Consider the following 57,671-nt stretch of genomic DNA (forward strand, 5'->3'; position numbering starts at 1 on the left):
TGTATCACCTCCTTCCTCACCAATAGCTTTGGTGGTGACCGTATCACCTCCTTCCTCACCAATAGCCTGGGAAGTGAATAATCTAGAGTCAGCAATTTGCTTTACTTCCTGGTTATTGACATGTTGAACATGCACAATCATATTTTCCAATTTATGGAGTTCGAGTTGAAACGGGTGAACATAATAATGCATAAGTGTGATCCGAAATCAAGTATTACTTATTGAAGATACAAAGAGTAATGTCTTGATTTCTGAATAATTACAGAGGACTCTCAAGCAAGCTAGGTACACTTCGAAGAGTCTTCTTTCCTATTGCAGGAGTACCTATTGCCCGTCGCCACGCGTAAATTCGTTAATCAAATCAAATTACTATAGCCAAAAGTAAAAGGTAAAAGGTAAAAGTAACGGCAAGTTTTTTTACTTTTACTTTTTACCTTCATGTTTTTCCTAGCATTGGATACTAGTCGCAAACGATACCATATTTCCCGAAGAACATCAAGCGTCAAAAATGTCAAAAAAATACGGCAATATCTGTATTATCCGCTCAAATACAACCTTTTACTACCCAATCTAAACTAGACTAAAATTCCGTACTCAAGCCACAACCTTTACAAGTGAGTGATACCGTAAGATTAATTAGGACTGTCGGTATCATTGAAGCAAAAGATATTTAACAGGCGAAGCAGACCTTTGGATCGCTGATTCTTAAGTACCTACACATAATTATTTCTCTATTGCCTTGTGGTAGCAGCGATCGCACTCATCAAGAGCTTCATGAAACTTACCTCCAGAACGTGCAAATTCCTGTGTCAACAGAGCAACCCAAATTCTGAGGCGTTGTTGTGTTAACTCAGGTTGTTTATCTTCATCTAGTGCTTTACCGTCATGCACTGCACAAAATTGATTTTCTAAGTCGGATCGATAATCGGACAGATGGTATTTTCAGGTATTTCAGAAACCGATTCCCAGCCTGAAAGCAGCCCTTCTAACTCCAACTTCAACACTTGTAGCTGTTCGATTTGGTATGTGATCGCAGCAATTTTATCATTCAGTTTTGCTTTAATGTGGTCGCAGGGCAAGTCCCCTTGGTCATGCACATCCAGCAACTCTTTAATCTCTAACAAGCTCAATCCAAGGCTCTGAGCGCGCTTAATAAAGCTGAGGCGGGCAAAAACATTTGAATTAAATAACCGAAATCCACCCTCAGTCCGATCCGAAGCCTTGAGCAACCCCAGTTCTTCGTAGTAACGAATTGTTTTGATCGGAATGCCACTTTCTTTAGCAACTAAACCGATTTGCTTCAGTGTTTCTTGGGCTAACATAATTAACTCCTACTTATCTAGTCTAGTACTCTGTCAAGACAACGCAAGCTGGGTACATCAATTTCTAGTTTTATCCTTCTTCTGTGTTCTCTGCGCCTCTGTGGTTTTTATTTAACCCACTACTCGATTGTGCTTTTTGCGATTTTGGCTTACTCAGCAGAAACCACCATAACTCCAGTCTGATCAATCCTAACCCGCCTGCTGTAACAGCTGCTTTTGCCCATAAGGGTTGTTCAATGCGACGGAACTGACTGGTTTGTTTCGTTTGAGATGGTTGCATCTGTTCGTGGGACATTTGTGCAACTGTTTTGTTAGAAGCAACTCCAAACACCAATCCCAAACTTGCAACACTGCCAATAATTGCTATTTTGTTCATTATTTAAACGTCTCCGTTGGTCAATCGCAAACTACGCTAACGCGCCGGAAATAGCTGCAAGTAAAAATCCAAATCCTGTCAGGGTTGCAAAAAAATATTACTTTCTTAAGCATTGTTACTACTCTTTATGACTTATCAACTAATTGTTTTTGCTCGGAAATTACGCAAACGCAGTGCATTCGTGACTACTGATACGGAACTAAACGCCATTGCTGCACCTGCAATAATTGGGCTAAGCAACCAACCGAAGAAGGGGAAAAGAATTCCTGCTGCAATTGGAATACCAGCGACGTTATAAATAAAAGCAAAAAAGAGATTCTGACGAATATTGCGAATCGTGGCCCGACTCAGTTGAATGGCAGTGACAATACCTTGTAAATCTCCAGAGATCAGGGTGATATCACTAGCTGCGATCGCTACATCTGTACCTGTGCCAATTGCGATTCCGACATCAGCTTGAGCCAAGGCTGGTGCATCATTAATACCATCCCCGACCATTGCCACTATTTTGCCTTCCGACTGAATTTTCTCGACAGTCTTGGCTTTTTGATCTGGGCGAACTTCGGCAAAAACTCGCTTAATGCCCACTTCCCGGGCAATCACTTCGGCTGTGCGGCGATTATCCCCAGTCAACATCACCACTTCCAATCCCATTTTCTGCAATGTGCGAATTGCGTTTACAGAAGATGGTTTCACTGCATCAGCAATACCCATTATCCCTTGGACTTTGCTATTTACAGCAATCCAGATCACCGTCTTACCGAGATACTCTAGCCGATCCCAATGTTGTTGCAATGCACTTGTATCAATGCCTAACTCTCTCATCCAACGATGGGTACCAATTTGTACCCATTGATTTGACACGTACCCTTGCACACCACTACCAGCGATCGCTTCAAAATCCTGTGCATTTGTTAACTCTACACTTTGAGATTGAGCATAATTCACAACAGCTTCAGCCAAAGGATGTTCGGAATTGCGTTCGACAGATGCTGCAAGGCGCAGAAGATTTAACTCATTGTTATTGGCTGTACCGTTGACGGTTACAAAATCGGTGACAGTCGGCTTACCTTGCGTAATTGTACCTGTTTTATCGAGAACAACAGTCTTGAGCTTGTGGGCGAGTTCCAGACTTTCTGCCCCTTTGATCAGGATGCCATTTTCTGCACCCTTACCTGTACCAACCATAATGGAAGTTGGGGTTGCTAAGCCAAGGGCACAGGGACATGCAATGATTAGGACTCCGACAGTCGTAATTAGTGCCATCGTCACATTGCCCATGATGTTGTACCAGATGATGAAAGTGGCGATCGCAATGGCAATTACGGCAGGTACAAACCATCCAGTAACTTGGTCGGCTAGCCTTTGAATCGGTGCTTTCGACCCTTGCGCTTGCTGCACTAGCTTGACAATCTGCGCCAAAAATGTATCTTTACCCACTCGTGTGGCTCGGAATTTGAAGCTACCAGTTTTGTTGAGCGTGGCTCCAATCACTTCATCACCTGGGTGTTTCTTCACAGGTACACTTTCACCCGTGACCATTGCCTCATCAATAGTTGAGGAACCATCGATAATCTCGCCATCCACTGGAATTTTTTCACCCGGACGCACCAGAATCACATCACCTTCAATCACTTGGGTAATCGGGATGTCAATTTCTGTGCCATCACGGATCACACGAGCAGTCTTTGCTTGCAAGCCTACAAGCTTACGAATTGCTTGGGAAGTTTGTCCTTTGGCACGATTTTCCAGCAGTCGTCCCAGCAAAATCAAAGTAATGATGACTACAGCCGCTTCGTAGTACACATCAGCTGGTAATCCCTGGGTAGTGAAGAACCCAGGCAAAAAGGTGGGGAAGAGAGAATAGAGATAAGCGGCTCCTGTACCAATTGCCACCAAGGTATCCATTGTTGCCACGTGACGTTTGAGAGCTTTCCAAGCATTGATAAAGAAAGATGCACCACACCAAAACAAAACTGGAGTCGCCAGCACAAGCTGTAACCAAGGATTGTGCAACCACATAGGAATCAAGGGAATGGACAACCCCGTCATCATCGGTAGCGAACCAATGACCATGATGACGCTGATCATACCGCCAACCCAAACTTTTCTGACTAAGGCTCGATTTTCCGCTTGGCGTATCTGCTGTTCTGCATCATCTGTGGTAAACAAGTCTTCGTCTTGCATTGGCATCGCAGAGTATCCCACCGTATCTACCGCATCGCAAATTGCTTTTGGGTTAGTTTTTCTCTTGTCGTAGGTAACAGTGGCTTGCTCTGCCCCAAAGTTAACGCTACACCGATTCACACCATCAACGGAGCGAATCGTATCTTCAATTGTTTTAGCGCAAGAGGCACAACTCATACCCCGCAGTTTCAGATGCGTGTTTTCCATTCAACACCTCCTAACTACTGAACTGCTTTTTAAAGAATTTAGTCACCAGTAACGGTATAACCTGCGGCTGTAATTGCTTGTGTGATGGCAGTTTCTGTTGCTTGAGTTTCGATCTGGACAAGCTTAGTTTTGGTATCAGCCTGAACGATGGCAGCTGGATCAACAGTTTTCACCGCTTTTGTAATGCTTTCGACACAGGCAGAACAAGCCATGTTAGGAACTTTGAGGTGAAGTTTCATCTGATGCACTCTATCTAATCAACTAATCTCATTGTGAAATCTCCACCTTACTAGAGAGTCAAGGGGTAGTGAGCAAAAATTTATCTTGCCTGTGGGTAGCGAAAATAGATGCCAATAGTGGGACAATACAAGTATTAGAAGCTGCTTTGAGTTAATTGGAACTTATTTTGGAAATATTCTGTCTCCAAAATTGAGCTATGTGAGTTAGTCAAATTTATGGAAACTAAGGGCGATTCTGAACAGAGAAGTATTCAAAATTCCGGATCGGTTCTCAGGCTGCGTCGGTTGGTAGGATCAGCAGTAGTTGTAGTTTCTGTAGGAATAGCTAGTTATGCAGCTGGTTTTGCTATTGCTAAGCAGGAAAGTGACTCCAAAGCAAACATTCAACAGTTAAAATTACAGGCAAAATTATGCCGCAAATTCAATCGCGGTGAGGTGGAAGCGGAGGATGCTGCTGCTGGTGGTAAGATATCTGGCGTGCATGATATTTTGGCAGATTTGCAAACAGTGCAAGTTGAGCTAGCCAAGAAGAGACTTGTGTTTGTGGAAGAACAACCAACAATTGTGAAGTTGAAGTCTCAAGAAGCAGCTTTAAAATCTTTATTAAAGCAGCGTATAAACGGTATTTGTAACGTTGTGAATTAATAGTTGATCGATATTAAGCGCTTTATCCGCAAATAATACATTCATAAACCGCATCAGGCACAATAGCTGCGGTTTTTGGCGACTTATTGCCAAAGTAGGGAAATTGTCGAGGGGTAAATAGTCAGCCAACAAACACTGTTGGGACTGTGCGATCGCATTCAATCTTTTTGCCCTATGATCTTTTGTATTTACCGAATCCATAACATTTCATTGCCACCTTTTTGTAGTTCGTATTTTGCTTTGACAATTGAAACTGTATATCCTAGTTCTTGTAACTCTTGGGTGATGCGATCGAGATAGGGCGAACGTTGCAACATCAGAGTCAGCAGAGGAAAAATCCGTACTTCTTGACTCACTCTCAGCATCTCCTTAATGCCATCAAAGTGGAATTGGTAATCATGGTGATCTGAATACAAAAAGAGAAAATGTGAACATAAAGCTAGATCATATTCTTTATCTTGAAAATTCAGTTTTGGTAGTTCACCGATTTGATATCTTTTTTCCTGTTTTCCCTGCTCATAATCACTGATAAACTTATTGATTGTTTGGACTCGATTCCATCTTAAATTTTCAGGTGATGTGTGATAAGACCAAGTCCAGTCATCGGGACTTGCTTTCACTTGGTCAATGATATTATCAACCATTTCATTAAATCTTTTCAGGATTTCATCACCACTAAATTGATATATTGGATCAATCGAAGTGACTTGTACACCAATTTTTGTAGCTTCTGCATTGAAGCTAGCCGGGCCATCGCCAACCCCCAAAATTCGCTTGCGCAAATCTGATTTAGTCAGATGGAACATTTGCACGTATTCATCAAGCGATCGCCCGAAGGGAACAACTTTTTCTAACTTCATTACCATTGTTGATTACCACCTGCGTTATTACCTATTTCTAAAATCAATTAGCGTTTGTAAATAAGCATCAGGCATTCCAATATCAAAACTTTTTCCCTGCACCAAATACCCCACCATTCCCTCTACTTGACGTACCTTTTCTAGACAGGTTGTTAATTGAAATTCGCCACGTTCTCGAAAGTTATTATTAATATTCTCTTCGAGAAAATCAAAAATCATTGGTGTCAGTGCATACAAGCCAAAAATAGATAAAAATTCATTTTCTGCTATTCCTTCAACACGCAAATGCTGACGTGCATATTCAACAGTTGGCTTTTCGTAGACTTGTGTCAATGAAAGAATAGAATTATGTTTTTGCCAAACTCCTGTGACACAACCAGCTTTATGAATAATTTCTGCTGGTATTTTTGTTAAACCAACAACACTTTTATTTTGCTGTGCATAAACCTCTAATACTTGCCGCGCACAAGATTTTTTGATGTCAGATGCATAAATATGGTCACCTAACATCAGTAAAAATGGTTGATTATCTACCCATTCTTTAGCACAATATACAGCGTGTCCATAGCCTGCTTGTTCTTTTTGTGGCAGAAATTTGATTTTGTCACCTAAATCTACAATGTGTTTACTATGTTTTTGGTTTTCTGGTGATAGCTTTTCAAAAAGTTCAGCTTTGGGTGGGTATTTAAATAAATCGATAAAAATTCTTTTATCTTCCGGTTGGACAATAATACCAATTTCTTCGATGCCAGCACTAATTGCTTCTTCAACTATTAACTGAATTACAGGTTTGACCCTGCCATCTTGATCAATAATTGGGAAAAGTTCTTTTTTCACAACTTTGGTAGCAGGGAATAAGCGAGTACCAAACCCAGCAGCAGGTATTAGGGCTTTTTTAATTTGATTTTTCGGCATAAATAGTTAGTTTTAAACATTGCATCTGTGGGAAATCTCTTTCAATGATTTCGATTACTTTTTGTTGATTTTCTTTGCCTTGCACAATAATAAGTTCGATGATGTCTGTATGTGTAGCATCAAAGATCATAGCAATGGGACGATTACCGTAAGCACAAGCTTGATCCATCCGCCCGCAACGAGAAGGGGTAGTAATCTCTCCGAGATAGGCAAACTCCATCTCTTCTTGGATGGACATCTTTAAGTCATATACCAGATTAAAAGCCCTCGCCACTAACACACAAATAGCTGCACTTGATGACAGCCCTTTTTGAATCGGTAAATCAGTCAAGTAATTGTCAATTTCTATTCCCCCAACATAGTTATGCGCCCCTACTAAAAATTGATAAGCAACACCAGCAGCATAACTAAAAAATCCACCCTTTCTAGCCTCTACTCGCAAAGCCTGTGCTTCCATCGGTAGAGTTAAGGATTTACGAGTTCCATCACCAAGGGAGGTATTAATAACTAATTGATTGGGATGGGGTTTCACTTGTGCATACAGCCCCTGATTCGTACCTACCAACAACGTGTAGCCTATTTCTAGTTTAGGATTGAGATGTCGGTATCCTCCCGCCCAATCACTATGTTCACCAAATATACACAGGCGTCCTGGTACAAAAATTTTCATATCGGTCTTGGATCTTACTCACTAAAGCTCACACTTTTTGTAACAATTGAATATGGTTACGAGCATGTTCTTATACCATATTGTGCTACGGGTCAAGCGGGGTAATGCCATACATTTGGCTTAATTTGCAATCATTTGCTGCTTAGTTATACTAGTGTCAGTTTAGAAACTGTCACTTACCCAAGACCGCGTTTTATACCAGAAAAGATATTCTTAATTTTGTGCAAGGAGTGATACCACTTCACCATACGTTTGCCACAAGTTATTTTCGTAATACCCCCTAAATTCAAGGTTATTGCGAATATCAAATGTTGCATCAAAAAAGTGATTTGGTATAAAAATAAATATAAAAGGCGCTTGAGTTCGCAAAGTTACTCAAGCGCTTTTACGTATCAGAAATAGTTAGTGGTTAGAGACGCGATTAATCGCGTCTGTACGTTAGTGGTAGCCCTTTGGTGGTGTAAGTTAAAATGATGTGTTTTTCTTGGTGTCTTAGTGGTGAAAAATCATTTTATTAACCACCAAGACACAAAGACACGAAGAAGAAAAGCTTATAATTGGGCAAAATTTGTTGGGATTTTTACTCACCACAGAAAGGGCTAGTGGTTAGTGGTTAGTGGTTAGTAGTAGCCCTTTGGTGGTGTGATGTAATTTTCTTGGTGTCTTAGTGTCTTTGTGGTGAAAAAATTAACTTTTGAACCACTAAGGCACTAAGACACAAAGATGAAAAGCTCAAAATTCGGTAATTTTTGTGAGGATTTTTACTCACCTTGAAAGGGCTGCCACTAACCACTAACTAGTAACTATTGACCAATCACAAAATTAATTAACTTACCAGGTACTACAATCACCTTTTTAATTTCTTTGCCTTCGAGGTAGCGCTTACCAACTTCCGATTCCAGCGCATACTTTTCCAACTCTGCTTTGTCTGCTTGTGCAGGAACTGGAATCGCACCGCGAGTTTTACCCATAATCTGAATCACTAAGTTAATTTCATCGGCAATCAATGCTGCGGAATCATACTGAGGCCAGGTTTGGGTATGAACTGAGTTGGTGTTACCCAATAAATGCCATAACTCATCGGCGATGTGGGGTGCAAAAGGTGCCAGCAGGACAACTAAAGTCTCAATACCTTCTGCGTATACTGGTGAGTCTTTACAATTAGCATCAGTGAGAGCATTACTCAGCTTCATCAATTCTGAAATAGCGGTGTTGAATTGATACTCGTCCTCTACGTCTTCACTGACTTCTTTGATTGCGGTGTGAATTGCCCGTCGCAAGTCTTTTTCGATTTTGGATTTTGGATTTTGGATTTTGGATTGATCTATTTTTGGTGATGACTGATTCTTAGCAAACTCTGTTACCAAGCGCCAAACTCGATTTAAGAAACGGAATTGCCCTTCTACATCTGCTTCATCCCACTCCAAGTCTTTTTCTGGCGGTGCTTTGAACAAAATGAACATCCGGGCGGTATCGACACCGTATTTATTAATCACATCTTCCGGCGCTACACCATTGCCTTTTGATTTGGACATAGTGGCGTAGATGCGTTGGAGTGGTTCGCCTGTTTGGGGATCGCGGGGATCGTTAGGATCAACAAGATGGGAGGGAACCCATTTGTCCTTACCACCTTTGTTGGGATTAAAATAAGTCAAACCCTGTACCATACCTTGAGTTAACAAGCGTTGGAAAGGTTCGTCAAAGTTCAACAAGCCTCTATCCCGTAATACTTTGGTAAAGAACCGCGAATACAATAAATGCAAAATCGCGTGTTCAATCCCACCTACATATTGATCCACAGGCATTAAGTCATTAACTTTAGCAGAATCGAAAACCTGGTGTTCGTTTTTAGCATCAGTAAACCGCAAGAAATACCATGATGAATCAATAAACGTATCCATCGTGTCGGTTTCCCGCTTGGCTGGTGTACCGCAGTTTGGACAAGGTACATTCACCCAGCTTGACAATTTTGCCAAAGGCGAACCACCACGCCCGGTAAATTCTACATCTTCTGGTAATTTCACGGGCAAGTCTTGAACGGGAACAGGCACTGCGCCACAATCGGGACAGTGGATGATGGGGATTGGCGCACCCCAGTAACGTTGTCGGGAAATCAACCAATCCCGCAAGCGATACTGTACCCGTTCTTTGCCAAAGCCTTGTTTTTCGGCATACTCGACAATTGCTTTTTTGCCATCGGTGGAATTCATGCCATCAAATTGACTAGAATTCACCAAAACTCCTGGTTCGGTGTAAGCTGCTTCTAATGGGGCTGATGCATCGCCTCCTTCGGGCACAATTACCACTTTGATCGGTAAATTCTGTTCCTTGGCAAACTTAAAATCTCGTGCATCATGCGCTGGTACACCCATGACTGCACCTGTACCGTACTCGTACAAGACATAATCAGCGATCCAAATGGGAATTTCTTCCCCTGTAAACGGGTTAATTGCTTTACCACCTGTAGGAATACCCCGCTTGGGCTTATCTTCAGCAGTGCGTTCCAACTCGCTTTGGTTGCTGACTTCCTTGACAAACGCTGCTACTGCTGATTGCTGTTCAGCTGTTGTCACCAATTTTGTCAATGGGTGTTCTGGTGCTAAGACTACGTAACTAACACCGTAAACTGTATCTGGACGGGTAGTATACACACCAATTTTTTCGGAACTACCCACAATAGGAAATTCCAAATATGCGCCTGTAGATTTGCCGATCCAGTTAGCTTGCATTAATTTGACACGTTCCGGCCAACCTGGTAATTTTTCCAAGTCGTTTAACAATTCTTCGGCATAGTCAGTAATTTTGAAAAACCACTGTCGCAATAATTTGCGTTCAACTTTCGCCCCACTACGCCAGGAACGTCCTTCGCTGTCAACTTGTTCGTTTGCCAATACTGTTTGATCGATGGGATCCCAATTTACGGCTGCTTCTTTTTGGTAAGCTAACCCTGCTTGGTAAAACTGCAAGAAAATCCACTGTGTCCATTTGTAATAGTCTGGTGAACAGGTGGCAACTTCACAATCCCAATCGATTGATAAACCCAGACGTTGCAATTGTTGCCGCATCTGGTCAATATTTTGATAAGTCCACTTTGAAGGGGGAACACCCCGATCAATGGCAGCGTTTTCTGCAGGCAAACCAAAGGCATCCCAACCCATCGGATGTAATACCCGATACCCTTGCATTCGCTTGAGGCGGGCAATCACATCGGTAATCGTATAATTACGGACGTGACCCATGTGCAGGCTGCCCGATGGATAGGGGAACATGGACAGGGCGTAGTATTTTGGCTTATTGGTGTCTGGGGAAATTTTATCTAAGCCAAGTTCATTCCATGTCTTTTGCCATTTTTCCTCAATGCTGGTTGGGTTATATCGGGAATCCACAAAAACTCTCCTACTGGACTTTAACCATAGTCTGCCTCCATATTTTAGATGATGGTAAGCAGACGAACAGGTTGGTTGAAATAAGCAATGATTGAATTAAAGGAAAAATCTTCTGATTTGCTACGGGTGTTTGTTTATGGCACCCTCAAACCAGGAGAAGCTAATTATAGTATTTACTGCGATCGCAGAGTGGTAAATGCGACTAAAGCTTATGCACTAGGCAGACTGTTTGCTCTACCCCAAGGCTACCCAGCCATGACATCGGGGGATAATTATGTCTACGGGTATTTACTCGAATTTGATTGTCCAGATGTTCTAGTTGAACTAGATGAACTGGAAGATTACCACCCCACTAGACCTGCTTCGGAAAATTTATATAATCGCCAACAAATACAAATATATGATTTACAAGGAAGCTCCCTTGGTTGGGCTTGGGTTTATTTGATGACACCAGAAATGGTTGATCACTTGGGAGGTATTTACCAAGCCGATGGTTGGTGGACTAACCAAATAAATTATGAATTCTAAATTATGAATTTTTTATCATTCATAATTCATCATTCATAATTCTTAATGATATTCGTTCTCTATACTTAAGGGTTGTAACTGCTTATCCAGGTTAACTGGCTCTTCTGGAGTAGTTTCTGCTGCTTTCGGAATTGGCAGGATAGGACTGTTAATAGAAACAATTAATGGTGCAGCAGCAATATTTTCTGGCTTTGCTAGCTGCGCCTGTTCTGTTGCAGGTCTTTTTGCCAGTTGGGGGGTTAACTTCCCACCTGGTAATAACCCAGATACTGCACCAATTAGAGTCGCAGCGATCGCTGTACCTCCGCAGATCAAGGCTAAACGCGCACGGCGACGATGTAAACGAGATATGACTCGTTCAACAGTTTCTTCTACTGGCTGTGACTGTGGTACGGGCATAGTTCGTAAGCCCTGACGCAACTTCAAAAGTCGCGCATATAAACACTTCACCGCCTGATCGTTTGCCAGCAGTTCTTCTACTTGCCTACGTTCGGCAGCTGTCACTTCTCCATCAAGATAAGCACTCAATAACTCGAAGCGATCGCGCTTCACCATATCCATAGCACCCGTTGATTCATTGGTATGCTCTGCCTCCCCATTTGGCAAATCGATATTTAATTGCAAGTGGGAATGGTCATTTAAATGAGAATCAGTAGTCATCTTAACATTATTACCAATTCATGCACGGGTAAACATAGCGGACTCGGCCCCAGCTGATCATTATTTCTCCTGTTTTTCTTGATGGCAGAAGCAGTTTCCATAAATCTTAATAAACCTTAATGAAATATAAAAATCTGCCATTAAGTAGAACTTTAAACTAGGAACCAAGATAAGGCTGTAACTGCGATTGCAACCTGGCTCTAGCCCTGGCTATTCTCGATTTGACTGTTCCTAAGGAAACTCCTGTAATTTCGGCAATTTCTTCGTATGCCATACCCTCAATTTCCCTCAGAACTATCGTCGTACGGAATACCTCAGGCAAATCCGCGATCGCATCTCGCAATTGCTCATAAAACTCCCTAGTTGTGAGTTCTTCCTCAGGTCCAGGAGTATCTCCTGCGATTTCCCAATCCATTTCGCCGTCGTCCACCGAACGGGGAGCATCCAGCGAGACAGGACTGACAACTCGCTTGCGTTTGCGTAACTCGTCGTAGAACAAGTTAGTAGCAATGCGGCTTAACCAACCCCGAAATTTAGATGGTTCTTGCAATCGGTGAATATTGCGATAGACCCGAATCCAAACCTCTTGAGCGAGATCCGCTCTGTCAGACCAATCAGGGGCCAAATGATACAATACCCTATCGACTTGGGATTGATAACGACGCAGTAGTTCTGCAAATGCAGCACGATCTGGGCGCAGTCCAGTCTGACAGCGTAAAATTAAATCGTGGTTAGAAAGTTTGTCAACTTGCACTGATGCTTCCGGGAGTCTCGCATCAACAGTTGACCAGGATACAGTAATCGATTCGCTCATAGATCGTACTGGCTGTAAATCATCCCTATCTATTAGACCTACTGATCTGCTGGAAGTTCCTAGTATGAGTGACGGATTTATGACTGGAACACAGGATACCTTTGCAGATACATCTTTGTCAGACACAGTGACGCTACGTATCTTTGTGACAGCAATCATCACTGAATACCTACTATTGCCAAAAAAAATTTTTTTGATAAACGAAATCAGGTATCGGGGAAAAGGAGGACAAGGGAGACAACTAATTCATACCCATTACCCATTACCCATTACCTGTTACTTTTGTGGCAACCTCACCAAAATAACAGGTGCTGATTCTTTTAACTGCCGTAAATTAGCACCACTGTTAGATTCTTCTGGTAGATGAACTTGCAGAAATAAATTGAGGGAAAACGTAATCGTTATTGCTAACAATAGTTTTTCTAACATAATCTTTACTCCCAACCACACTATGAACACCACTTAAAATGATTGCCTGCTGTGCCTATTCGGTTCCAGGGAGTATCTCTAGAATTCTCACCCGGATTTTTTACAAAATTACGCAATGGCAATATCTGTATAGCCCTAGTTTGCCCATGAGTATGAACAAATTCATAATGGAACTGCTAAATGTTTGTAAATTTTTGGTAATTGATTTACAACAGAAGCTGAAAACTTTTTCAGTTATTAACTTATCTGTAAATACATCAGAACTTACGCATGAAAACCAAAAATCAATGGTTTGGGCGAGGAGTTCAAGCAAGGTGTCAATAACCTTTATATCCCTATATCCCTACAACCTTGCACCCTCCCAGGAACGTTGCAATCTTGTTATGTAAGTCCTCCTGTAAATACCCAGCACAATCGCTTCTATTAAAGCTAAAGTAAGTAAGAAAACTTGTGATCTCATGGCTCAGTCAACGGGGAATTTTGGAGAAGATAAACGATGGCGACGGTAAGAAATGAATCTGTAACGCGTATGGCGATGTTACTTTGTTTTGGCACAGGCTTCTTATCTCTCGCTGTCCATTGGCATGTTTCTAATTTGATGGAACCTCCCACAAATCAAGATGCTAGTGGAATTTATGTAGCAACAGCAGCAGATACAGCTACAAAACCAAAAAGTTCCATCCTCAATGAAACACACAAAGCTAATGTCTCTCGCCCGATTCAGTCCCTGTTGGCTAAGGTTTCAATGCCACAAAAGCCTTCTACTGTTTTGGCATCTGCCAATCAGACACATGTAGTAGTTGATTTAAGCGATCGCCGCGTTTATGTTTATCGTCAAGATCAAGTCATCGCCAGTTATCCTACTGGCATAGGTAAAAAAGGCTGGGAAACACCCACAGGTACTTTTGAAATTCACAACATGCGGCGCAACCCTGTTTGGCGTCACCCGATCACAGGAAAGGTGTTCCCAGCAGGTGTAGATAGCCCTCTGGGAGATAGATGGATAGGTTTTTGGTCAGATGGCCACAACAAAATTGGCTTTCACGGTACACCAGATGACAGCTTAGTCGGTAGTGCTGTTTCCCACGGTTGCTTACGTATGCGTACTCCCGATGTTCGTATGTTGTACCAACAGGTACGCGTCGGCACAAAAGTGGAAGTTCGTCAATAGTTATGTGTTGGTTGTTGGTTTTTCCAAACAACCACGAACTATTAAGCGGCAACTATTTTAAGATGGTGACTTCTGCTCAAAATTGGGTGCGTAGGCTTGCAGTAAAGTACTGACTTGGCGCAGAACTTCATTACCAGTGTTTTTACCCAATACTTGCCGTTCTGGAAAGAAATTCGGCCTATCCAGGTAACGGCTGATCGCTTCACTGACTTGTTGGGCAATTAATTCTTGTAGTTCCGTCTTGGCGTGTTGGCGCTGATAGCTAGCACCTTCTTCGGTAGTTGCGTATAGGGGGGGTAGTCGATTGAGGGCGTAAGCAGCAATATCTCCAACATCCAAGGAAGTTTCGCTAGTAGCTTCGATTTCTGCTACGCGGGCGATCGCTTCTGTCAGTACCAACTCTTCCATAACATTAATAAACTGTTTGCGTGGTACCGCTATCACCTCGCCAGTCAACAGCGCCCCCATCAGTCGATCGAGTGCCATGTACTCTTCGATCGAGAGTTCGTTGGCATTGTCACAGATTCGTCCGACTTCTGCTTCCATTGCTGGTGTCAAATAACCATCCTGGAGAGACTGTTGCACAATTTTTTCTATACTCATAATGCTCATATTCTATAAGCCACCCACAAGCAAGGAGGAACGGTACCAATCCAGTTTATTTTGCCCAGATTGGGTAAAGAATACACAATAATTCACTATTTAAATTCTTGATATCGCCAAGGTGTTGGGTCAACAGATTGACCGTTGACATATAATCCCCAGTGCAAGTGAGGCCCAGTAGAAGCACCTGTAGAACCGACTGCGCCAATAAGTTGACCGGGTTTAACCATATCGCCTTCTTTGACATTAATGCGACTCAGATGCATAAAAATACTTGTTACTCCTTGACCGTGGTCAATGCCAACAACGTTACCATGAACCCGAAAACCTTCGGATACCCTTCCTACTAAAACAACTTTTCCTGCCGCCGGAGCTACTACAGGTGAACCCGTAGGGCCAGCGTAGTCAACACCGCGATGGTAGTAATCCTTAGCAAATTTACCATTATAGTAACGACGTACACCATAGATAGTAGAGATTGGCCCCCCATTTGGTTTGATAAAAATGCCACTCCAGTATTTTTGGGGTGTTTGCAGAGCTTTCAATTCTGATACACGCTTGAGTTCGTATTCTGTAGCTTTTACTCCTGCTTTACCTGGGGGTAAATTAATTCGCTGTACAGGGAACTTCCGTGAGTTCACCTGCACCAACAAGTTCCGTACCTGACCATTTCCGGTGACTCGAATTATTCTTTTTCCAGCCTTTTGCAACGGTGTAGTGGGAATAAAAGCCCGATACTGATTAGGAGCAACTTCAAACGCTGGGTAAGTTTGATCAGAAGCAGTGACTGTTGGACTCGCACCAGCGACCGGATTATCTACACTAATGAAAACCGATAATGTATCCCCCAGTTTCGGATTAGCTGGAGTCATCCTTACCTGTAAAGCTTCTGCGGGTATTGCTAAGGCTACAGGTAAAGCGACTAAGATTCCGGCTACCATTCTGATGGCCAGACGGTCAACTTGTAAATTAGACACAGCTGCTGAAACTAACTTTTGAGCGCGATCTACGGTAGTCATAGAGATACAAAAAATCCTATCTGCTGATGAACAACAGACTATCTTACAGGCTGTAGTGTTTCTACCTCTCCAAGGGAATTTTATGAGACAACACTTTTTAGTGTAATATTTGTGACTTGTCAAGTGCTAGCCCTGCACTAACATGAATTTTGCTGGGTGGTTTGAAATTAAGCCAAAAGTGCTTTGTATATGGGGAATCGGTTTGACAAACTCTACGTAAATTTTGATTAATTCTTTTTAAGAAAATACAGATTAGTCAAAAATACGAAAATTGCTTTCGTGCATTCTTGGAACGTCGCAAATGTAAAATCTTCAAGCAAGAGCATATTCGCAAAGCTTGGCAGAGGCTACATCAGCAAAACTGGTTAACGGTATCCGCCTTAGATAGCATGAAAAAAGTGCCTGATGTAGAGCCAGAAGATATACATAAATTGCTCGCAGGGAACTGCATAAAACCCATTTCCAAGCTGTTATTTCATTTACTGCGAATTCCCCACACCCATATCAAACTTTTGTATGCTGATTGTAAATAGGTCTTAATAGTTCTTTGAAAAACTTGTGCAAGAAGATTTCAGATTAATTGTTGATTTAGTGTCAGTTCTCGCTGTCGCCGCCTGCGGTGGACTTTTGGCGGCGCTTTTAAGACAACCTGTTCTACTGGGGTATCTGATTGGGGGGATTGTTATCGGTCCAACGGGACTGGGACTAATAAAAGAATTAATTCAAGTAGAGACTCTGGCACAGTTTGGCGTTGCCTTTCTATTATTTGCCTTGGGGGTTGAGTTTTCCTTTGCGGAACTCAAAAAAGTCAAAGCGATCGCCCTCGGTGGCGGTGGATTACAAATCACCCTGACAATCGCAGTCACCGTTATAGTGTGTGGTTTGACAGGGTTTTGGGGAGCTTTACCAGCTAAGGGCGTGTTTTTGGGAGCAATTCTATCTTTGTCTTCCACAGCAGTTGTCCTCAAATGCTTGATGGAACGCAACGAAACGGAAACGCCCCACGGACAGGTAATGCTGGGAATTCTGGTGGTGCAGGATTTGGCGTTGGGACTGATGTTGGCAGTTTTGCCAGCTTTGCATCAACCAGGGGAATCGATTGTGATGGCGGTGTTGACAGCCCTGGTGCGGATTGGCTTGTTTGCAGGGGGGGCTGTGATCGCTGGGAAGTGGATTATCCCGCCTTTGTTGCGGATGTTAGCCCGCACAGAAAGCCAAGAGTTATTTTTATTAGGAGTGGTGGCGCTGTGTTTGGGTATTGCCCTGTTGACAGAATATTTAGGGCTGTCGATTGAAATGGGAGCATTTGTCGCGGGTTTGATGATCTCGGAAGTAGAGTATGCTGATCAAACCCTGACTTATGTGGAACCACTCCGAGATATTTTTGCGAGTTTATTCTTTGCCTCGATTGGGATGTTAATCGATCCAGTGTTTTTATGGAAGAACCTGGAATTGATTTTGGGGCTAGTGGCGCTCGCATTTATTGGTAAATTTTTGATTATCACACCACTAGTCAAACTGTTCCGCTACCCTCTGAAAACGGCATTAATTGCAGGTTTCGGACTGGCGCAGATTGGGGAATTTTCCTTTGTGTTGGCTAGTGAAGGACAGGCGCTAGGACTGGTTTCTCGGCAGATATATTTACTGATTTTGGGAACAACGGCGGTAACATTGGTACTGACTCCTTTTGTGTTGCGGTTAGTACCGATTGTCTTTGATTGGTTGGAATCAATGCCTTGGCTAAAGCCCTATTTGAGTGGCGAGGGTAAGCCGTTAGAAGTCGCTGAGGAATTACCAATTAAAGACCATATCGTGGTTTGTGGTTATGGGCGAGTCGGCAAAAATTTGGTGAAATTGTTACAGCAACACGATTTACCTGTAGTGGTAATTGACCAATCTGAACGTAGAATTCAAGAGTTACGTGAGGCGGGAGTACCTTATGTGTATGGAAATTGTGTGAGTTTTTACGTTTTAGAAACTGCGATGGTTAGCCAAGCTAAAGGAATGGCGATCGCACTTCCTGATCCGATGAGTATTCGGCTTTGCCTGAAACGGGCTTTAGAATTATCTCCAGATTTAGATGTAGTCGTCCGTGCTACCAGCGATAAAAATATTGAAGTCCTTTACCAACTGGGTGCTAGGGAAGTTGTGCAACCAGAATTTGAAGCAAGTCTAGAAATGGCAACCTACATATTAAATGCAGTAGGATTCTCCAGTGTTGTAGTACAACGGGAAATGCAAGAAATCCGCAACCGTCATTATTTAGACTTGCGTCCAGAACAATCAGCATCCCAAGTTTCTCGTCATTTGCGCCAGGCTACTCAAGACTTAAATAACCGTTGGTATGCTTTACCAGAAACTTCACCCCTGATCGGTATGACTTTAGAGGAAGCCGATATGCGCTACTTAACTGGGGTGAGTTTGATGGCTATTCGCCGCGCCAATGGGGAAGAAATAGATTATCCCGATGCTAGTACTAAGTTGGAAAAAGGCGATCGCTTATTGGTAGTGGGTTCGGATGAGGAATTCGCTGCTTTAGAAGAATTTGCTGTTGGTAGGGCGGCTGTTCCTGGAGACAATAGTGCTTGTCAGTGGGTAATAGTCAATGCTGATTGTCCAGTGCTTGGTAAAACTTTGGCAGATTTGCATATCCGCGAAAAATATGGGGTGCAAGTGCAATCAATGCGTCGCGACGGCAAATTTATTCGCTTCCCCAATGGCAAGATGGAATTGCAAGCCCAAGATCAATTATTATTGTGCGGTAGTTTGACAAGTTTGAATCAAATAGAACAGTTATTTGCTCCATTAAATTCCCAATTGTTATCTGTTCCTGTCGTGAAAGCTAGTGAGGCGGAAGCTTTAAAAGATTATTTGCCGATGGATAGTGTGATTGATTAAGCTTTTTATTCGGTTATCAGTTAATTGTTCACTGTTAACTGACTGAGCCAACTTCGATATCAATCACAAGTTCTAAAAGTCAAGAAAAATAATTTTCAATATCTCTTGATTGATGATAAGACTCGAACAATTTCTATCCCGTCGGTAATTTTTGTATAAAAGACGATGTAAGGTTTTACAGGAAAACTTCTTAGTCGTTGGAGTAAATCATCTCGCTTTCTGCCCATGTCAGGAAACTGAGCTAACATTGGCAGGCGATCAAGAAGTTGAGCAATCTGCTTGTCGGCTGCAAGTTCATCCTGTTGAGCAAGATAAATCCAAATGTCCTCCAAATCTTGCTCTGCTTGCTGAGAGAGTCTGTAACGATTCATTGTCAGCTATCCTGAACCAGCCGACGTTTTCCTCGTGCCTTAATGTTGTCTAACAAATTAGGTAAAGACTCGTCATCGTATTCGGTGTACTGTCCATTTTTCAACTGTTCGACTCCGATCACAACTTCACGCTGTAGTGCTTCTAACTTCAGCTTTTGTACTTCTTTTTCTGCCTGTTGTAGCCTATCTATCATTTCCTGAAAAGCACTTGCATCTTGAACAACGATTTCTGCTTTACCGTTAACAGTAAGGACAAGAGGAGATTTATTTATTTTGATACGTTCTAGAAACTGTTTAACGTTGCGCTTGAATTCTGTAAGAGAGTGAATATTATCTAGGTTAATCATAAGATTTAGCACCTAATCGAATACTAAATTAAATCATAATTAGATACCATAAATAGTAATACAAAAGCTCCACTTTGGACAGGTACAGGGCAATGGTGCGACTAAAACTTTGGCAATGGCTTGTTTTGGCAACTCCCATCGCAACCATGATCACTTTCTTACTGGTATCGGCGGGGTTGCAAATTCACGAGTGGGGGCTGAATTGGATTTGGGGTGTGTTTATCCTGGTGTTTGTGGGCTGGCGTTGGCTGCTAGTACAATGGACTCGCCCTGCGATCGCCCAAGTAGAATCTGTGATGGCAGAGGTAACAAAAGAACTAGAGTCTGCCACGGGTGATACAATCCCTTTAGAAAAAACTGATGCCACTAATCGAGCCGAAGCAGCACTCCAAGAAATTCTGCTAGCATCACAAAGTGATCCCCCGATTTGGGAAGACTGGCAAACTTTTTGGCAGCGTTGTCAAGCTGTTGTTGTTGCCATTGCCAATATTTACCACCCGGAAGTTAAGTATCCTCTGCTAAATATCTACGTTCCCCAAGCTTATGCTTTGATCCGAGGTACGGTAGATGAGATGGATCAGTGGATGCAAAAGTTATCTCCGGCTCTGAATCAAGTTACTGTTGGGCAAGCATTCCAGGCTTATGAAATGTACCAGAAGTTGGAACCTTCTGCAAGGAAACTATTACGCGCTTGGAACTTGGCGCAGTGGCTATTGAATCCAGTTGCAGCAATAGCAAACCGAGCTAGTCAAAGTTACAGTAACCAAGCAAATCAGCAACTACTGGTAAATTTAAGCCAGCTACTGAGGGAAGCAGCACTGAGGAATTTGTGTCAGCAGGCGATCGCTCTCTATAGTGGTAAATTACCTGTTGTCGAATCTGCTGTTATTCCCCCGCCTCCTGCTCCAACCAAAACCCAAACCCTACGAGAAATCCTCGCGCAAGCCGAACCCGTCGAAGTCGTCGAGAAAAAACCCGTAAATATTTTATTAGTAGGACGAACTGGAGCCGGGAAAAGTAGCTTGATTAATACCCTATTTCAGGCAGATTTAGCAGAAGTTGATGTATTACCTAGCACTGATAAAATTCAGAATTATCATTGGCAAGCACCAGAAGGCGCAACCTTAAACCTTTGGGATACACCCGGTTACGAACAAGTCAACCGTAACGATTTACGGACACTTGTGCTAGATTATGCTAGTAATGCAGACTTGTTGCTACTCGTTACCCCAGCCCTTGATCCGGCTCTGCAAATGGACGTGGACTTTCTGCGAGACATGAAAGAGGAAGTAGCAGACTTGCCTGCTATTGCCATTGTCACCCAAGTTGATCGCCTGCGTCCAATTCGTGAATGGCAGCCTCCCTATGATTGGCAATGGGGAGAACGACCGAAAGAAGTGGCGATTCGGGAAGCAACGCAGTACCGCGCTCAACAGTTGGGTGATTTTTGTAACCGAGTTTTACCTGTTGTCACAGGAGACACCAACACAGGTCGCAGCGCTTGGGGAATAGATGCCTTATCTTTAGTATTAATTGATGCGATCGCACCTGCTAAGCAATTGCGTCTAGCTCGTTTTTTGCGTAACCTAGAAGCCCGGACTGTTGCTGCTGCTAAAATCATCGACCACTACACCTTCCAAATGGCAACAACTCAAGGGCTGACTGCATTACTCAAAAGTCCAATTCTCAAATTTATTTCTACCCTTTCAACTGGATCCCCCACTTTAGCAAATCTACTCGCCGAGAAAATCCCAGCAGAACAGTTACCAATTGTGATTGGCAAACTCCAGATGGCTTATGATTTATTTTTACTATTGAGTACTGATAAAACACTGAAGCTTGATTTATTGGCTCTTTGGCCGTTACTATTAGAAAACTCTGGTTCGCCTGATCAAAATGCTAGGGCATTTGGTCACGCCTTACTAGAGTACTGGACTCAAAATTTGACTGTAGAGCAATTACGCGAGCGGTTTGTATATTATTTAGGACTTTCAAGTAGTGCATTGAAGTAATTTTATTTACATTAAATCTACACAAAGAACAAAATGTAGTGTTAGTCTGAGGTATTAAAATCTACACACCTTTAGCCTTCTGTGTAAACCTCAATCCTATGTCTAAGTTGATCTGTGCAACCCTAATAGCAACGGCTCTACTTTTACCTTCGGCTAATGATCATAGCCCTGCGATCGCTGGTACTTGTGCTTCCAAGTGTGGCAAAAGTCCGATTCAATTTTCACCTGGTCAGCGCATTCAAGTTAATGTAGTCAATCGCACTCCAAGAGTGTTAATTATACAGAAACCCTCTAGTACTAATCCGATTCCTCTACAACCAGGACAGGAACTACAAATAAACCAAGGAGATGGAACAGAGCCAAATGTATCTCTCCTATTTTGGGATGACACTGGTTTACCATTAAAAGCAAATATTGCAAAGCTCAACTTCGCAACCCTAGGAGTAGAACTGCGTCCTAATTGGTTTGCTCCTGGTGATCGCGCAATTTACATTCTTGATGATGGCCGAGTAGACGTGTTATGAAAAAGTCTTGACTTGTGATTGTTGGTCTAAATTGTGCTAGAAAAATTCCCAACTACAGCAACAAAAACCCTTCGACGTTTGCCTAATCAACGTTGGCAAATTTATCCGCAGAAAATAGAATTAGCCCACAATCTGTCAAAGGCAACTAATTTACCATCTTTGCTCAATCAGCTACTAATTAATCGTGGTATTGAAACCCCGGAACAAGCACAAGCTTTTTTAAATCCTGAGTCCATAAATCTGCCTTCACCTTTGCAAGAATTTCCAGATTTAGCAGTTAGTTTAGATTTGTTACAATCTTGCATTACCTGTAAAGAAAAAATTGCCATCTGTGGAGATTACGATGCAGATGGTATGACTAGCACCGCTTTACTATTACGTTGTTTACGCTGGTTAGGCGCAGAGGTAAACTATGCCATTCCCAGTCGGATGCATGAAGGCTATGGCATCAATAAACGAATTGTAGAAGAATTCCACAGCGAAGGTGTAAAACTTATCCTGACTGTTGATAATGGTATCTCTGCGTTTGAACCCATTGCCAGAGCTAGAGAACTGGGTCTACAAGTAATTGTTACCGATCACCATGATATTCCTCAACAATTACCCCCAGCCAACGCCATTCTCAACCCGAAATTATTACCAGAATCTTCTATTTATCGCGGTGTTGCTGGTGTCGGTGTTGCTTACATTTTGGCAGTTTCTTTAGCTCAACAGCTAGGGCAAACTAACAGTGGCATTATTAAACCAATGCTGGAACTGTTTACACTGGGAACTATTGCTGATTTAGCTCCCTTAACTGGAGTAAATCGTCGCTGGGTAAAACGTGGTTTGCTGCAATTACCCAAATCTCAACTAGCAGGAGTACAGGCGTTAATTCAGGTGTCGGGGATCGGGGATCGGAAGGGGGACAAGGAAAAATTTCTCCCCATCACCCCACTGCCCCTAATCCCCCACCTCCCCAATCCAAAATCGTTCAAGCCTGAAGACATTGGTTTTAGACTTGGACCACGCATTAATGCTATTGGTAGAATCGGTGATCCCCAAATTGTAATTGAGTTACTAACTACAGATGATATGGGGATTGCTTTAGAACGAGCGATGCAGTGTGAGCAAATTAACCAGCATCGTCAACAGATGTGTGAACAAATTGAACAAGAAGCGATCGCATTAGTAGAGACGTTGTATACAAAGTCTCTACAGGAAGACCGGGTTTTAGTTGTGGTGCAACCCAACTGGCATCATGGAGTTATAGGTATTGTCGCCTCCCGCTTGGTAGAACGCTATGGTGTCCCCGTGTTCATCGGTACTTATGAAGATGACAAGCAAATTCGCGGTTCTGCACGCGGGATACCAGAGTTCCATGTTTTTGCTGCTTTAGAATATTGCCAACACCTACTGGGGAAATTTGGGGGACACAAAGCCGCAGGCGGATTTTCTTTGCCCGCGGAAAATTTGGCAGCATTGCGATCGCGTTTGGTAGAATTCGCTAACCAATGTCTAGAAATTCAGCACCTGAAACCACTGTTAAAAATAGATGCTGAAGCTAACCTCAACCAAATTAATCAAGAACTCTATCAGCAACTCCACACTTTAGAACCCTGCGGAATCGACAACCCCGATCCAATCTTCTGGACAGCTAATGTCCAAGTCATAGAACAGCAAACCGTCGGGAAAGGTCATATTAAACTAACAGTTGCTCAAACAATTGACCAACAACAATTTAAAATTAAAGCGATCGGTTGGCGGTGGCGTGACTATTTTCCCCTACCGCAACGAATAGATATTGCCTATAAACTGCGAGAAAATCATTTTGATGGCAACACCACCATTGAATTAGAACTAGTCGGTGCTAGACTCACTAGTCAGTCGTACTCACCGTTTACTTTTTTCCCTGCTGCATCAAAAGCTGCTTTTGAGTACAATCAGCGTCAATATACCTGTGGTATCTACCAAAATGGTTCTTTACCTGAATTAAGAATTAAAAATCCCGATGGCAAGGTTTTAGCTATTGGACAAGGACAAACGGTCGGTTTGCTGGGTAATAATCGCCAAGACGCCAAAGAAGTTGATATCTCACAATCACAGTATGAAGGTATTATTCAAGCAGCACTCAGGGCTTTGGGAAGTTGCAAATAAAGGGGAGGTGGGGATTAGGGGCAGTGGGGTGATGGGAAGTGGGGGAGTAAGTAGTTTCAAGAATAAGCAACAACCAACAACCAACACAATAAAAAGCAAAGCCCGCCTTAAGCGGGCCAGAGCAAAGGAGATTAAAATTAATTGAGTTTTATATTAGAGGTCGCCACCACGAAAAGCAAGTACAAAAATTACTGCTGGGCCAGCTAACATAATCAACGCTACGAACAATAGCTGAAAAATTACTTCCCAATTGATGTTGGCTACAGCCTCAAACATTATTCCCTCCCAGTAACCCTAAAAGAATGTATTACTCTGATTGTTAAACTCGGAATTAATCATATCCGGGGATCAGCTGTTAAATTTAATTTACTTAACAAAATTATAAGAAAGCACATAAAAAACTAAAATTAGGACTGGTAGGGGCGAAGCATTTGTACTAGGATATTTAATTTTCAATCAATAAATTATACAAATGCTACCCTCCGGGAAGTCGCGCAAGGTACAGGGTTTAGTAGTAAAGAATCAAGACTGCATCGGTCATGGTGATGGCTAGCTGTACACTTTTACTAACCACTATACGGGCGCACAGTTGTGCTGACCTACCGACTGTCTATAAAAGGTATAAAAAATGGCAATTTGGCAATGTGTAAAGCAATGTGGAGCCTGCTGTCATCTCGATCCTCAGTACCGTCCAAACTTGCATGAATATTTAACTCCAGAAGAGCTAGAACTTTATTTGAGTATGGTAGGTGATGGAGGATGGTGTATTAACTATGACTATGACAGCCGTGAATGTCGGATTTACCCTGATCGCCCACGTTTTTGTCGGGTAGAACCAGATGTATTTAAAGATATGTATAGCATCGACTCAGAAGATTTAAACGATTTTGCCATTGAATGTTGCCAACAACAAATAGAAGGTGTTTATGGCGATCGCAGTCTCGAAATGCTACGTTTCAATCAAACCGTTGGGTACATAGCCAAGTTAGACTAGGCAGTTTTGTTTAGAACATACTCTCAATCTAGAATTTAAAATCTAAAATCCAAAATTGGAAAAACTGCAATGGAGCGATTGTTGAATGAGCGATTACAAGGAATTAACTTGTATTTAATAGGTATGATGGGTGCTGGTAAAAGCACACTAGGGCGAATGCTAGCTTATGAACTCGGATACGGATTTGTAGATACTGATAATCTGCTAGAAAAAGCAGCAGGAAAAACAATCAATCAACTATTTACTGAAGAAGGAGAAGCAGCATTTCGCCAGTTGGAAAGTGAAGTGTTAGCACAAGTTTGTGCTTTTACAAAGCTAGTCATCGCCACAGGTGGGGGAATAGTACTACGGCGAGACAACTGGAGTTACCTGCATCACGGTATCATTATTTGGCTAGATGTAGCAGTGGAAATACTGTATAATCGTCTATCAGAAGATACCACAAGACCATTACTGCAAGATACAGATCCTCAAGGAAAACTGCGATCGCTCCTTGAACAAAGGCAAGCACTTTATAATCAAGCTGATTTAAGAATTACCATCACACAAGAGGAAACATCAGAACAAACAATTACACGAATCATAGACGCTATTCCTAGCGTCCTCAAGAATTAGTTAATTGTAGTTTGTTTGTAGTTAGTGGTTGGTGGTTAGTGGTTGGTGGTTGGTGCTTAGTAGTTAGAACCTCCCCACTGCCCCTAATCCCCACCAGGGGCCCCGAGTTCCCCATCTCCCCACACTTAAGAAGATAACAACAAGAAAGCAGAGTCCCCTGCATTTGCTGTCTTAACAACCAACAATTAACTGCATCATAGCGACACAAAATCTCTCAGAATCAACCACAATGGTATGCAGTGGTTGAGAACTGGAGTTGATTTGCAGTGCTTATCGTTATTGACAATTACGACAGCTTTACCTATAATTTAGTGCAGTATTTGGGAGAACTGGCAGTAGAATTCCCTGTAGCGGCAGAGATCAAAGTTTTTCGTAACGATAAGATTACCCTAGATGAGGTTAAAGCTTTAAAGCCAGATGGTGTGGTAATTTCTCCCGGGCCTGGTCGACCGGATGGTGCGGGTATTTCTCTGGATTTAATAGAGAAACTTGGACCTGAATTACCAATTTTAGGGGTTTGTTTGGGTCATCAAAGTATTGGTCAAGTGTTCGGTGGTAGGATTGTTTCGGCACCAGAGCTGATGCACGGCAAAACTTCCCAAGTCTCTCATGCAGGGATTGGTGTTTTCCAAGGATTAGAAAACCCAATTACTGCTACCCGGTATCATAGTTTGGTAATCGATCGCGACACTTGTCCAGATGTGTTAGAAATCACGGCTTGGGTGGAAGATGGCACAATTATGGGGGTACGACACAGGAACTATCCCCACATAGAAGGCGTCCAATTTCATCCAGAGAGTGTTCTGACATCTTCAGGCAAGCAGTTACTGCGAAACTTTCTTTGTAAATTACAGACGAAAACAAGAGAGTAATTAATGAAACGACGACAATTAATGGGCTATGCTGGGGCGGGGTTGGTAACAACTTTGGTTACTAGCTTGGGTTCTCACTTTCAAGCTAACGCCCAATCTAGCGGTTCATTATCAGTTCAGTGGTTGGGTCATACTTGCTTTCTGTTTACAGGCGGCGGTACGAAAATTCTTGTCAACCCATTTCGCACAATTGGTTGTACCGCCAAGTACCGTCCACCGAAAGTAGCAGCAGATTTGGTACTAATTAGTAGTCAATTGTTGGATGAAGGTGCGGTCGAAGACTTACCAGGAAATCCTAAGTTAATCTACGAACCCGGAGTTTACGAGTTCCAAGGCATTAAATTTGAAGGAATTGCTATTCCCCATGATCGTAAAGGTGGCAAGCAGTTCGGTACAAATGTCGCTTGGCAATGGCAACAAGCAGGAATTAAGATCCTTCACTTAGGGGGAGCAGCTGCACCTATTACCATTGAACAAAAAATCCTGATTGGTCGTCCTGATGTGGCGTTAGTTCCCGTAGGTGGTGGTGCTAAAGCTTATAATGCTGAAGAAGCAAAGCAAGCAATTCAAACTATTAATCCTAAGCTGATTATTCCTACTCATTACCGTACCCAAGCCGCAGATGAAGCTAACTGCGATATTTCTCCTTTGGAGAATTTTTTAACGGTGATGAGTGGAATGACTGTACGTCGCAGCAACAGCGACACAATTAGTCTTAGCCCTGGTAATTTACCGGAAAATGGGGTGATACAAGTTTTAAGTTACAAGTTTTAAGTGGCTATAAAAAGAAAAAAGAGTTATTATGCCAAGGGGTTAGGAACTAGCCTCTCAAACGCCGATGCTGAACCTCTTTCTAAAAACCCGCAGCATTGTGGAGGGTTTAGGAAAGTTCAGCAGTTGAAGCGTCAGAAACCTCGCACGTAGCTTAAGCGGAGTGCGTAGGTAGTTCGTAATGATACCAACTCTTAAAAGTAAAACTGCACGTAGTTTGTAGTGAGTACTTAAACTCACTACAAAGCCAAGAACATTTGTAGTCATTTTTTGGAGAAACGGTATTAATTAACCAAACACTTGTGGCCAAGTATTGATTAAGAAAAATACAACTGCTGCGATCGCTAATACTCCTTGAATTAAATTTCCCACCACCGTACCAACTATAATTCCTATACCAGCTTTGACTGCTAAGATAAAATCCCTACGGTAGATAAACTCAGCAATTATTGCTCCTACTAGAGGGCCAAAAAGTAATCCTAAGAGTGGCCCCCCTACAGGTAAAGTCGGTAATAATCCTAAAAACCCAGCAACTAAACCAATAATTGCACCTATTTGTCCCCATTTACTAGCGCCTGCTTGTTTTGCACCCACATAACCAGCCAATAAATCTACACCAATACTCAGAACTAAAACTATAGCTGTAACAATCAATGGTGCGCTGATAGCAGCAAAAGAACCTTTGACAAATCCCCAGATAATAATAGCTATTAATATTAAGCTAGCACCTGGCAAAGCAGGAACCACAGAACCAATAATACCTACTATCATTAAGGCGACTAGTAATAAATAGACAATCTGCATAAATTTTTGTTGGTAATTGGTAATTGGTAATTGGTAATTGGTAATTGGTAATTGGTAATAGTTATTGGTTGGTTGTTGGTTGTCGGTTGTTAGTGGTTATCCTTGTCCCCCTTGTCCTGCTTGTCTCCCCATCACCCCATCACCCCATCACCCCATCTCCTGACTGAGGGTGACAGCTAATTTATCAGCAATCCCAGCGATCCAGTTTTCATCTTGTTTAGTATAGCTGCGAGGAGCATTTGCTCCTAAAATCAACACGCCTTCTTTACCAATTGGTTGACAAATTACTCCTTGAGTATTCTCTGGTAAATAATCAAATTCAATTCTTCCTGGATAGACATTTAAGTTAACCAAATAAATAGGCTGTTGTTTTTCTTGCACCCGTTTTAAAATTGGCCCTGGTGTCACCTCTGATTTTGTGCCTAAAATTCCTCGCCGCAATAAAACTTTACCTTGATAGAAAACTACAAGCGATCGCGTCACTGTATTAGTTAACAATAGATGTGATGCCCATGCTAGTTCTGTTTTAATTGCCTGCGGCAAGTCTTGTGCAAGTACAAAACCTTCTTCTCCTATTAGTTCTACCGCATCAGGCGATCGCGGTTGTACTTGCTGCCAAATTAAACCCGTCAAAATCAGTACTGCACTCAAAATCACACCCAGGACATCTGCACGGGCTTGAGACTCTGTGATTTCTGGTGTCAGTAAACGGTTAATCAACAAAAGTACAGCGCCTAGCCCCCCGACAACAATGGGTAGACGCCGCAAAATACGATTCGGATCGGATTTAGCCATGCTTCTAAAATACTGAATGATGAATACTGAATGATAAATGCTATCTTTTACACTTTTTGTCTTCATAATTCATCATTCATCATTCATAATTTACTCCTCTCCCGGTTCTATAATCCGTTGAAAAAGATAACCAGTACCTCTCGCTGTCAGAATCAATTCGGGGTTACTAGGGTCATCTTCCAATTTTGCCCGCAAACGAGAAATATGTACATCTACTACACGGGTATCCACATGGCGTTCTGGTGTGTATCCCCATACTTCCTGCAAAATTTCCGAGCGGGAAAAAGCTTCGCCAGAGCGACTTACCAACAACTCTAACAAGCTAAATTCCATACCGGTTAAGCGAATACGCTCATCACCTTTATAGACTTGCCGCTTATTGGTATCAATTTTGATATTACCAACATGGATTACCCCAGAACTAGGTATCCCAGAAGTGCCGGTTTTATCTACCCGCCGCAGTACTGAACGAATCCGTGCTTCGAGTTCTTTCGGTGAAAAAGGCTTAACTACGTAATCATCAGCACCTAATTCCAGACCAGTGATGCGGTCAGCGACATCCCCCAAGGCTGTTAACATAATAATCGGGACATCTGATTCTTTACGTAATTCTTGACAGACGCCGTAGCCATCTAGCTTGGGCATCATCACATCCAAAACTACCAAATCAGGGTCAGTTTTGCGGAAAGTATCCAAAGCTTCTTCGCCATCACCAGCTGTTACAACATCATAGCCAATCATTGAAAGCCGAGTTTCTAAAATTCGGCGGATGCTGGCTTCGTCATCTACAACTAGAATTTTTTCTTTATGACTTTCCAAGCTAATCAACGCTCCTTAACTAAAAATTTTCATGATTAATTTTTCATACCATAATATTAAGATATCATTCCAATTATTCCGTTGGAAAAAGCTGAAACGACTTCTATTATTGGATTTTTGTTTTTTTGAAGAATTAAGAAAAAATTAAGATTATTTAATAACATTAAAGAATGCCAAAGCCGAAAACTTATTATGTTTGTAACCAATGTGGTGCAGAATCGCCGCAATGGTTTGGTAAGTGTCCATCTTGCGGCACATACAATTCCTTAGAAGAACAAATTGCCATCCAGTCCTCAACAGATGTGCCAAGTCGGGGGGTGGGTAGTTGGCATTCTCAGCAAGGCCCAAGCAAATCTGCCAATAAACCAGCCAAGCCAAGGTCTTCGTTGAGATTTGACCAAATTAGCGATCGCCAAGTCACACGCTGGTCTTCTGGTTATAGTGAACTAGATCGAGTCCTCGGCGGCGGTGTTGTTCCTGGTTCGATGGTATTAATTGGTGGCGATCCAGGTATCGGTAAATCTACGTTGCTGCTACAAGTATCAAATGAGCTAGCCCAGAGATACCGAATTCTCTATGTCTCCGGAGAAGAATCAGGACAACAAGTGAAATTAAGAGCTTCCCGGCTGGGTGTAACCAAACCACTCAACGTAGTTAGCAATGGTAACGGTAATGGAAATAGTAACACAAATAGTACTGAGGTAATAGAAGAAACATCAGAAGTAATACAAGTAGAAGGACAGGGTGCAGATTTATATGTATTACCGGAAACAGATTTAGAAGAGATACTTAAGGAAGTAGAATCTCTCAAACCGAATCTGACGGTAATTGACAGTATTCAAACAGTCTTCTTTCCTGCCCTCACCTCTGCACCGGGTTCTGTTGCCCAGGTACGAGAATGCACCGCAGCTTTGATGAAGGTGGCAAAGCATGAAGATATTACCATGTTGATTGTTGGACACGTGACCAAAGAAGGTGTGATCGCCGGACCGAAAGTTTTAGAACACCTCGTAGATACGGTGTTATATTTTGAAGGCGATCGCTTCGCCTCCCATCGGTTATTACGGACAGTAAAAAACCGCTTTGGTGCTACCCATGAAATCGGTATCTTTGAAATGGTGGAACACGGTTTGCGGGAAGTTTCCAACCCTAGTGAGTTATTTTTGGGGAATCGTGATGATCCGGGACCTGGGACTGCGATTGTCGTGGCTTGTGAAGGTACACGCCCGATTGTTGTTGAACTGCAAGCGTTGGTAAGCCCCACTAGCTACGCTTCCCCCCGTCGTTCCACCACAGGCGTGGATTATAACCGCTTGGTGCAGATTTTGGCAGTATTGGAAAAACGGGTAGGCGTTCCCATGTCGAAATTGGATTCCTACGTCGCTTCTGCGGGTGGGTTGAACGTTGAAGAACCAGCTGTAGACTTGGGGGTTGCGATCGCCGTTGTTGCTAGTTTCCGCGATCGTATTGTTGATCCTGGTACTGTATTAATTGGTGAAGTGGGGTTAGGTGGACAAGTGCGTCCTGTATCGCAAATGGAATTGCGGTTGAAAGAGGCGGCAAAATTAGGGTTTAAGCGGGCGATCGTCCCTAAAGGACAAAAATTTCCCAGCTTGGACATTGAGATTTTGCCGGTTTCCAAGGTAATAGATGCAATTATCGCGGCGATACCACAGGCGTCGTTGGAGGATGAAGATTTAGAACCGGATGAGGAGTGAACGAAGAAAGGCAGACGGCAGGCGGCAGAAGGTTATAAATTTAACTTACCTTGCGGGAAGTCCCCCAGTTCCGTTTCACTGCACTGGGGGATGAAAGCAAGGGCTGGATATAGTTAGCTACAAGTTCAAACAATATCTTTCCGCTTTTGCAACAACAGCGCCACAATCAAATAAACCAACGTATGTACACCTAAAATTCCCCAGTTTAAACCTAAATTCTTCCAAGTTGCGTTGTACACATCAGACTTTTCAAAAATATCAGCTAGAGATGGCAAACCTGGCGTATTTTCTGGAACCATTGCATTCACATTTACTAAAATTCCATAAGCACCAATTGACCATCTACTAATTGTTAACCAACCCAATTTAGCTGCTAAGCCTGTCATTTCAAATAACACCCCTGAGAGAATGATTTGGGGAATCATAATCAAAGGCAAAATACTATTTGCTTCGTTTTCTGTTTTCACTAAAGCAGATACCATTAAACTCAGACTGACACTCGCTAGCAGAGTTAAAAAGGTAGTAATTCCCAAGCCTAAAAACCAAGGTAAGAGATTATATTCTGGGGATTTAAAACCGATTAATACAGCTGCAACAATTAACAGAGTTTGCAACAACACTAAACCGGAACGAATAGCAACTTTAGAACCCAAGTAAGGAAATAAACCCAAGTTAATTAATCTTTCTCGCGCATAAATAGCTGCTTCTTTGACTATTTCTCGTACGGAACTGGAAAGCCCTACCCAAATTCCTATACAACTAAATATGAATAGTACCTTGAGTGCTAGAGGCCCTTGGGTAATTTCTAGCGGGTTGAGTTTTTTCAGGGGTGTTTCGTCTCGCAATATCCAAGCAGTTAAAGCGATCGCAATCGGCCCTGATACTAATGAAAAAATTATACTTGTGCGATCGCGCATGACCAATTGCAGATATCGCTGGCTCAACAATAGCAGTTGCTTGAGTGGAGATATCCCTGTGTGGATACTATCATCTGCTTTTGATGTACTATCTTTACCAGACTTTAACTGTGATTTTACGTATTTCTGACATTCTGGGGATCTTTCGTATTTTTGCGACCAATAATCAACTGTTGATGCAACGTCTTTGCCATTACCGCCTTGATCAAGTTTGATGTAAATATCGGAAAAATATTTTAAGTCTTCTGAAGGCATTTCAAAAAAACGCAGTGCTTCTTTGGGGGGGCCAAAGTAACAAAGTTTGCCACCCCTACCCATGAACGCAATGCGATCGCACACTTCAATATTGGCTGTAGCATGGGTAACTAAAACTACTGTCCGTCCTTGATCTGCTAATTCTCGCAGCAGACGCATCATTTCTTTATCTAAACCGGGGTCAAGACCAGAAGTCGGTTCATCTAAGAAGAAGAGTTTCGGGTCGGCTAACAGTTCCACTCCAATACTGACGCGTTTGCGTTGTCCACCACTGAGGTTACGTATAAAATTTGTCCTAACATGAGTGAGTTTAATTTGTTCTAAAGTAGTATCTACTACTTGCTTGACATTTGTATCAGGTGGCAACCGTAGTTTACAAGCATAAGCCAGTACCTCTTCTACCCGGAGGTCGGGATGCACAATATCATCCTGGGGGACATAGCCTAGTTGCGATCTATACATCGGCCAATTTTGCCGCAAGTTGTCGCCATTGAGATAGACTGTACCGGAAGAAACTGGTTCAATTCCCAATAGAGATTTCATCAAGGTGGACTTACCAGCACCGCTACCACCTACTAACGCGACTAATTGTCCTGGTTCAATCACCAAAGACACATCGTTGAGAATTATTTTTTCCCGTCCCTCTTTGTCTTTGACCTTACGCTGCAAGCGGTTGACATCAAGGCGGATTTGACTACCACTATCTAGTAATTCTAGGGAATCCGGGCGATAAAGCAGACTAAACGGCCCGATTTGAATTCTGCTTTGATCTACTAACTGGATACGTTTTGAAACTCGTTGACCATTGACAAAAGTACCGTTTGTACTTAGGTCTTGAAGAATATGTCCCCCTTGCCCATCTGGATAAATTGTAGCGTGCAGGCGGGAGACCGTAGGCGCATCCAACTGCATGGAAGAATAGCGATCCGGTTTGGGCGCTCGTCCTAATTGTACAGGCCAGTCCTTCAAGCCTTTTAACGTCAGGCGACGGTTTGTGGGAATTGCAGCAGGAGCATCAACAGGGTTGTAGTAAGTCAGCTGAATTCGGTTGTGAGGAGATTGTCCGATTTCTAGCTCCACTCCATTTTTTAACAAATAACCCTTAGCATCAATAGGAGCTTGGTTTAAAAAGATACCATTACGGCTAGGATTGATGCCATCACCATCGTAAATTCGATAATCTCCTCCTTCTTTGCGTAGAGTAGCCTGTTTTCTGGAGAAGACTTCCCAGCCTATTGGTACTTCTAAATCTGCCCATTCACGACCACGCCCCAAGCGATGCTCATCTTTTTGCAGATAAAGCCGTAGGGTCTGACCTTTATTATTCAGTTCCAAAAAGGGTTGAGGACTAACAAGCGTCGCTTGCTCAAAGCTCCCTGTCATGAGATTTATTAGACCTATTCTCTGGTTAAAGCCACACCCGTATCCTACAGGAATTTTAGGTGATTTTCCGGATGGGTATATAAATTTGCATCGTTAATTGAACGGAATAAGGATAATTGTTGGGGTAGTTATTAGTTAGTAGGTAATGGGTAATTGGTAATTGGTAATTGGTAATTCTTATTAACCATCACCCACTAACCACTAACCACTAACTACTAACACCTTTGTTTATTCCATCATGAGCAAAACCAAACTACATTAGTCAACATATATTTTCAAATAGCAACATTTATTGTAAGAAAGGTTAACTTTTTGGTGCACTTGCCTTTGACCAGCAGATGAAGTAGAGATAATCAAAATACATTCGCGCCTTGATCATCATCTTGTAACTAAATTATGAAAACTACTATTTTTATTCCGCCACGTTTTTTACTATTTCCACTAGTAGCATTAATAGGAATAATTGGTTTAGGGTGTAATTCCCAACCAAAAACAAACAATATACCAGATCAACTGACAATTGGCGTGATTAGCTACGGCGAAGGAAAAACATCGCTCGATAAGTATGAGCGCTTTAAAGATTACATAGCATCCCAAACTCGGGCAATGGTAGATCTGGAACCAGCTTACAACGAACTGCAAGCTATTGACCAAATTCGCAATAAAAAATGGGAATTAGTATTTGCACCTCCTGGTTTAGCTGCGATCGCGATCGGCAAAGAACTTTATATCCCTCTATTTTCGATGGAAGGAGTCAGTAATAGACAACGTTCTTTATTGATTGTTAGAGAAGATAAACCAATCACAAAAATATCAGATTTGGCGAATAAGACTGTTGCTTTAGGAGAAATTGGTTCTGCTGCTGGTTATTATGTTCCTTTGTACGATCTCTACGGTTTAACCTTGGCTGAAATTCGTTTTGCTCCCACTCCCAAAACAGTACTTGAGTGGATTAGTGACGGAACAGTTGATGCTGGCGCTATATCAGAGCAAGATTTTGAGCTTCATCGCCGCAGTTTTAGGGAAACCAAGTTTAGAACTTTACACACCAGTCGCTGGATTCCCTCTGGTGTGATGCTACTTTCGCCTACAGTAGATCGCAATCAACAGCAGCAAATCCAAAAAGCAATGAACGATGCACCTGCCGATATTGCTGCTGACGCAGGTTACGTTCCTGCTGCTAAAATACCTAGTTACCAGGAGTTTATTAAATTGGTCGAAAAAGTTCAGCCGATAGAGACAAGGGTAAAGCACAAACCCGCAGTTCTCCTCCCAGAAACATCTATCCAGCAAAAGTCAAGTTAACAAGCAAACAATTTATTTCAAACACTTGATAAAAATTAATAATTTATCTGCATATTTTCTGAGAGCTACACCGAATAAATAATTAGGCTTAGAGCCATTTTTTTCCACAAATAAACTTCAATTAAACAGAAACTAATTTTCTTCTCCAAGCGTCATTCCAGGTAAAAACCTCTAGGTGTGTTCATCAAGAGTAAAGCTCAAAAAGCTTAAGCTTGAAAATCGCCAGAAACGCTATATATAGCTGAAGCTGCTTATCAACTAAAAATTCATAGATATTCTGGATATTTTATACGAAAATAAACAGGCTAGGAGTTGAAGTTATAAATGACCAAATTATGTATGGAAAATAATTAGGAGTATCATGATATGTCTCAGCCCCCCTTAATCAAACCAGAAATACCTTCGGGAACATTAATTGATAATCGTTATATCATCCAACAACTGCTAGGACAGGGGGGTTTGGGGCGAACCTACTTGGCGTTTGATACTCGGCGTTTCAATGAGGCTTGTGTCCTCAAGGAATTTGCTCCCATTGGTACTGGGGGAGGAGGATTAGAAAAATGTCGGAATTTATTCAAAAGAGAAGCCAAAATCCTTCACCAGCTAGAGCATCCACAGATACCTCGTTTTTTGGCTTGCTTTGAAGGAGATGGTCGCCTGTTTCTGGTACAAGAATATGTCAATGGAAAAACCTACTCAGCCTTATTACGCGATCGCCAACTTCAAGGACAAACTTTTACAGAACAAGAAGTTATTCAGTGGCTGAAATATTTATTACCTGTTTTAGAGTATATTCACCAGCATCATATTATTCATCGAGACATTTCGCCCGACAATATCATGTTACCAGAAGGTAACATTTTGCCTGTATTAATTGATTTTGGAGTTGGCAAACAAATAGCTGATCTCAATGATGTTACTAGTTCCAATCAAGCAACTTTTGTCGGCAAAATGTCTTTGGTGGGAAAAGTAGGATACGCTCCTCGCGAACAAATCAGCTTAGGGTTATGTTCTCCTAGTAGTGACCTTTATGCTTTAGGGGTCACAGCTGTTGTACTACTTACAGGTAAAGATCCATCATTCCTCATGGATCAGTACAGCTTGGAGTGGAAATGGCGTTTTCACACCTATGTCAGTGATGGATTTGCTCAAATCCTAGATAAAATGCTATCAGATACACCCAGGCATAGATATCAAACATCTCAAGAAGTTTTAAGAGACCTTGAGCTTTTAGGACGACCTCAAACAGCATCATCAACAATGTTTGATGTTCCTCCTACTATACTCACTCCTGACTCTCAAACAACAGTGACAATAGCTCAGTCTCCTAATTCAGATTTAGATGAAACAGTGCTAAGTAAACCACTAGGTCAACAAGCTTTTCCTCATCCACAAACCTCTCGCCATCCCCAAATTCATCAAAATCAACAGACTCAACAGACTAATCAAAATCCACAAACTTCTCGTCATCCCCAAACTTATCAAGGTCGGTCTAGTTACCAAAATCAACCGACCAATCAAAACCAACAACAAATTACCTCGCTCAATGCTGCATTTGTTCAGCGTTGTCAAGATGCCTTAGCGTTCTACATTGGTCCTATGGCTAGCCTAATTGTAGAAGATACTTTAGCCGACAATCCGCAAGTCACACCTTACCAATTTGTTGAACTCTTAGCAAGAGAAATCCCAGAGTCAGAAGCAGCATTGGAATTTACAAGACGCCTATTTTCTTGATATTGAGATGGGGAGGTGAGGAGTGGGAGGAGTAAGGAAATAATCACTAACCACTAACAACCAACAACCACCAACTAACCTCCTAACATTCAGTGTTGGGGATAGTCACTACTACTTCCAGTACCACCCATTCCTCCTGTACCATGTGTATTTCCAGGAGGACGTTTGAGCCGTTTCATTGCCATTTCCAAACTTAACTTCATGCGTTTAAAAGCTTTGGCGAGATGACCAATTTCGTCATTAGTTAACTGCTCAAATTCCACATCCATATGTCCTGTACTGACTTCTTCCGCCACACGAGTGATGCGTTTGAGAGGAAGAACTACTTGTTGAGTCAAAAAGATGTTAACTAGAACAATAACAATAATGAAAACAATAGATACAAGTCCAACAATTAACAAAGAAGACTGATTTGCTTTGTTAATGACTCTGCTAGCTGGTACAGAAATCATTTGCGCGCCAACAATTTCACCCAATTGCCAGTTAAAACCGTTAGCCGTACCATAGCGATCGAGCATACTTTTTGGTGCTTGATCTGGTGTACTGTGGCATTCTAAGCATTTTGCCTCAGAAACTGCGAGCGGACGAGCAATATAGTAAATATCTCCACCAGGAAGCGATCGAAATCCACTTTCTTCTTTTAAGTTTTTGTTACCTCGGAAGCGATTCACAACTTGCGTCTCAAAGCTATCAGCTTTATCCCGCAAATTAGTAGGGTTTAAGGTTGCTTCTTTATAAAAAAACTCTCGATAATCTTGTTTTTGCCGCAAATTTTCAAATACTTCTCGTGCTGAGTAACCAGGTACTGATTGCGGTAAAAACTCAACTTCCAATTTATCAACTAGTTCCGGATTAACTTGAGTGCTAGTATATTGCCGAACAGAAATCATAGTTTCCATCAACATCAAAGCTGTGGAAGTAATTTCCTGTTTAGCATTTTGCCTCAACACAGAAGATAAAGCTAAACCGCTCAAGCTTAAACCAAATGTCAGAATTACAAGTAATAAAATCGTAACTTTTTGTTTCAATCGCAAATTTTTTAACATAATTTTAACCATTTAATATCATGGTACAAAATACGTAATACTGTATTTTCCCAATTCTAATTACCTAAGAGTTAATTATGTTACCAAAATTCAGAGAAATAACATATCTTTAATTTTTAATTTGGAATTTTTTAAGTTTCTTTATTTCCTGTATTTCTTTTCAGTCTTTTTATCGCCATTTCTAAGCTACACTTCATCCTTTTAAAAGCCTTAGCAAGATTACCAATTTCATCATTGGTTGTCTGTTTAAATTCAACATCCATGTGTCCCGTGCTAACTTCCTCAGCTACACGAGTTAAACGCTTCAGAGGACCAATAACTTGACGTTCCAAGAAAATATTGACTAAAAGCACAACAGAAATAAAAACAGCAGACACAATTAAAATTATCAAAAAAGAAGATTTATGTGCTTTTTCAATAACTTTAGTAGCTGGCAAAGAAATTATCTGTGTAGCAATAATACTATTCAACTGCCACCCAAATCCATTCTCTGCACCGTAACGCTCAATCATTGTTTTAGGTGCAACATCAGGAGTGCTGTGACACTGCAAGCACGCTGGTTGAATCAGCTTGAGTGGACGAGCAATATAGAAAATATCCCCACCAGGCAAGGAACGAAAACCGCTCAACTCTTTTAAATCTTTCTCATCAGTAAAACGCTTGATAATATCTGCCTCAAAACTATCAGCTTTATCCCTAAGACTTGTAGGATTGAGGGCAGCTTCTTTATAGAAAAAGTCTTTATACTCTGGTTTTCTTCGTAAAATTTCAAATACTTCCCGCGCTGAATAGGCAGATACAGTTTGTGGCAAGAACTTCGTTTCCAATTTATCTACCAGTTCCGGCGTTACTTGAGTAACTGTATACTCACGCAAAGAACTCATCGTTTCAATCAGTGATAAAGCATTCGTAGCAATTTCTTGTTTAGCATTCTGCCTGAGTAAAGAAGATAGACTTAACCCGCTCAAACTCAAACCAAATACAAGAATAAGGACTAGCAAGATTGTGAATTTTTGTCTTAACTTCAGATTCTTTAGCATTTTGAGCAGCTCTCGCTTTTTGCAGGAATGATAGAAACTACAAAATCAGATTACAGCATTCCAGATATGAACCATATTTTCTATTAATAAAAAAACTAACTTAAAAAGAAACATTAGGTTCTATATCCCAAAACACAAAAATTACGCAATATCAATATTAAAAATTTTAATCATTAGTACGATAGATAATCCTTTTTGTTATCAATAAGTTGATGAGCGTTGCCTAGCCCAAAAAATTTATGAAATATGAGTTTATAGAATTCATAACTGAATTCACTACTTTCTTCTCCAATCAAGATTAGCTATGAGATTCTTTGTGTTCCATCCTGCGGTCAGCTGCTAGCTTATCTGTATTTACTTTGTGGTATATTTCAGCCAGCCCTTGTGCATCTACTTCAAATAGAAATTGATAATTGAGGGGACAACACCGAATAAAATTAGGGGGATTAGCGTAATATTTAATTGGTAATTGGTAATTGTCAATTGCTAATTGGAAAAAATTAGAATAAGTTCTTACCAATTACCTATTACCGGGTGACGGGGCAGTGACACCATCATTTTTAAAAAATGAGGTTTTCACGTCACCCAATCTTAATAAAGCGGCAAGTCAGAAAAGTACCAGTGTCTACAACCATAGTTGGCTGCTGTCGTGTCAAAATAAATAGCAGATTTAGCAATTATTACTAATGGTTTGGAATCCAGGACAACGGTTGTTTGGGGGACGCTATATCATCCAAAGAAAGCTAGGTGAGGGTGGAATTGGTATCACTTACCTCGCCACCAACGAACATGGAGAACCGCGGGTAATTAAAACCTTAAAAGAGGAAATTTTCAATAACCCTGCCTGGAAACCGCACCGAGACAAATTAAGGCTTGACTTTCGGGATGAGGCTGTAAGATTAGCTGTGTGTCGCCATCCACACATAGTTCAAATAGAAAATATCTTCGATGAAGCAAATATGCCTTGTATGGTGATGGAGTACATCGAAGGTGAAGACATGGGTAAACGTTTGCAACGGGTAGGAATGCTGCCAGAAACAGAAGCACTACTTTATATACGACAAGTGGGTGCAGCTGTAACTGTGATTCACCGCAAAGGCTTGCTACATCGGGACATTAAGCCACGCAACATCATGCTGCGCAACGGTAAATTAGAAGCTGTTTTGATTGACTTTGGCATTGCCAGGGAATTTATTCCCAATGTTGTACAGAAACATACAGTTTATCGTACTCCTGGTTTTGCCCCTCCTGAACAATACGAATTAGAAGCACCACGGGGAGAATACATTGATGTCTATGGTCTCGCAGCTACTTTGTACAGTTTGGTAACTGGGATAGTACCAACTAGTGCAGAGGAGAGACGCCGCAACATTCCTCTGCAACCACCACAGTACTACAATCCTAATCTTAGCCACAAGGTAAATCAGGCAATTCTGCGGGGTATGGAATTGCAACCCAAGTTGCGTCCTCAAAGCGTACAAGACTGGCTAAATCTACTAGATTCTGAGTTTGAGGAAGATTCATCTTTACCACCCACACAAATTATTACTACCAAAGCACACACTCAAACTACTGTTTTATCGAGCCAAAGGCAGTGGAAATGTATAAACACTCTCAAAGGCCATGCCAGTATGGTGCAAACTGTGGCAGTTAATAGTGACAATCAGCTTTTAGCTAGTGGTAGTAGTGACACCACTATCAAACTCTGGGATTTGGAGAGTGGTAAGTTACTGCGTAGCCTTGGTCGTTGGTTTTCTGGCCATTCCAGTATGGTTAGTAGTGTCGCCTTCAGCCCAGATGGAGAAATTCTTGCTAGTGCTGGTTGGGATGAGACTATTAAACTGTGGTTAGTTAGTTCTGGAAAAGCAATTCGCACTCTCAGAAACCACAGCAATTGTGTAAATTCTGTCTGCTTTAGCCCAAATGGACAGATGCTTGCCAGTGGCAGTGCTGATTGTACGATTAAACTATGGCAGGTCAGTACAGGTAGAGAAATTCGGACTTTTGCTGGTCATACTGATACTGTTTGGTCTGTTGCTTGGAGTCCGAATCGAGAAGTTATCGCTAGTGGTAGTGCTGACTACACAGTCAAACTTTGGTATATCAATACAGGTCAAGAAATTCGCACTCTCAGAGGACATTCCTTTTTTGTGAATGCAGTTGCTTTTAGTCCAGATGGCGAAATGATCGCCAGTGGCAGCGCTGATTCTACTATCAAACTATGGTTAGTAAGTACAGGTCAAGAAATTTGCACTCTCACAGGGCATTCTAACTCAGTATGGTCACTTGCTTTTAGTCCTGACGGAGAGTGGTTAGCTAGCGGTAGTTGGGACAAAACTATCAAAATTTGGCACGTAAGCACAGGTAAAGAAACTTACACTTTAACTGGCCATTTGAACTATATCCGATCCGTTGCCTACAGTCCAAATGGACAAATTTTAGTAAGTGGTAGTGATGACGACAGCATCAAAATTTGGCAGTGCAGGTAAGAGAGGTGGGGATTAGGGGCAGTGGGGAGATGGGGGAGTGTGTAGACGCACCTTCTTCGGCTTCCCGTAAGGGTGGAGTGTGAGGTGAGAAGTGTGAGGAGTAGTAAGCTGTTAACTGCTAACTACCAATGTACAGACGCGATGTTCCTCGCGTCTCTACCCACTAACTATTACCAATTACCAATTACCAATTACCCAATATGCTTTTGCTTCTCCAGATAGAACTGCCGGTTCTCAAAAATTGGGACAATAATGACGTTAAACTGTGATTTTTAAGTATTCAAATTTTATGAGTTTCGGTATCGGTGATTTGTTTTGGATATTTCTGCTTTTTTCGTCTTTTCAACCGATTTGGCAAAAACGTCAGATTGAATATCGACGCTTCCGCGCCCTTCAAGAATTTGAACGACAACGCAAAAGTAGAGTTATTTTTCTGATTCACCGCCAAGAGTCTATTAGTTTACTAGGAATACCCATATCACGCTATATTACTATTGAAGACTCAGAACAGATTTTGCGGGCGATTCGTCTGACTCCGCCAGATGTGCCAATAGACCTAATTTTGCATACTCCTGGTGGTTTAGTCTTAGCAACTGAACAAATTGCTAGAGCCTTGATTCGTCATCCGTCTAAAGTTACAGTTTTTGTACCCCACTATGCCATGAGTGGTGGAACCATGCTTGCTTTAGCTGCTGATGAAATTATTATGGATGCCAATGCTGTTTTAGGACCTGTTGATCCTCAACTTGGAAATTTCCCCGCAGCAAGTATTCTGAAGATTTTAGAAGATAAACCTATCAGTGAAATCGACGACCAAACGCTGATTATGGCAGACTTGTCGCGCAAAGCTATGCAACAAGTACAAAACTTTGTGCGGACTCTATTAAAAGACAATATACCAAGGCAAAAAGTTAAGCCAGAAAATATCGAAAACATCGTCCAAGCCTTGACAAGTGGACGCGTCACTCATGACTATCCCATCACAGTTGAAGAAGCAACAGAAATGGGGTTGCCCATAACAGTAGGGCTACCGCGCATAGTTTATGACTTGATGGAGTTGTATCCCCAACCCCAAGGCGGACGCCCAACAGTACAATATATCCCCATGCCCTACGATGACCGTCGTCCCCTTCTACCAAGTCCCAAAGGTAGACCGCTAGAAGAACCAACTCAAATGCGTTAGTGGTAATGGGTAATTGGTAATGGGTAAATAAAAACACTATTACCAATCACCAATTACTTGCTAACTACTGTTCTTTTAAGCTAGTTTTGAGGGTTTGTAGTAAGCACTTTTGTACTTAAAATTTTAGGACTAAAGTCGTGAATACGAACTTTGTGATCCATCAATTCAAAATTGACAGACTACTAGTCTGCCAAACAAATTATTAGAGGTCATAGACCCCCGACTTTTTGAAAAAGTCGGGGGTCTGAACAACCACAACCTGTCAAAATCAATCGGGTGGACTACTACTAACCACTAACTACCAATAAATTTACCGACTTTTGTTGAATCTAAGGTGTAGGTGATGGTGTTGCTGTGGGTGATGGACTTGTTGTTGGGGTTGCTGTGGGTGATGGTGTTGCTGTGGGTGACGGACTTGTTGTTGGGGTTGCTGTGGGTGATGGTGGTGTAGATGACGGTGCTGCTGATGGATTTTGGAGTATCCTCTTAGCCTCTTTGTCAAGTCTCTGCCGCAATGCTAAGTCGGCAATTCCTGTTTGGGGAATTTGGAGTTTTTTCTGATAAAGCTTGACTGCGGATTGGGTTTGAGGTCCATAAAATGGGTTTTTAGGTAAAAGAGGATTTGGTTTAGCCACCAGATTTAAGTTTGCCTGGAGAATCCTGACAATATTTGCCGCAAATGCTTGGGTTTTTGGCCCGGCTATACCATCCACTGGTTGCAGTCTATAACCCTTTTGAAATTCTTGAATTGCTTTTTTAGTTTCCGCATCTGTTAGAGGTGCATTTGATACCGTAACTTTATAGCCTAATCCTTGCAGTACACTGCGAAATTGCTGTGGAGTATAGATTTGTTGCTGTACTGTCGTAGGTGTTTGTGCGATCGCTACACTTGCTGCGACTGTTACTATGCAAACAGTAGCTACACTCAGGCTTGATTTGCCAAATTCACACCACATAATTCAAACTCCTTTTTATGAAGCCAGCAAAATATTGATGTTACTAGAACTAACAGATGCATTTTAAGTTTATATAAATACTTTGGCTGAAATATTAATGATTTTTGATTAATAGCATTATCTTCAGTTTAAAATTGGATTATTTGTATAAAAAGTTTTCATCTTCGATCCGAAAAAAGTATTTTTACTTAAAAACAAGATATGCGAAAAAGTTTAAATCAGCATAATTTAGAGTTTTTTAATGTTAGCTGTTGGTTTTTGGATGTTTGTTGATAATTTGATTCTTTACAATCACCGACTCACTACTGACCACTAACTACTAACTAATAACCACTTACAATATTGATAGAAAGAATGTCTAATTCAAAATCTCTCAATAATTCCAAACTATGGTTTGAACGAGTGATGGCAATTATTGCCACTATCAACTTATGCTTAGTTTTGTTTAATTTAAGCTATATTTCTTGGCGGGATAGATATTTACAATATGTACCGCTAATTGTGACTGCTTATGATCCAGTAAAAGGTATTGAACCTCATAGGGAAACTGAAAAATATCTCAACACAATTGATGAACTGAAAAATCAGGTTAGTAAAACTGGGTTACAGTCTCCCGAAGCAGAATCCCAGTTAGCTGAGTTACGTCGTCTGAGTGTTGAAATGATAGTCAATAATCCGTTTGCATCGGCTAATAAAAGTGGCACGCTGGAAAAAATCAAAAATCAAATGCGTGTCCACATGAACCAAGAATCTGCTAAAAAAGCATTCGCCATTTTTTGGACTCAAGAATATTTAGTGAAAAAAGGCTGGACAAATGAATTTATGTTTTTTAACCAACAAATCAGACCTTTAGTCGCTACTAACTACTATCGGAGAATTGGAGAAAATGGTGAATATATTGATTATTTTTGGCTGATTGATTTACCTTTTGTATGCATATTTGCTGTGGAATTGCTCATCCGCAGCTATGATATTAAACGCCGCTATCCTAGTTTCAGTTGGTTGAATGCAATTCTGTGGCGCTGGTATGACTTATTTTTACTACTACCTTTTTGGCGTTGGTTACGAACTATAACTGTGATCATTCGTTTAGACAAAGCACAAATATTAAATTTGCAGCCAATTAGACAGCAAATCCACCTGGGTATTGTATCAAATTTTGCAGAAGAAATCACTGAAATAGTTGTAGTTAGAGTGATTAACCAGGTGCAAGGTTCTATTCGTCGGGGTGAATTAGTTAGTTGGTTTTTGCGAAAAGAGAATTTGCGTCCTTATATAGATATAAATAACGTCAACGAAGTAGAAGCGATCGCGGCAATTTTAGTACAAACTACCGTCTACCAAGTTCTGCCTAAAATTCAACCAGAAATAGTGGCTATTTTGCAGCACAATCTTGAACGTGCTTTAAATAATTACCCTATTTACCGCAACTTGCAAAACTTGCCTGGAGTAACAAAAATACAAACACAATTGAGTGAGCAATTAGCAACTCAAATCACCACAAATCTATACAATGCTCTTGTGACTACAGTGGAAGATCCTGTTTCCGCAAAACTCTCTAGTCAGTTAGTGCAACGCTTTAGTGAAGCCTTAGGAGAGCAAATACAACAAAAACACGTACTGCTAGAACTGCAAAGCTTACTTGTAGACTTTTTAGAGGAAGTCAAGCTGAACTACGTCAGACGCCTATCCCAAGAGGATTTTAATAAAATTTTAGAGCAAACTAGGCAGTTGAGGAGCGTGGGGAGTAAGGCACGGGAGATGGGGTGATGGGGTGATGGGGACTGGGAGGAGTGGGAGGAGTCCAATAATAACCCCACCAACAACCACCAACAAATTCTTTCTTGCTTCTCGCCAAAAAAAAAATACGCTACACTCAAAGAGAGGCGAATCAACTTTGATTCGTCTAAAGACTTCTTGGAAGATATCCCTATCGCAGGAAGTGGGTAAACACCCACTTTTTTTGTTGGAATTGTCGCATGACTCATCCTTTAGTCCCACAAATTATTGATTTGGCCACACCAGTAGCAGAAGAACTGGAATTAGAGATCGTTGGGGTAGTTTTTCACACCAACCAACGTCCACCAGTTTTGCGGGTGGACATTCGCAACCCACACCAAGACACCGGGCTGGATGATTGCGAACGGATGAGCCGCGCTTTAGAAGCAACTCTAGATGCGGCAGAAGTCATTCCAGATACCTATGTTTTGGAAGTATCCAGTCCTGGTATCTCCCGACAATTAACAACAGACAGAGAATTTATTTCCTTCAAAGGGTTTCCCGTGATAGTTTCCACCTCCCCGCCCTACGAGGGACAGCAAGAGTGGACTGGGCAATTAATTCGTCGGGATGAAACATCTGTTTATTTAAATCAAAAAGGTCGGGCGATCGCAATTCCCCTGACTCAAGTTACCAAAGTGCGGTTGGATGAGCGCCGATAGGAGAGGGGAAAGGGATTGGTGATCAGGGATCGGTGATCGGGATCGGGAGAAGACAAGGGAAGGAGGACAAGGAGAACAAGGGAGACAGGGAGAATATTTTTGATAAATTCTCTGCGTCTTCCTCTCCTGGCGATCCTTGTCTTCTTCCCCTAGTTTGACTTGCCTTCTCATTCGCCAGTGCCTAATCACCAATCCCAGAACCCTAATTATTTAAGGAGATTGCTTATGTCAATGGTTAGTTTACCTGGTTTAAAAGAGTTAATTGAAAGTATAAGTAGAGAGCGTAATTTACCTCGGATGGCAGTGCAATCAGCCATTCGAGAAGCGCTATTAAAAGGTTATGAACGTTATCGTCGCGCCCAAAATTTAGACCGCAAACAATTTGATGAAGATTACTTTGAAAATTTTGATGTCCAACTAGATGTAGAAGAAGAAGGTTTTCGCGTCGTTGCGACTAAAACAATAGTTGAACAAGTCACCAACAATGACCATGAAATTGCCTTGCAACAGGTGCAAGACATGGGAGGCGAAGAAGCACAATTGGGTCAAGAAGTAGTACTAGATGTTACCCCAGACCAAGGGGAATTTGGCCGGATGGCAGCAATGCAAACCAAGCAAGTATTGGCGCAAAAACTGCGGGATCAGCAACGGCAATTAATTCAAGAAGAGTTCCAAGATTTAGAAGGAACAGTTCTACAAGCCAGAGTATTGCGGTTTGAGCGGCAATCAGTGATCCTGGCTGTAAGCAGTGGTTTTGGTCAGCCTGAAGTAGAAGCAGAATTACCCAAGCGTGAACAACTACCTAACGACAATTATCGGATTGGTGCTACATTCAAAGTCTATTTAAAAAAAGTTTCTCAAGGTCAGCAACGCGGACCACAGCTATTAGTATCTAGGGCTGACGCGGGTTTAGTAGTTTATTTGTTTGCCAACGAAGTGCCAGAAATTGAAGATGAAGTCGTACGTATTGTCGCAGTGGCGCGGGAAGCTAACCCCCCATCCCGTCATGTCGGACCTCGGACTAAAATTGCTGTAGATACCTTGGATCGGGATGTAGATCCCGTAGGTGCCTGTATTGGCGCCCGCGGATCGCGAATTCAAGTAGTAGTCAACGAGTTGCGAGGTGAAAAAATTGATGTCATTCGCTGGTCTCCAGACCCTGCTACCTACATTGCCAATGCCTTGAGCCCAGCACGAGTAGATGAAGTGCGTCTGATGGACCCAGAAACTAGGCAAACTCACGTCCTGGTAGCAGAAGATCAACTAAGTTTAGCAATTGGCAAAGAAGGACAAAACGTCCGCTTGGCTGCTCGTTTAACTGGTTGGAAAATAGATATTAAAGACAAAGCTAAGTATGATCATGCAGCAGAAGATAGTAAATTTGCTGCTGCTAGAGCGAAATACGCCGCAGAACTTGAGGAAATGGAGGAGGAAGAATTAGACGAGGAGGAATTGAAAGATGAAAATCAACCAGAGTTAGAAGATGAATTAGACAACGAAATTGAAGACGAACTTTATGATCGCGATGCAGAATAGTTAAAACATTATTAAATGAAACCAAACTATCGACGTTGTATCAGTTGTCGCAAAGTGGGTCTAAAAAATGAGTTTTGGCGGATTGTCCGCGTCTTTCCTTCTGGGCAGGTACAATTAGATGAGGGCATGGGGCGTTCAGCCTATATATGCCCTCATATGGGTTGTTTAAGTGCAGCTCAGAAAAAAAACAAACTCGGGCGATCGCTACATGCATCAGTGCCAGAAACACTGTATCAAACATTGTGGCAGCGCCTATCCCAAAGTAATCTCCCAAATCAAATCGAGCATTAACTGCTTAGGCGGTCATCCCCAGGGGAATTGTGCCGACAGCCGCACCCCAAGCGCTATCGCTACATCCTCTATTATGCTCGTATTTAATGCCAAAATAGTAATAGGGTGTCTGGCAAATCGCTCTTTAAATACTTAAAGGGGGCGAAGCAACACTCAAAACATAGACTTACGCTCAATGTGTTGTGGAAGACTCAGAATCAGCAAAACAAAAACATAAAAAATTGCAATCTGGTAGCGCCCACGCGCAGTCCGGCGTCAACCATCGTTTTAGGTGGCGATGCCAGCCTTAAACCGAAACATCTCTCTTTCCTGATTGGAGGCACCGGCAACAAAACGGCAACCTAAAAACAGTAATCAAAGGATGGAGATGTCGTAAAAGCTGGCATCCATCCGCCAAAACTGTAAATTATAGGGGAAGAGTGGATGAACAACGGCAAAGTTAGAATCTACGAATTATCAAAGGAATTGAATTTGGATAACAAAGAGCTATTAGCAATTTGCGACCAGCTCAATATCGCGGTCAAAAGCCATAGCAGCACAATCACAGAATCCGAAGCAGAACGCATTCGTTCTCAAGCGGAAAAAGTGGCGGCTACGCACCAGATGTCAAAAAAAGAGCATCATGGTGCAATTAGTCATAAGCCAAATACAGCACAAATACCATCTCGCAATCGACCAGCTGCATCCCAAAAACAAGAATTGTTAGAAATTCGCAAACCAAAACCACCTAAAAATAGCCCCGGCAACGCCCTTGAGGCGTCAGCTGCTACCAATAGTCAATTTGCTTCTTCTGAAGTTAACCCTCTGTTACCCCCCAGACCTTTCGCCACACCAGTCTCATCCATGAAGCCGACGGCACCCATTCGACCTGTTTCCCGAAATCAGTCTGAGGCAATCAAAGAAACTGCTGCTCTAGACGCAGACAATACGCCCAAGTCAAACCAGCCTAAGGAGAAAATGGCAGCGGAAAAACCAGAACCAACTTCCCCTGCACCAAATAAGCCGAAACCAGAAAAACCCCAAAAACCACAACTGGTTGCTCCACCCACAAGGCCTGCTGCGGATAAACCGGAAACCACGCCCCAGCCTCATCAACCAGAAAGACCTATCCTGAAGCGCGATCGCGATCAGACTCGAGACCAGGTCAAAGGTAAGGGAAAATCACAACCTGGCACAAACGTAGAGGCTGGACAGACCACTCAACAGCCGCCAAGGCCAGCGCGTCCAGTCACCGGACAGCCAAAGTCGGAGCAAAAAGGTAATAAAGGAGTCCCCGTTGCGGGAGATACCCCAAGACCCAAGCCGCCAACACGTCCAACTCCCGCACCAGCAGCAGTAGGACCACAAAAACCTGGGCCAGTATCACCAGTAAAATCACAGATCGTCGACGAGGTAGAAACAGAGACAGAACAAGACACTCCAGAAATCATCGAACTCAAGCGTCCCACACCTCCACGTCAACCAAAAACTGGTAAAAAGTGGCAGCCGGAAGAAGAAATTGACGAAGTCAAAGAAACTGGCAAGGCTAAAGTCGGCGCTAAAGGCAAACGTATCAAGCCTATTGTTGATGACGAGGACTTTGAAGAAGATTTCCTTGATGATGAAGATGCAGAGCTAGCTGCTGCTGCTGTGGCGGTCAGTAATGCGATCGTCCGTCCGCCTAAACCGAAAACTAGCAAACCAGCACAGCCTGCTGCTGTTGTCGCTGCTCCGAAGCCAACCAAAAAAGCCCCTGCTGCCGCTCGTGACCAACAACGTCGCCCACAGGAGCAAAAGCGCGAACGTCCTGAAAAACTAATTGTCACAGGCACGATGACCGTGCAAGAGTTGGCTGATGCATTGGTAGTTGCTGACACAGAAATTGTCAAAATTCTGTTCCTCAAAGGCATGGCGGTGAGTATCACTCAAAGTTTGGATATCCCCACAATTACTTTAATCGCCAACGAACTAGGTACAGAAGTCGAAACCCAACAACCAGAAGCTGAAGCCCGTAAAGTCACAGAAATGATCGACGTGGCAGATCTGGAAAACCTTCAGAGACGCCCTCCAGTGGTGACAATTATGGGTCACGTAGACCACGGTAAAACTACCTTGCTCGATTCAATTCGTAATACCAAGGTAGCTGCTGGGGAAGCAGGTGGTATTACACAACACATCGGTGCTTACCACGTAGACGTAGAACATGATGGCAAAGTCCAGCAAGTAGTATTTTTAGATACACCTGGTCACGAAGCCTTTACAGCCATGCGGGCGCGGGGAGCGCGGGTTACAGACATTGCCATTTTAGTTGTGGCCGCTGATGATGGTGTCCGTCCCCAAACAATTGAAGCTATTAGCCACGCTAAAGCCGCAGAAGTGCCTATTGTTGTTGCAATTAACAAAATCGACAAAGAAGGCGCTCAACCAGACCGAGTTAAGCAAGAATTGACTAATTATGGTCTGACCCCAGAGGAATGGGGCGGTGATACAATCATGGTTCCTGTAAGTGCGATCAAAGGTGAAAATCTGGATACGCTACTTGAGATGATCCTGTTGGTCGCAGAAGTAGAAGAACTGTCTGCTAACCCAGATCGTCCTGCTAAGGGAACAGTGATTGAAGCTCACCTCGATAAAGCCAAAGGCGCGGTTGCAACTCTGTTAGTGCAGAATGGTACCCTGCGGGTAGGCGATATCCTTGTGGCTGGCTCGGTATTTGGTAAAGTGCGAGCCATGATCGATGATCGAGCCAGAAAAGTAGAAGCTGCGACTCCTTCTTTTGCTGTTGAGGTACTCGGTTTAAGTGACGTGCCAGCAGCCGGAGATGAGTTTGAAGTCTTCCACAACGAAAAAGAAGCACGCGCACTCGCTAATGAGCGTGCAGAGAAACAGCGTCAATCCCGCCTCATGCAAGGCCGCGTTACCTTGGCTGGGATCTCAGCTCAAGCTCAAGAAGGCGAGTTGAAAGAACTCAACTTGATCCTTAAGGCAGATGTCCAAGGCTCAGTCGAGGCAATTGTGGGATCACTCAAGCAAATTCCACAAAACGAAGTCCAAATCCGCTTGCTGTTGGCTGCTGCTGGAGAAATTACCCAGACAGATATTGATCTGGCCGCTGCTAGTGGAGCCGTTATTATTGGCTTCAACACCACTTACGCTAGTGGTGCGAGACAAGCTGCCGATGAAGCTGGTGTAGATGTACGAGAATACAACATCATCTATAAACTTCTAGAAGACATCCAAGGTGCTTTAGAAGGTCTGCTAGAACCAGAGTTAGTAGAAGAACCTCTGGGTCAAGCAGAAGTACGTGCTGTCTTCCCTGTTGGTCGCGGAGCTGTTGCTGGTTGTTATGTCCAATCTGGCAAACTGGTTCGCAACTGCAAAGTGCGAGTACGTCGTGGCGGTAAAGTTGTCTACGAAGGAATTCTGGATTCGCTGAAGCGCATGAAAGAAGATGCCCGCGAGGTCAACACAGGGTTTGAGTGCGGTGTTGGCATCGATAAATACAGTGACTGGACGGAAGGCGATATCATCGAAGCCTACCAGATGGTGACTAAGCGTCGTACCCTCTCGGCTGCGGCGAGATAAAACAGTGGCTGGGAGAAGAAGTGAACACTTCGTATCTGGGCTAAACACCGGACATGGAAAGTTGATAGCAAAACTCTCCATGTCAAACCCATATTTATCAAATCTCTCTCTGGCTTGATCACCTTTCCCCAAGCCAGAACTATAATTTAATTAGTTCAGTAACAAAAATTAATTTTATTAAATTTATAAACTTCCATTTTTACTAGCTTGAAATTAAGGCTGAGGGCAGATGGCAGGAGGCAGAAGGAAAGACTGTTTTGATTCCCTCGTTGTGGGATAAATAGCCCGTGGGGGTCTAGCTTGAAAATAAGGCTGAGGGCAGAAGGGGTAAGAATTTCCATGTTTGGTTGTGTACCAAATTTCATGAATAGCTGTCTTGAAAATAGGTGTAGGGGTGTAGGAAGATTGATATTTTCGTACACTCATTTTATGTAGGCTTTCCCCCATGGGGATTTGACTTGGCAGTAATGATAGTTAATTTAAATTAGAAGATATTATGTTCAAATTTTACTATCACCGTAGCAAATTTTACCAGGTTTCTAATTTTATATTTGCAAGGGTTAAAACCGATTAAAGCTGTTTTGCTGTTTTTAAGCAATATTATTGTTCTCAGCAATTTACTGTAAGCATAACGTCGCTTTTAGTCACAAATGAAACAGAATTTGCTGCCATAGAAGTATTAGCCTTAATAACAGGTTTGGCAATGTTTCACAATCACAGGAGTGCAGGCAATAATACCCTTTAACCTTTCCTACAAAAGTGTATCTACTTAATTTGTAAGAGGTATACATAATTAAGGATGTGAGTAAGTCTACCAATTAAGCTAAAACTAAGGACAAAAACCTATGGCTCTAATTCAAACTTCTGGCGATCGCCAATCATCTGATAATCCTCAAATTTGGGCTCATTTAAAGAATGCGATCGCCGCTAGTTCTGGTTTCCAGCGCTGGTTGTTGGAACGCGATACTCAATTCCAAAAACTTACCCTGGAACAACAGGTGCAGAGGTATCTACGAGAAACTTTAGAAAATTTAGCTTACTGAAAATACATCACTTGTAGCTTATTTCCTAGATAGCAAAATTAACTATTGCTATTCTCCCCTAACTAAAGATGTGTGTATGTGACAAAAAGCCTTTGCCTCAAAAGGTATATGGATACACAAACAGCCCTATCTGGTAAGTGGGGGATATGTATGAAAATTTTCAGCGTTTTCTACAGTTAGAATTCATCTTTTTCTATCGAAAAAGTGGAGCAGTAGAAAGCCGGTTCTTTAATGCCTAATTAGTCTATTAATCAAGAGTTTCTTGATGATAATTTTGTTTTGGTTTATCTCAAATGACTTCAAAGTATATAAGTTAGTTAATTTATAATTTACATTTTGTACCTGTTGCAATAGCTAGGAGGCTGAGCCTCCAATCTCCTGCTACCAAGTTCAACTGGCTCTTTTTGAGAAATCCTCTTACACTCCTAAACTCTTATACACCTATTATATGTAAAAGGTTTGAATTAACTTACCTCAAGCCTAACTCCGGATTTGAAACTCACAAGTGTAATTTTCAAATTCCATAGGTGTGTAGCGTCGTTTTTAGGGACTGTTAATTCCGACTTAAATCGGAATCTTTTCTTTCTCTACGGCTTAAAGGTAAGAATTCAGAACTATGCATCTTCACTTATCACCTCTTGCCTTTTACCTTATCCTAAGCACCTAGGCCATACATATCCCGCCTTGGAATAAATTCCAAGGCTAATAGCACAAGTCCGTTTCAAGGGACTCAAACACTTTCTGAGTCAGATTTATCTGACTTTAGCTATTAGCCAATAAATAAATTTATTGGCACTCTGAAAATCTGGTGCAAGATATCAGAGAAGCGTGAATATTTCGTAATCCCAAATCCGTCTTGAAAATCTATGACTGATATTTCTCAAATAGGTATTTCTCCTGAGGAAATTATTAACTACCTCAAAAGTGAAATGAGTTTGAGGGAAGTATGTCAAAAAATTTTATATCAAAGAATTATAAACAAGGTCGCCCAAGAGAAGGACATAATTGTAACCACAGAAGAAATTGAAATTGAGGCAGATCGCCAACGTCGGGAACAGCGTTTAGAAAAAGCTGTAGATACATTGACATGGTTGGCTAAGCAACTTGTTAGTCCTTATGATTGGGAAATTGGAATTCGTAATCAACTGCTAGCACCAAAATTAGCACAAACACTGTTTGCTAAAGAGGTAGAAAAGTTTTTTAACCAAAATCGCCAAGAATTCGAGCAAATAGTTCTTTATCAAATAATAGTGACGTGTGAAAAACTCGCTCAAGAACTTTATTACCAAATTGAAGAAGGTGAAATTAGTTTTTATGAAGCGGCTCACATTTATGATATTGATGAGCATCGTAGACAAAAATGTGGTTATGAAGGGAAAATTTATCGTTGGGCTATCCAAGCAAATATCGCTGAGGTTGTATTAGGAACTCCTCCTAAACGCATAATTGGTCCGTTGAAAAGTGAACAAGGCTACCATATTTTGATGATTGAAGAAGTGATAGCAGCAGAATTAACACCTCAAAGATATGAAGAAATTATCAATAATATGTTTCAAAAGTGGTTGGCTGGTGAAGTAGAGAATTTGTTAAATTCTTATGAAATATATATAGATACATTCTAGATTCATTTGAGATATATTATAGATACACAAAATAGTTTTTTAAGTTGTATTTTTTTGATACATCAAATTCAATTATTTGCCAGATAAACACTGATATTACATGGTGATCGATATATTGAAATGAGTCAATTCCAAAATCTCTCAGTCTTGATTTTGATTAAAGTGACAAAAAGAATAAAAAATATTCAAAATCAAGAATTTAGACAACTTTACTCAACGAGAGTTTTGTTTTTAGGCTTTAATATCTTTTTTTTACTTTTTTCTAAATCTATGAAATCTTATTTTACAAAACTACTTTTTGAAGAGTTGATAAAGAAATAATGCAATAAGAAGCAAGTCTTGTAAATTTAATAAAAATATATTGAAAATTATATACATATACAGAATAATTGTAGTGGCTAAGAACTATCAGTTGAGACTGAATTATTTATTGCAGTATTTTAGTCAAAGGCTTGATTTTATCAACATAATTTCCTGATTTTGCCAAAACTTTGGCTAATAATACAGTTTTCAACAACTTAGTGACATCACAAAGTACCAATTAAATATAGCAAACATGTATATAGGACTCCTATTGGATTTTTGAAAATAATCCGTACATTTTGAGCTTAAGCATGACCATATGCTTTTCCTATTACCTGTTGCCTATTGCCTGCCTATATGAGTAAATTCACCAGATAAAATCGGATTACTATAGCTTGGAAAAATCATACTTTTGCACAACAGTAAGTTTTTAGAAAAGCGTTGTGTTTCATTTTACTAAAAAGGATATTTTGTTAAGTAATTCAGTCTTTTGATAGATTACTAGGAAAGTCTTGAAACACAAAAATAGGGGTTGCAATGGTTTTATGAATAATATTTCGATTCTCAATTTTTTGGTCTAAGCTAGGGCAAATTCTCTTGCTAACTAGCGATCGCACTTAAACACGCATTACTTCTACAAAACAGACAGACTCTTGTTAGACTTGGGTAAACTTCGATGCAATAACATCTTTCTCAAAACTGCTGGTCGCCATCATAAATCATTTGTCATTAGTGAATATTAAATACCAATGGCTAATGATAAATGGCGTGAAGTTCAAAATGCAAGGTCATAAGATCGACTTGGATTTAAATCGTAGTCAACCTTGTGCAGTACCATACACCAAGTGAACATTTCAAAGAGCTAGAAATGGATTTTACTGTTGTCTTTGAAGTTTACAACAGCCATGCTTTTTGCTTACATGTTCAAGGTTATATCCTACCACCTGTCAGTTCAGCATCGATGTCTTCTAGTAGCGACGTCTATTTTATAATTTCACAACTTCTAAGAAACACAGAGTTTATGAGGGTACTGCTAACTTAGCTTTTTAGAGCTAACTAATTTTGCAGCTGTGAAACCTTGACCATAAGAATTGCAAAAACAGTTGCAGTGAAATTGTGTGCCCGGATTTTGTGATTGACCAATAGGCTGGTATCCAAAAAAATTCATTGTTGGAGGTGAGCGAGTGTTATCTGTGTTTTCTGAGCAACAACTAGTGGCTCAACAACTCACCATAACTTTCGGTGAGATGCTCTCAACAAAGGAATTAGAGGACTGTTTGGCGGGAGCAGAAATTATAGAACCACCTGTAGCAAAGCAGTTTTGGCAAGCCACAGAAGGTGAAATTGGAATTTATATTGTCATGGCAGGTAAAGTTAGACTGCTAGATAGCTGTGATAACTTGATCGCCACTCTGACGAAAGGAGAAACATTTGGTGAAATAACCCTGTTTCCCACAGCAGAATTCCAGCCATATGTAGCTAGAGCTTCCCATCGCTTAAAATTGTGCTTCATCAGGGGTGAAATACTGCAACGATTGATGCATAGTTCTGCTCAAATCGGCGATCGCCTTTATCAAAAAGCAGAAATTTGGGATTGGTTGGTTAGTTATAGCCAAAACTCATCACAGCTTCAGATACCTGCTGTGCCAGAAATGTTTAAAGTTTTATCGTTATGTGAACGGCACAGTTTGGAAATTGGCTCCCTACCCGTAGAACTATACCAAGATCAGCAATTGTGGCTGCTTTATCGAGGAGAACTGCTAAATACTGATGGTCAAAGGCTAACTCAGGGAGATGTTTGTGTTATCAAAACACAAACTAGTTGGCAAGCAGTTACACCCACAATTATTTACTGTCTTAAAAGTCATAATTGGCAAACAGCACTGCATTACTGTCCACAGTTAGAGATATTAGGCGGTTCGCATTCAACACAAATTGACATTGATGAGGAAACAATACCGCCAGTAAACAAACCAGAACGCCACAGAAAAATTATTCCTTTTCCTGGATCAGAAACATCTACAAAACAACCACAGCCAGACCGAACAAGACAACGCCCTTATTTTCCCAGTCCGAAAGTGCAAATGGGGCATTGGTGGGGACGCCTGACCCGTCGCTATCCCTTTTATGCCCAACAAAGTGCTTCTGATTGTGGTGCAGCTTGCTTGGTAATGATTGGTAGCTATTGGGGCAAGCACTTTAGTGTGAATCGTCTGCGGGATATGACCAACGTCAGCCGTAGTGGCGCATCTCTACGCGCTATTGCCACAGCCGCAGAAAGCCTGGGTTTTGTTACCCGACCTGTGAAAGCCAGTTTTGATAAATTGGCAGAGCAACCTCTACCTGCAATTGTTCACTGGGAAGGCAAGCATTTTATCGTCCTCTATGAAATGACGAAAAAGCGTGTGATTGTGGGTGATCCTGCCATCGGTCAACGCACCCTCACCCCCAAGGAATTTCAAGCGGGTTGGACTGGTTATGCATTGTTGCTGCAACCTACAGCCCTACTCAAAGATGCCAAAAACCAAACTACTAGCCTGTGGAAGTTTTTTGAGTTAGTCAAACCTCACCATAGGGTACTGCTAGAAGTCTTCATCGCTTCAGTCTTGATTCAGTTATTTGGATTGGTAACACCAGTCTTCACCCAGTTGTTATTAGACAGGGTGTTAGTACAACGCAGCGTTACCACCTTAAATGCGATCGCTGTGGGGATGATCATTTTTGGCTTGTTCCGGGTGGTCATGAACGGAGTACGGCAGTACTTGCTGGATCATACTGCCAACCGCGTTAGCGTTGCCTTACTAGTAGGGTTTATCAAACATACCTTCCGTTTACCTCTCTCGTATTTTGAGTCCC

General features: G+C 41.8%; 49 protein-coding genes and 1 pseudogene (1 of these 50 running past the window's edge). 26 read left to right on the forward strand and 24 right to left on the reverse strand.

Annotated elements, in window-relative coordinates; all coding sequences use genetic code 11:
- The 6 genes and pseudogenes from UYK_RS24220 to UYK_RS0112510 form a co-directional block, all read right to left on the reverse strand.
- Positions 1-192, reverse strand: a pseudogene (locus tag UYK_RS24220) (hypothetical protein); the annotation flags it as partial.
- A 531-nt stretch (positions 193-723) separates the two neighbouring features.
- Complete coding sequence (locus UYK_RS26760; protein ID WP_016871492.1) at positions 724-891, reverse strand: hypothetical protein; 168 nt, start codon at positions 889-891, stop codon at positions 724-726.
- Between the two features lie 17 nt (positions 892-908).
- On the reverse strand, positions 909-1,322 hold the full coding sequence (locus UYK_RS0112495) for a heavy metal-responsive transcriptional regulator (RefSeq protein ID WP_016871493.1): 414 nt from the start codon (positions 1,320-1,322) through the stop codon (positions 909-911).
- Between the two features lie 70 nt (positions 1,323-1,392).
- Positions 1,393-1,698: a hypothetical protein gene (locus tag UYK_RS0112500; RefSeq protein ID WP_016871494.1), complete on the reverse strand. Its 306-nt coding sequence runs from the start codon at positions 1,696-1,698 to the stop codon at positions 1,393-1,395.
- Between the two features lie 135 nt (positions 1,699-1,833).
- On the reverse strand, positions 1,834-4,092 hold the full coding sequence (locus UYK_RS0112505) for a heavy metal translocating P-type ATPase (RefSeq protein WP_009458895.1): 2,259 nt from the start codon (positions 4,090-4,092) through the stop codon (positions 1,834-1,836).
- A 38-nt stretch (positions 4,093-4,130) separates the two neighbouring features.
- Positions 4,131-4,331: a heavy-metal-associated domain-containing protein gene (locus UYK_RS0112510; RefSeq protein ID WP_009458893.1), complete on the reverse strand. Its 201-nt coding sequence runs from the start codon at positions 4,329-4,331 to the stop codon at positions 4,131-4,133.
- Positions 4,332-4,547: 216 nt separating this feature from the next.
- Here UYK_RS0112510 and UYK_RS0112515 point away from each other — a divergent pair, with 216 nt between their 5' ends.
- Positions 4,548-4,976, forward strand: a complete 429-nt coding sequence (locus UYK_RS0112515) for a hypothetical protein (RefSeq protein WP_009458891.1) — start codon at positions 4,548-4,550, stop codon at positions 4,974-4,976.
- Positions 4,977-5,164: 188 nt separating this feature from the next.
- On the opposite strand, the gene UYK_RS0112520 is transcribed toward UYK_RS0112515, so the two are convergent.
- The 4 genes from UYK_RS0112520 to leuS form a co-directional block, all read right to left on the reverse strand.
- Positions 5,165-5,842, reverse strand: coding sequence for a hypothetical protein (locus UYK_RS0112520; RefSeq protein WP_009458888.1), 678 nt, complete (start codon positions 5,840-5,842; stop codon positions 5,165-5,167).
- Between the two features lie 21 nt (positions 5,843-5,863).
- Positions 5,864-6,751 carry a UTP--glucose-1-phosphate uridylyltransferase gene (locus tag UYK_RS0112525; protein WP_016871497.1) on the reverse strand — a complete coding sequence of 296 codons (888 nt, stop codon included), beginning with the start codon at positions 6,749-6,751 and terminating at the stop codon, positions 5,864-5,866.
- Positions 6,732-7,421, reverse strand: coding sequence for a GHMP family kinase ATP-binding protein (locus UYK_RS0112530; RefSeq protein WP_009458883.1), 690 nt, complete (start codon positions 7,419-7,421; stop codon positions 6,732-6,734). The genes UYK_RS0112525 and UYK_RS0112530 overlap by 20 nt, the downstream gene beginning before the upstream one ends.
- Before the next feature lie 803 nt (positions 7,422-8,224).
- On the reverse strand, positions 8,225-10,807 hold the full coding sequence (leuS, locus tag UYK_RS0112535) for a leucine--tRNA ligase (protein ID WP_026086451.1): 2,583 nt from the start codon (positions 10,805-10,807) through the stop codon (positions 8,225-8,227).
- An 87-nt stretch (positions 10,808-10,894) separates the two neighbouring features.
- Here leuS and UYK_RS0112540 point away from each other — a divergent pair, with 87 nt between their 5' ends.
- On the forward strand, positions 10,895-11,335 hold the full coding sequence (locus UYK_RS0112540; protein ID WP_009458879.1) for a gamma-glutamylcyclotransferase family protein: 441 nt from the start codon (positions 10,895-10,897) through the stop codon (positions 11,333-11,335).
- Positions 11,336-11,377: 42 nt separating this feature from the next.
- Here UYK_RS0112540 and UYK_RS0112545 read toward each other — a convergent pair whose 3' ends face one another.
- Entirely contained in the window at positions 11,378-11,995 is a 618-nt protein-coding gene (locus UYK_RS0112545; protein WP_016871500.1) for an anti-sigma factor family protein, read from the reverse strand.
- A 157-nt stretch (positions 11,996-12,152) separates the two neighbouring features.
- Positions 12,153-12,809, reverse strand: a complete 657-nt coding sequence (locus UYK_RS0112550; protein WP_016871501.1) for a sigma-70 family RNA polymerase sigma factor — start codon at positions 12,807-12,809, stop codon at positions 12,153-12,155.
- Positions 12,810-12,873: 64 nt separating this feature from the next.
- On the opposite strand from UYK_RS0112550, the gene UYK_RS26550 reads away from it, so the two are divergent.
- Entirely contained in the window at positions 12,874-13,176 is a 303-nt protein-coding gene (locus UYK_RS26550; protein WP_040469237.1) for a hypothetical protein, read from the forward strand.
- 558 nt (positions 13,177-13,734) lie between these two features.
- Positions 13,735-14,409 (forward strand): L,D-transpeptidase, encoded by a 675-nt coding sequence (locus tag UYK_RS0112560; protein ID WP_009458874.1) that lies wholly within the window; start codon positions 13,735-13,737, stop codon positions 14,407-14,409.
- Positions 14,410-14,466: 57 nt separating this feature from the next.
- Here the strand turns inward: UYK_RS0112560 and UYK_RS0112565 are convergent, their stop codons facing one another.
- Both UYK_RS0112565 and UYK_RS0112570 read right to left on the reverse strand, forming a co-directional pair.
- Positions 14,467-15,012: a late competence development ComFB family protein gene (locus tag UYK_RS0112565; protein ID WP_016871503.1), complete on the reverse strand. Its 546-nt coding sequence runs from the start codon at positions 15,010-15,012 to the stop codon at positions 14,467-14,469.
- 95 nt (positions 15,013-15,107) lie between these two features.
- Entirely contained in the window at positions 15,108-16,031 is a 924-nt protein-coding gene (locus UYK_RS0112570) for a M23 family metallopeptidase (RefSeq protein ID WP_009458867.1), read from the reverse strand.
- A 287-nt stretch (positions 16,032-16,318) separates the two neighbouring features.
- Between UYK_RS0112570 and UYK_RS26105 the strand changes: the two genes are divergently transcribed.
- Both UYK_RS26105 and UYK_RS0112575 read left to right on the forward strand, forming a co-directional pair.
- Positions 16,319-16,564 (forward strand): hypothetical protein, encoded by a 246-nt coding sequence (locus UYK_RS26105; protein WP_102146238.1) that lies wholly within the window; start codon positions 16,319-16,321, stop codon positions 16,562-16,564.
- Positions 16,565-16,589: 25 nt separating this feature from the next.
- The gene (locus UYK_RS0112575; RefSeq protein ID WP_016871504.1) at positions 16,590-18,929 is read left to right on the forward strand and encodes a monovalent cation:proton antiporter family protein; all 2,340 of its coding nucleotides are present in this window, start codon (positions 16,590-16,592) and stop codon (positions 18,927-18,929) included.
- A gap of 95 nt (positions 18,930-19,024) precedes the next feature.
- On the opposite strand, the gene UYK_RS0112580 is transcribed toward UYK_RS0112575, so the two are convergent.
- Positions 19,025-19,300, reverse strand: a complete 276-nt coding sequence (locus UYK_RS0112580) for a type II toxin-antitoxin system RelE/ParE family toxin (RefSeq protein WP_016871505.1) — start codon at positions 19,298-19,300, stop codon at positions 19,025-19,027.
- A 2-nt stretch (positions 19,301-19,302) separates the two neighbouring features.
- Positions 19,303-19,647 carry a type II toxin-antitoxin system Phd/YefM family antitoxin gene (locus tag UYK_RS0112585; RefSeq protein WP_009458861.1) on the reverse strand — a complete coding sequence of 115 codons (345 nt, stop codon included), beginning with the start codon at positions 19,645-19,647 and terminating at the stop codon, positions 19,303-19,305.
- A 92-nt stretch (positions 19,648-19,739) separates the two neighbouring features.
- Between UYK_RS0112585 and UYK_RS0112590 the strand changes: the two genes are divergently transcribed.
- From UYK_RS0112590 to UYK_RS0112600, 3 genes are all read left to right on the forward strand, one after another.
- Entirely contained in the window at positions 19,740-21,659 is a 1,920-nt protein-coding gene (locus tag UYK_RS0112590; RefSeq protein WP_009458860.1) for a GTPase family protein, read from the forward strand.
- Positions 21,660-21,757: 98 nt separating this feature from the next.
- Positions 21,758-22,183, forward strand: a complete 426-nt coding sequence (locus tag UYK_RS0112595; RefSeq protein WP_009458859.1) for a hypothetical protein — start codon at positions 21,758-21,760, stop codon at positions 22,181-22,183.
- 33 nt (positions 22,184-22,216) lie between these two features.
- Positions 22,217-24,319, forward strand: coding sequence for a single-stranded-DNA-specific exonuclease RecJ (locus UYK_RS0112600; protein ID WP_016871506.1), 2,103 nt, complete (start codon positions 22,217-22,219; stop codon positions 24,317-24,319).
- Positions 24,320-24,472: 153 nt separating this feature from the next.
- On the opposite strand, the gene psb30 is transcribed toward UYK_RS0112600, so the two are convergent.
- The gene (gene psb30, locus UYK_RS0112605) at positions 24,473-24,595 is read right to left on the reverse strand and encodes a photosystem II reaction center protein Ycf12/Psb30 (RefSeq protein ID WP_009458857.1); all 123 of its coding nucleotides are present in this window, start codon (positions 24,593-24,595) and stop codon (positions 24,473-24,475) included.
- 352 nt (positions 24,596-24,947) lie between these two features.
- Here psb30 and UYK_RS0112610 point away from each other — a divergent pair, with 352 nt between their 5' ends.
- From UYK_RS0112610 to UYK_RS0112625, 4 genes are all read left to right on the forward strand, one after another.
- Entirely contained in the window at positions 24,948-25,313 is a 366-nt protein-coding gene (locus UYK_RS0112610; protein ID WP_009458856.1) for a YkgJ family cysteine cluster protein, read from the forward strand.
- A gap of 69 nt (positions 25,314-25,382) precedes the next feature.
- Entirely contained in the window at positions 25,383-25,928 is a 546-nt protein-coding gene (locus tag UYK_RS0112615) for a shikimate kinase (RefSeq protein WP_009458855.1), read from the forward strand.
- Positions 25,929-26,194: 266 nt separating this feature from the next.
- Positions 26,195-26,800: an anthranilate synthase component II gene (locus UYK_RS0112620; protein WP_009458854.1), complete on the forward strand. Its 606-nt coding sequence runs from the start codon at positions 26,195-26,197 to the stop codon at positions 26,798-26,800.
- Positions 26,801-26,803: 3 nt separating this feature from the next.
- Positions 26,804-27,574: an MBL fold metallo-hydrolase gene (locus tag UYK_RS0112625; RefSeq protein WP_009458853.1), complete on the forward strand. Its 771-nt coding sequence runs from the start codon at positions 26,804-26,806 to the stop codon at positions 27,572-27,574.
- A gap of 285 nt (positions 27,575-27,859) precedes the next feature.
- Here UYK_RS0112625 and UYK_RS0112630 read toward each other — a convergent pair whose 3' ends face one another.
- The 3 genes from UYK_RS0112630 to rpaB all read right to left on the reverse strand — a co-directional run bounded on the left by UYK_RS0112630 (position 27,860) and on the right by rpaB (position 29,989).
- A complete protein-coding gene (locus tag UYK_RS0112630; RefSeq protein ID WP_009458852.1) occupies positions 27,860-28,375 on the reverse strand; it encodes a DUF456 domain-containing protein in 516 nt (171 codons plus the stop codon).
- A 147-nt stretch (positions 28,376-28,522) separates the two neighbouring features.
- Positions 28,523-29,170, reverse strand: coding sequence for a cofactor assembly of complex C subunit B (locus UYK_RS0112635; RefSeq protein ID WP_016871507.1), 648 nt, complete (start codon positions 29,168-29,170; stop codon positions 28,523-28,525).
- 90 nt (positions 29,171-29,260) lie between these two features.
- Positions 29,261-29,989 carry a response regulator transcription factor RpaB gene (rpaB, locus tag UYK_RS0112640; protein WP_009458850.1) on the reverse strand — a complete coding sequence of 243 codons (729 nt, stop codon included), beginning with the start codon at positions 29,987-29,989 and terminating at the stop codon, positions 29,261-29,263.
- Between the two features lie 170 nt (positions 29,990-30,159).
- Here rpaB and radA point away from each other — a divergent pair, with 170 nt between their 5' ends.
- Positions 30,160-31,707 (forward strand): DNA repair protein RadA, encoded by a 1,548-nt coding sequence (gene radA / locus UYK_RS0112645; protein WP_016871508.1) that lies wholly within the window; start codon positions 30,160-30,162, stop codon positions 31,705-31,707.
- 125 nt (positions 31,708-31,832) lie between these two features.
- On the opposite strand, the gene UYK_RS0112650 is transcribed toward radA, so the two are convergent.
- The gene (locus UYK_RS0112650; protein WP_016871509.1) at positions 31,833-34,262 is read right to left on the reverse strand and encodes an ATP-binding cassette domain-containing protein; all 2,430 of its coding nucleotides are present in this window, start codon (positions 34,260-34,262) and stop codon (positions 31,833-31,835) included.
- 396 nt (positions 34,263-34,658) lie between these two features.
- Between UYK_RS0112650 and UYK_RS0112655 the strand changes: the two genes are divergently transcribed.
- Positions 34,659-35,567, forward strand: a complete 909-nt coding sequence (locus tag UYK_RS0112655) for a phosphate/phosphite/phosphonate ABC transporter substrate-binding protein (RefSeq protein ID WP_009458847.1) — start codon at positions 34,659-34,661, stop codon at positions 35,565-35,567.
- Positions 35,568-35,933: 366 nt separating this feature from the next.
- Positions 35,934-37,301, forward strand: coding sequence for a serine/threonine-protein kinase (locus tag UYK_RS0112660; protein ID WP_009458846.1), 1,368 nt, complete (start codon positions 35,934-35,936; stop codon positions 37,299-37,301).
- 89 nt (positions 37,302-37,390) lie between these two features.
- Here the strand turns inward: UYK_RS0112660 and UYK_RS0112665 are convergent, their stop codons facing one another.
- Both UYK_RS0112665 and UYK_RS0112670 read right to left on the reverse strand, forming a co-directional pair.
- On the reverse strand, positions 37,391-38,347 hold the full coding sequence (locus tag UYK_RS0112665; RefSeq protein ID WP_026086453.1) for a c-type heme family protein: 957 nt from the start codon (positions 38,345-38,347) through the stop codon (positions 37,391-37,393).
- Positions 38,348-38,478: 131 nt separating this feature from the next.
- Positions 38,479-39,387 carry a c-type heme family protein gene (locus tag UYK_RS0112670; protein ID WP_016871510.1) on the reverse strand — a complete coding sequence of 303 codons (909 nt, stop codon included), beginning with the start codon at positions 39,385-39,387 and terminating at the stop codon, positions 38,479-38,481.
- Positions 39,388-40,073: 686 nt separating this feature from the next.
- Here UYK_RS0112670 and UYK_RS0112680 point away from each other — a divergent pair.
- Together UYK_RS0112680 and UYK_RS0112685 are read left to right on the forward strand one after the other, a co-directional pair.
- Positions 40,074-41,876 carry a serine/threonine-protein kinase gene (locus UYK_RS0112680; protein ID WP_016871512.1) on the forward strand — a complete coding sequence of 601 codons (1,803 nt, stop codon included), beginning with the start codon at positions 40,074-40,076 and terminating at the stop codon, positions 41,874-41,876.
- 289 nt (positions 41,877-42,165) lie between these two features.
- The gene (locus tag UYK_RS0112685) at positions 42,166-43,059 is read left to right on the forward strand and encodes an SDH family Clp fold serine proteinase (protein ID WP_009458842.1); all 894 of its coding nucleotides are present in this window, start codon (positions 42,166-42,168) and stop codon (positions 43,057-43,059) included.
- A 329-nt stretch (positions 43,060-43,388) separates the two neighbouring features.
- Here UYK_RS0112685 and UYK_RS0112690 read toward each other — a convergent pair whose 3' ends face one another.
- A complete protein-coding gene (locus UYK_RS0112690; protein WP_009458841.1) occupies positions 43,389-44,015 on the reverse strand; it encodes a peptidoglycan-binding domain-containing protein in 627 nt (208 codons plus the stop codon).
- A 354-nt stretch (positions 44,016-44,369) separates the two neighbouring features.
- Between UYK_RS0112690 and UYK_RS0112695 the strand changes: the two genes are divergently transcribed.
- From UYK_RS0112695 to UYK_RS0112735, 8 genes are all read left to right on the forward strand, one after another.
- Positions 44,370-45,785, forward strand: coding sequence for a hypothetical protein (locus UYK_RS0112695; protein WP_009458840.1), 1,416 nt, complete (start codon positions 44,370-44,372; stop codon positions 45,783-45,785).
- Between the two features lie 209 nt (positions 45,786-45,994).
- On the forward strand, positions 45,995-46,456 hold the full coding sequence (gene rimP / locus UYK_RS0112700; protein ID WP_009458839.1) for a ribosome maturation factor RimP: 462 nt from the start codon (positions 45,995-45,997) through the stop codon (positions 46,454-46,456).
- 231 nt (positions 46,457-46,687) lie between these two features.
- On the forward strand, positions 46,688-47,992 hold the full coding sequence (nusA, locus tag UYK_RS0112705) for a transcription termination factor NusA (RefSeq protein ID WP_016871513.1): 1,305 nt from the start codon (positions 46,688-46,690) through the stop codon (positions 47,990-47,992).
- Between the two features lie 15 nt (positions 47,993-48,007).
- The gene (locus tag UYK_RS0112710; protein WP_009458837.1) at positions 48,008-48,283 is read left to right on the forward strand and encodes a YlxR family protein; all 276 of its coding nucleotides are present in this window, start codon (positions 48,008-48,010) and stop codon (positions 48,281-48,283) included.
- A gap of 423 nt (positions 48,284-48,706) precedes the next feature.
- Entirely contained in the window at positions 48,707-51,847 is a 3,141-nt protein-coding gene (gene infB, locus UYK_RS0112715) for a translation initiation factor IF-2 (RefSeq protein ID WP_009458836.1), read from the forward strand.
- An 845-nt stretch (positions 51,848-52,692) separates the two neighbouring features.
- Complete coding sequence (locus tag UYK_RS0112720; RefSeq protein ID WP_016871515.1) at positions 52,693-52,890, forward strand: hypothetical protein; 198 nt, start codon at positions 52,693-52,695, stop codon at positions 52,888-52,890.
- Positions 52,891-53,756: 866 nt separating this feature from the next.
- Entirely contained in the window at positions 53,757-54,512 is a 756-nt protein-coding gene (locus tag UYK_RS0112725; RefSeq protein ID WP_009458834.1) for a foldase protein PrsA, read from the forward strand.
- A 1,487-nt stretch (positions 54,513-55,999) separates the two neighbouring features.
- On the forward strand, positions 56,000-57,671 hold the 5' portion of the coding sequence (locus UYK_RS0112735; protein ID WP_016871517.1) for a peptidase domain-containing ABC transporter. Its footprint extends 1,397 nt past the window's final position; only the first 1,672 of its 3,069 coding nucleotides appear in the window; it begins with the start codon at positions 56,000-56,002; the stop codon falls past the right edge of the window.

Source organism: Fischerella thermalis PCC 7521, assembly GCF_000317225.1.
GTDB lineage: Bacteria > Cyanobacteriota > Cyanobacteriia > Cyanobacteriales > Nostocaceae > Fischerella > Fischerella thermalis.

Bases quoted from the DNA above. Each gene is read 5' to 3' on its own strand.
- UYK_RS0112495 (WP_016871493.1), bottom strand. From the start codon at position 1,322: ATGTTAGCCCAAGAAACACTGAAGCAAATCGGTTTAGTTGCTAAAGAA.
- UYK_RS0112500 (WP_016871494.1), bottom strand. From the start codon at position 1,698: ATGAACAAAATAGCAATTATTGGCAGTGTTGCAAGTTTGGGATTGGTG.
- UYK_RS0112505 (WP_009458895.1), bottom strand. From the start codon at position 4,092: ATGGAAAACACGCATCTGAAACTGCGGGGTATGAGTTGTGCCTCTTGC.
- UYK_RS0112510 (WP_009458893.1), bottom strand. From the start codon at position 4,331: ATGAAACTTCACCTCAAAGTTCCTAACATGGCTTGTTCTGCCTGTGTC.
- UYK_RS0112515 (WP_009458891.1), top strand. From the start codon at position 4,548: ATGGAAACTAAGGGCGATTCTGAACAGAGAAGTATTCAAAATTCCGGA.
- UYK_RS0112520 (WP_009458888.1), bottom strand. From the start codon at position 5,842: ATGGTAATGAAGTTAGAAAAAGTTGTTCCCTTCGGGCGATCGCTTGAT.
- UYK_RS0112525 (WP_016871497.1), bottom strand. From the start codon at position 6,751: ATGCCGAAAAATCAAATTAAAAAAGCCCTAATACCTGCTGCTGGGTTT.
- UYK_RS0112530 (WP_009458883.1), bottom strand. From the start codon at position 7,421: ATGAAAATTTTTGTACCAGGACGCCTGTGTATATTTGGTGAACATAGT.
- UYK_RS0112540 (WP_009458879.1), top strand. From the start codon at position 10,895: ATGATTGAATTAAAGGAAAAATCTTCTGATTTGCTACGGGTGTTTGTT.
- UYK_RS0112545 (WP_016871500.1), bottom strand. From the start codon at position 11,995: ATGACTACTGATTCTCATTTAAATGACCATTCCCACTTGCAATTAAAT.
- UYK_RS0112550 (WP_016871501.1), bottom strand. From the start codon at position 12,809: ATGAGCGAATCGATTACTGTATCCTGGTCAACTGTTGATGCGAGACTC.
- UYK_RS26550 (WP_040469237.1), top strand. From the start codon at position 12,874: ATGAGTGACGGATTTATGACTGGAACACAGGATACCTTTGCAGATACA.
- UYK_RS0112560 (WP_009458874.1), top strand. From the start codon at position 13,735: ATGGCGACGGTAAGAAATGAATCTGTAACGCGTATGGCGATGTTACTT.
- UYK_RS0112565 (WP_016871503.1), bottom strand. From the start codon at position 15,012: ATGAGTATAGAAAAAATTGTGCAACAGTCTCTCCAGGATGGTTATTTG.
- UYK_RS0112570 (WP_009458867.1), bottom strand. From the start codon at position 16,031: ATGACTACCGTAGATCGCGCTCAAAAGTTAGTTTCAGCAGCTGTGTCT.
- UYK_RS0112580 (WP_016871505.1), bottom strand. From the start codon at position 19,300: ATGAATCGTTACAGACTCTCTCAGCAAGCAGAGCAAGATTTGGAGGAC.
- UYK_RS0112585 (WP_009458861.1), bottom strand. From the start codon at position 19,647: ATGATTAACCTAGATAATATTCACTCTCTTACAGAATTCAAGCGCAAC.
- UYK_RS0112590 (WP_009458860.1), top strand. From the start codon at position 19,740: ATGGTGCGACTAAAACTTTGGCAATGGCTTGTTTTGGCAACTCCCATC.
- UYK_RS0112595 (WP_009458859.1), top strand. From the start codon at position 21,758: ATGTCTAAGTTGATCTGTGCAACCCTAATAGCAACGGCTCTACTTTTA.
- psb30 (WP_009458857.1), bottom strand. From the start codon at position 24,595: ATGTTTGAGGCTGTAGCCAACATCAATTGGGAAGTAATTTTTCAGCTA.
- UYK_RS0112610 (WP_009458856.1), top strand. From the start codon at position 24,948: ATGGCAATTTGGCAATGTGTAAAGCAATGTGGAGCCTGCTGTCATCTC.
- UYK_RS0112615 (WP_009458855.1), top strand. From the start codon at position 25,383: ATGGAGCGATTGTTGAATGAGCGATTACAAGGAATTAACTTGTATTTA.
- UYK_RS0112625 (WP_009458853.1), top strand. From the start codon at position 26,804: ATGAAACGACGACAATTAATGGGCTATGCTGGGGCGGGGTTGGTAACA.
- UYK_RS0112630 (WP_009458852.1), bottom strand. From the start codon at position 28,375: ATGCAGATTGTCTATTTATTACTAGTCGCCTTAATGATAGTAGGTATT.
- UYK_RS0112635 (WP_016871507.1), bottom strand. From the start codon at position 29,170: ATGGCTAAATCCGATCCGAATCGTATTTTGCGGCGTCTACCCATTGTT.
- radA (WP_016871508.1), top strand. From the start codon at position 30,160: ATGCCAAAGCCGAAAACTTATTATGTTTGTAACCAATGTGGTGCAGAA.
- UYK_RS0112650 (WP_016871509.1), bottom strand. From the start codon at position 34,262: ATGACAGGGAGCTTTGAGCAAGCGACGCTTGTTAGTCCTCAACCCTTT.
- UYK_RS0112655 (WP_009458847.1), top strand. From the start codon at position 34,659: ATGAAAACTACTATTTTTATTCCGCCACGTTTTTTACTATTTCCACTA.
- UYK_RS0112660 (WP_009458846.1), top strand. From the start codon at position 35,934: ATGTCTCAGCCCCCCTTAATCAAACCAGAAATACCTTCGGGAACATTA.
- UYK_RS0112665 (WP_026086453.1), bottom strand. From the start codon at position 38,347: ATGTTAAAAAATTTGCGATTGAAACAAAAAGTTACGATTTTATTACTT.
- UYK_RS0112670 (WP_016871510.1), bottom strand. From the start codon at position 39,387: ATGCTAAAGAATCTGAAGTTAAGACAAAAATTCACAATCTTGCTAGTC.
- UYK_RS0112680 (WP_016871512.1), top strand. From the start codon at position 40,074: ATGGTTTGGAATCCAGGACAACGGTTGTTTGGGGGACGCTATATCATC.
- UYK_RS0112685 (WP_009458842.1), top strand. From the start codon at position 42,166: ATGAGTTTCGGTATCGGTGATTTGTTTTGGATATTTCTGCTTTTTTCG.
- UYK_RS0112690 (WP_009458841.1), bottom strand. From the start codon at position 44,015: ATGTGGTGTGAATTTGGCAAATCAAGCCTGAGTGTAGCTACTGTTTGC.
- UYK_RS0112695 (WP_009458840.1), top strand. From the start codon at position 44,370: ATGTCTAATTCAAAATCTCTCAATAATTCCAAACTATGGTTTGAACGA.
- rimP (WP_009458839.1), top strand. From the start codon at position 45,995: ATGACTCATCCTTTAGTCCCACAAATTATTGATTTGGCCACACCAGTA.
- nusA (WP_016871513.1), top strand. From the start codon at position 46,688: ATGGTTAGTTTACCTGGTTTAAAAGAGTTAATTGAAAGTATAAGTAGA.
- UYK_RS0112710 (WP_009458837.1), top strand. From the start codon at position 48,008: ATGAAACCAAACTATCGACGTTGTATCAGTTGTCGCAAAGTGGGTCTA.
- infB (WP_009458836.1), top strand. From the start codon at position 48,707: ATGAACAACGGCAAAGTTAGAATCTACGAATTATCAAAGGAATTGAAT.
- UYK_RS0112720 (WP_016871515.1), top strand. From the start codon at position 52,693: ATGGCTCTAATTCAAACTTCTGGCGATCGCCAATCATCTGATAATCCT.
- UYK_RS0112725 (WP_009458834.1), top strand. From the start codon at position 53,757: ATGACTGATATTTCTCAAATAGGTATTTCTCCTGAGGAAATTATTAAC.